This is a genomic window from Cyanobacteria bacterium QS_8_64_29 (assembly GCA_003022125.1).
Classification (GTDB): domain Bacteria; phylum Cyanobacteriota; class Cyanobacteriia; order Cyanobacteriales; family Rubidibacteraceae; genus QS-8-64-29.
Window position 1 is genome coordinate 1 of record PXQH01000002.1, and the last position, 56618, is coordinate 56618.

A 56618-nucleotide genomic window follows, 5' to 3' on the forward strand; every position below is an offset into this window, starting at 1 on the left:
GAGCGCCAATCGGACCAGTACCTGCTGCTGGGCATGGCGGGCGGCCTCGTTGCCACGGTAGCTGCCTACGTTGCTGTGGGCGGCACCTGGCGCCGCTACTACCAAATGCAAGGGCAGCGCGCGCGATCGCAGCCGGCCTCAGCAGCTGCTTGGCCAGTGCTGAAACAATTTCGCGTTGCCTTCCGCAACCGGCCGTTTTTGCTCGTTATGGGCATTTATTGGTGCTCTTGGATGGAATTGCAAGTGACGGCAGCCATGCTGCCTTATACCAATTTGAGCAGCGGATGCACGCTAACCAAAGGACATAACTCCCATATTGAAGGATTTTTGGAGATCGTAATCTAGTGCACAAGCCACGAGAATTGGTATTACTTCGTTCAGAATTGGATGGCACTGCCCGAGCGGCACTTTACCCAAATGGCGCTCGCCGTCCAGGGGACAGCGCTGGTCAGCATGGTTGCTTGGAACTGGCTGGGCCAACACACGGGCAAGCGCGCTATCTACGGCTGGGGCATTCCCATAACGCTGGTTGCCCAAGCTGGGTTGTTTTTGCTGCAACCCGGCCAGCTGGCGCTCATGTACGCGCTGGGCATCATGGCTGGGCTGGGGCTGGCCACCGCCTATCTAGTGCCTTGGGCGATGCTACCGGACGCGGTCGATTGGGACGAGCTGCACACGGGGCAGCGCCGGGAAGGGGTGTTCTACGGCACTTTCGTCCAAATGAAAAAAATCGGTACGGCGATTGCGCTGTTCCTGGTCGGTCAAGCGCTGGATTGGGCAGGCTTTGTCACCCAATCGGGCCAAGCCGGCGCCCCCGAGCAACCCGAATCGGCGCTTTGGGCCATCCGCAGCCTCACGGCGCTCGTCCCCAGCCTGGTGCTGGCAGGCAGTCTGGTTCTGGTCGCGCTCTATCCCATCAATCGCGAACGCCACCAGCAAATCCGGATGCAGTTGCTTGAGCGTGCCCGAGCCGGTCCGCGTTGAGCGCTCAAAACGGTTCCACCCAAGGGCGCAGGTCCAGCTCGTGGGTCCAGGCGCTGCGAGGTTGGCAGTGCATTTGGTAGTAGGCCTCGGCAATGGCATCGGGCGCCAGGGTCCGGTCCTGGGGATCCTCACCGATTTGCCCATCAATGACTGCATGCGCCACATGAATGCCCTGCGGCGCCAGCTCGCGCGCCAGGCTCTGGGCGACGGCGCGCAGGCCGAATTTGCCGGCGGCTAGGTTGAAAAGTTGACCTTGCTGCGCCAAGCGGCTGTCGCGCCGGTAAACAGCAGCGTTCCCTGTCCGCGCTCGAGCATGCGTCGCGCGGCGGCTTGCCCCAGCAGCAACCCACCGAAGCAGCCGGCACGCCAGCACCGTTCGAACTCAGCTGGGTCCGTCTCGAGGACGCGCTTGGGCACGTAGGCGCCGGCGTTGTAGACCGCAACCGAAGGGGGCCCGAGCTCGGCATCGAGCTGCCGGAATAAGTTCTCAACCTCGGCCTCGCGCGTGACGTCGCAACTATAGGCGCGCCCGCCTATTTCGGCAGCCAGCGGTTGCAAGCGCTCGCCGCGGTGCGCAGCCACGGCAACGTCCATACCGGCGCGGGCAAAGCGGCGCGCGATCGCGCTGCCCAGGCCGGGACCCACGCCCACAACAACGGCAACTTCGCGCTCGCGCATGCCAGGAGCTCCTTGCTATCCGGTGCTAGCTGGCGCCTAGAGGCCGGCTGGCTAAACCGGCACGGTCGCCATCCATGCCGCGCAGCGCTCGATCTGCCGGCGCATGATGGCGGCATCGGCATGGTAGCGGCGGCCGTGGCCGGGCAAGACCCACTCAAACGAATACTGCCCCAGCGCCTGCATGGACTGGCGCAGCATTGTCCAGGAATACCAACACATGTGCGGGAACGCCACCAGCTGGCCCAGCTCGTCAGACCAGGCCAGGTGGTCGCCGCTAAACAGAAAGCGCCCGTTGTAGCGCAGCACGATGTAACCTTCGGTGTGCCCCGGAACTGGAATGGCCAGCAGGTCCTCGGCCAGCGGGAGGGGGTCGTAGCCCGCCAGGGGCCACTCAATATCGCGAGTGCTCTGGGTTGTTTCTGCGCGGTGCAGGATGCGATCGCAGCCAAAGTGCGCCCGGAAGCAAGCGTGGTCGGCCACATCGTCGCGATGGGTCAGCACCATGAGCTGCACGCCCCCCCATAGCTTCCAGTTGCCGCACTAATGGGGGCGCAAAGCGCGGCGAGTCTACCAGGATGTTGCCGGCCGAGCGCTGGATGAAATAGCTGGCGGCGCCGAAGGACTCAGGTGCGTGGTAGCCGCAGTGGTAGACGTTTTCGGCAATGGGCAGCGGAAATCGGCGCTGGATGGAGCGGATATCGCGCGGTTTGCTTTCGGTGCCAATATAGCAGTCGTAGACCACATGTGAACGGAACTAGCTTGTTGGGCAAAACTCTGGGGCTCTCTCGAACTGGGAGTTAAAGCCCTCAGAGACAAGCCCGCTTATCTGTTCACGATCCATGTGTTTTTGCTATATAGTAGTCGTAGACTAAGCGTGAACGGGGCTAGCTTGTTGAGTGAAACTCCAGGAGCCTCTCGAAATGGGGATCGAGGCTCTCAAGTATAAGTACATTTATCTGTTCACGATCCACATGTTTTTGCTATAGATGCCGTGGGGCAAGCGAGCAGCGCTTGCAGGGTGCGCTCTCGCTGGCCCGCATCGCCGGATTGGTGGTAAACGGCCGATTGGCCGCCATCGCGATGGAAGACCTCAGGCGCCATCCAGCGGCACGTGTCGCAGTCGATGCAGCTGCTATCGACGTAGAACTCGCCGCTGGCGTTCTGCGGGCGCCGCCGCTCGAGTTGCGCCATGCGCTAGCTGGGATCTCGGCCTCTGCCTCTCATTATCCCGCAGGCACACGCCGAGGCTGCTATTTCTCCAACCGGACGAGGTACCACTGCAGGTACTGCCCTGGCGCCACGTCGAATTCGCACGCCGTTTCCATCAGGTGTCGGGCTTGCGCCTCGACCGTCTCTAGCTGTTGCAAATCGCGGGGCAGATCGGCCTGCCGCTGCTGCAGAATTGCCTGGAGCTTAGCGAGCAACTCCGCCTCGCTCAGGTACTGCTCGGATTGGTTGGGCTCGAGGACGACGTAGGCGTCCCCTTGGTACATGATCCGATCCGGCATGGCGGCGCGCGCGGCTCAATGTACCCCCAAGTGTAGCGAGTGGCGGGCGGCTGCCCCCAGGCGCAATGGGCGATCGCGCGGCAGCGCGGTAAGCTCGTAGCGCAGGCCCTGACGCTGGCGCCATGACTCGGACGCGCACCAACCCGTTTTTGACCCTGGCGTACGAACCGGCCCTGGAGCAGCTGAGTTCGGGGTTTTGGGACCCAGTCTCGGCGGCCGAGTTTCCCCAGCACATCCTGCGCTTTCGCAACGATGACCTGCTGCCGTTGCTGGGCCTCGACCCCGCCGCGGTCTCAGACGCCGATTTCATTGAGGCCTTCGGCCAGTTCCAAGCCCCGACCCCATTTCTGGCTTGGCGCTACCACGGCTACCAATTCGGCAACTACAACCCGTTTTTGGGCGACGGCCGCGGCTTTGTCTACGGCCAAGTGCGCGGGACGGACGGGCGCCTCTACGATTTGGGCACCAAAGGCTCGGGCCGGACCCCTTATTCGCGCGGCGCTGACGGTCGGCTAACGCTCAAAGGCGGGGTTCGCGAGGTTGTGGCTGCCGAAGCCTTGCATGCGCTGGGCGTGCGGACCTCGCGCTGCCTGAGCCTGATCGAAACTGGCGAGCAGCTCTGGCGCCACGATGAGCCCTCGCCCACGCGCGCCTCGGTCATGGTGCGCCTCAACCACTCCCACATCCGCTTTGGCACCTTCGAGTGCCTGCACTACAATCGCCAGCCCGATGGCATCCGCCAGTTGCTCGAACACGCGATCGCCTACTATTACCCGCACTTGGCGGGCGATCCGGAGCGCGGGGCCCGTTTTTACTACGAGCTCGTCCAGCACGTTGCCGAGCTGGCAGCGCAGTGGATGGCAGCCGGTTTTTGCCACGGGGTCCTCAACACCGACAACATGTCCATCACGGGCGAGAGTTTCGACTACGGCCCCTTTGCCTTCATTCCCACCTACAATCCGCAGTTTACAGCGGCCTCCTTTGACTGGTTCCGGCGCTACAGCTACGGCAACCAGCCCACCATTTGCCGGTTGAACCTGGAGCTTCTCCAGCAGCCGCTGGCCGCTGCCATTCCCAGCACTGAGATGGAAGCGAGCTTGGCCCAGTTCGATGCGCGCTACTGGCAGGCTTACCGCGAGCTCATGCTGGGCAAGCTGGGCTTGGATAGCTCGAACTCGGGCGGCGATGCGCTGCTGGGGCAGACCCTGGAGCTGCTGTACGCGACCCAGGTTGGCTACCCGGCCTTTTTTGCCGAGCTCGCCCGCGGCTTTAGCCCGAGCTGGCGCGATCGCGCCGAGCTCATTCTGGAGAATGCCTTTCTGCCGCAACTGCGCCAGGCCCCCAAGTTGTGGGCGCAGTGGCAGGCGCACTACCAGCAGGCGCTCGCGCAGCTGCCAGCTGAGGCCATGGATGCCGTTGAGGCACGCTTGCAGCAGCGCAACCCGCCAACTGTTCCGCTGCACGCCACCATCGAGTCGGTTTGGCAAGCCATCAGCGAAGGCAATGACTGGGCGCCGTTTGCGGATTTGCTGGCGCGCCTTCAAAAGCGGCGCTAGAGGCCCGACCTCGCCTTGCCAGCCCTCGCGCTCGGGCTTTAAAATACTTAATCTCTCCCCCGGCGGCATGCGGGCAGTGCCGCGATCGCCCTTCGAACGAACGCCGGATCCGGTCGCGTCGCGTGAGGGCAACGGGCATGGAACGACTGCGCGCTCGGCTCCCCCAACTCAACCCGCAAATCTGGACCCAGGCGGCCGGGCGGTGCCTGTTCAAGCTGGGGCAGGGCCTGCTGCAGTTCTACATGCCGCTTTTGTTCGTCAACCAGGTGGGCCTATCGACTACGGCAGTGGGTGTCAGCGTAGGCAGTGCTTCGCTCTCGGGGGCCATCGGCTACATTGCCGGCGGCTCGCTGGCCGATTCCCAGCGCTGGGGCCGCAAGGGCACGCTCCTGCTGTCGGCCGGGCTCTCGGTCGTGGCCGCGCTGGTGCTGGCGCTCGCGCGCGATACGCCCACCCTGATTGCAGCCAACTTACTGCTGGGGATCGGCATTGGCTTCTACTGGCCCGCTGCTGACGCCTCGGTCACGGATGTGGCTGCGCCCGAGGAACGGCGGCAGGCATTCGCCCTGCTGGGGGTGGCCGAGAACTTGGGCGTTGGAGCGGGCATCATAGGGGGCGGCATCGCCTTGCTGGCGCTCGCGCAACCCCAGCAGCTGTTCCTGCTAACGGCGCCCATTTTTCTGGCCTTTGGGGCGCTCATTCGCCTGGCCATGACCGAAACGCGGCAGCCGCAGGCTGAGGGAAACAGCGACTCGGTCCGCGGTTGGCTGGTCGCCCTGCAGGACCGACCGCTTTGGATTTTTGTCGCGGTCAATCTGTTCTTTACGACCTACATCGCGCTGGTCTACAGCACGCTGCCGCTCTATTTCACCAATTTCGTGCTGGCGGGCGGCGGCGATCCCGACGCCCTGGTCAGTTTTAGCCCCACCAGCACGGCCGGCTTGTTTGCCTGGCACGTACTGTGTGCCAGCGTCTTGCAAATGCCGGTCGTTCGGGCACTGCGCACGCTCACCCAGGCCCGGGCGCTTGCGGTTGCCATGCTGCTGTGGGGCGCTGGGTTTGGCTTGGTTTGGCTGACCAGTCAGATTGGCGGCGGCCGGACGCCGCTGGCATTCGCCGCTCTGGCTTTTTTGGCGCTGGCGACCGTGGCCTATCAGCCCCTGGCCTCCAGCCTGGTCGCCGAACTCGCGCCCCAGTCCCAGCGCGGCGTTTACTCGGCCGTCAACGCCCAGTGCTGGACGGTGGGCGATTTTGTCAGTCCCGTTTTAGGGGGATGGGCCCTCGATCACTCGGCGGCAGTGGCCCACAACGCATGGCTGGTGGCGGCCGCCACGACCGTTTTTGGCTTGCTGCTCCTGCCGCTGCTGGATCGCTACCGCACGCAAGTGGCAGCGGAATCGCTCACTGTGCCCGGCTATGGCGAAGGCAGCCCATCAGAAGGCAACGCCTACCAGCACCAATCCCCGCTGGGCGCGGGCGCTTCCTCACAGTAGCTAGCGGCTACTGCAGCACGGGCGGCTCTTGGCGCAGCGCGTCCAACTCAAGCGCCGCTAAGTGCGCGTAGGCATTCACAATTGCGCCTTGCCCGCGCAGGAACCCCGTTCCCGCGCCCGGGCAGATGTAGTGCAGCGTCTGGGCCGAGAAGCGATCGCGCAGCGCCTGCACGCTGCGCAACTGGCGGAACCAATGGAACGTTTTGCCCATGCGCAGCGGTACGGGCTTGCCCGCTCGATCAGGCAACAAGTGGCGACCGCTAAATAAGATGCCCCCCTGGCGGCGGCAGTACAGGCAGCTGCTACCGGGCGAGTGGCCGGGGGTCCAGATGGCCTGGCAGCTCGCGGTGAGCTCGCAATGGGCCCAAAACGGCGTTACGGTCGCATCCGGGAGCAGGTAAGCCTCGCGCTCGTGCACCACAATCTCGCAGCCCAAGGCTGATTGCATTTCGCTGGCCTGACTGATGCCGCCGCGGTGGGTTAAAAACAGCCAGCGGACGCCGCCGCAAGCACGTAGGAATTGGGCCGCCGTTTCGTCCCAAGCGGGGCAATCGATCAAGATGTTGCCTTGGGGCTCGCAAACCAAATAGGCGGTACCGCCCAGCGTTTTCCGGTTGGGGGGGAAGGCGTAAATGCCATCCCAGAGGGAACGCGGCGGCTTGGTGCTACCGTCGCGCTGCGGCGTCCCCGAAGCACTGCGCGCCGTTTGCGAGTCGGGATTGGGGGGCGATTGGGAATGCATGGTGGCGACCGAAACAGGCCAACCAGCCTAGCAAGTGAGCGCCGGCTGCCGTTGGCTAGGCTGAATGGGGGGCAGCTGGGGCCGGCTGTGTTACCGAGTGAGGGCCTCTCATGGAAGGATTGCTGCTGCTGACGCTGCTGGCGATCGGGGGTGTAACGTATCTAATCTTGCGGCGCAGCGTGGCGCCGCTGACGCGAACCCCCATCTGGCTGCTGTGGCTGGTGGTGATGGCGCCGCCGGTTATCTGGAGCGGCTGGATGCTGGTAGTTGGCAGCGAGCGGCCGCCATTGCTGTTCCTGCTGCTGCCGTTTGTCGTCTCAACGCTGCTGTATTTTTGGCTCATCCAGCGGGGGCGGCGCGATGCCAACTCCCCGGCTGGCTCGAGCGCTGCCCGCCCCCAGCAAGCGTCGCTGTCCGTGGAGCGCTCGCCCGCTGCTAGCGGCAGCGAGCGCGATGCCCCTGCCCCCAAGCTGCTTGATCGCGACGAAGAGGCCCGCCTGCGGCACTGCTTCCCCTGGCATGTGTATTACCTGCAGGGGATCGAGCAACAGGCCCAAGCCGTCCTTTGCCGGGGCAAGCTGCGCGCTACCCCCGAAGTGGCCGACAAAACGGTGCGCGAGAACGTGGCCCAGCAGTTTGGCGAGCGCTTTTGGGTCATCTTTCAGCCCGGCCCCAAAAACCAGCCGCTGTTTGCGTTGGTTCCCAACGCCCGAGCCCAGGCTGGCGCGCGCGCCGAGCGCCTCGTCCGGCCCGGCCTTGCGGGGGGACTGCTGCTGGCGAGCGCGATCGCTGCTACCTGGTTCGGTGCCGGCTTAGCTGGCGTGACGCCGCAAGCGCTACAACAGCGCCCCACTGCCCTATTGCAGGGCGTGCCGTACGCGCTTGCCCTGGTGGGCGTGCTGGGGGCTGGCGAGCTGAGCCACTACGGGCTCGCGCGCGCCTACCGGCTGCGCGCGAGCTTACCGTATTTCATCCCCTTCCCCGTTGTGGGGACAGTGGGGGCATTCGCGCAGCTGCGATCGCCGCTGCCCCACCGCCAGGCCCTGTTCGATGTCGCGATTGCGGGGCCGCTGGTCAGTTTGCTCGTGGCGCTGCCAGTGCTGATCGGCGGCTTGGCTGCCTCTAGCACCGTGCCGCTATCGGTGGAGGCGAGCCTGTTTCGCCTCGATGCCCTCGATCCGCGCGGGTCGCTGTTGCTGACCGCGGCCAGCAAGCTGGCACTGGGCGAGGCGCTGGGGCCCGATCAGGCCATCGATCTGGCCCCTGTTGGGCTGGCGGGTTATATCGGTGTGGTTGTTGCGGTGCTCAAGCTAATGCCGGTGGGGCGCTTGGATGGCGGGCATATCGTCCACGCCATGTACGGGCAGCGGAGCGCCATTGCCATCGGCCAAGTCGTGCAGCTGCTCGTGCTAGCCCTGGCGTTTTTGGATCCGGGATTTTTGGTTTGGGCGATCGCCTTGCTGTTTATCCCCACCATCGATGAGCCTGCCCTCAACGACGTCTCGCCCCTGGATGACAAGCGCGACGCGCTGGGGCTGCTAGCGCTGGCGCTGCTGGCCTGCATCGTCCTGCCGGCGCCTGAGGCGCTATTGCAAGCGTGGAACCTGTAGGATCGAGGCGCTGCAATCGCCGCCAGGAGGCTCGCTCTGTCACTAGAAGCCATCGCCGTTCCCGCCCAGCGTTCCCATCCACCCGAGCGCTTGCTGGTGATGCTGCACGGCTGGGGTGATCGCGCGGGCAATTTGGCCGCCCTAGGAGAGACCTTAGAGCTCAATGGCGGCCAACTGTGGTTTCCGGATGCGCCCTTTGCCCATCCCCACGTTCCGGGCGACCGAATGTGGTACGACCTGCAGCAGTGGGACGAGCAGGGACTGGCCCAGAGCCGACAGCAGCTCCACGATTGGCTGCGCGCGCTGCCGGCGGCAACGGAGGTGCCGCTTGCGCGCACGGTGCTGGCCGGGTTCTCCCAGGGCGGTGCCATGGCGCTGGATGTGGGCTTGCAGTGGCCGCTGGCGGGAGTTTGCAGCCTCAGCGGCTACCTGCACGCCCAGCCCCAGGCGGCGACTGAGCCGCCGCCGGTGCTGATGGTGCACGGCCGCCAAGATCCGGTCGTTCCGCTGCAGGCAGCGCAGCAAGCCCAGCAGGCGCTCGCGGCAGCTGGCGTCGCCCTCGATTACCGCGAGCGCGACATGCAGCACGAGCTGCCGCCCCCCGTGCTGGAGCAGATCCGCGAGTTTGTCTTGGCGCACACCTAGGCCCATGCTGCGCGAACGGCGCATTGCCATCGGCATTGGCGGCGGTATCGCCGCCTACAAGGCCTGCGAGCTGATCTCGCGGCTGGTCAAATCGGGGGCGCAAGTCCGTGCCGTTCTCACCGAGAGCGCCCAGGCGTTCGTGACACCGCTGACGGCAGCCACCCTCAGCCGCCAGCAAGCCTACACCGACGCTGACTTTTGGCAGCCCCATCCGCGTCCACTCCACATTGAGCTGGCGGAGTGGGCTGAGGTGTTGGTCGTGGCCCCGCTTACGGCCAACACGTTGGGCAAACTGGCAGCGGGCTTGGCCGACAACCTGCTGACCAATACCGTTTTGGCCTCGCGCTGTCCCCTGCTGCTGGCGCCGGCCATGAACGTCGAGATGTGGGGACAGCCCGCCGTGCAGCGCAATTGGTCGCTGCTGCAACAGGCCGAGCGCGTTCGCGGCTTGGATCCTGGCTCGGGGCTGCTGGCCTGCGATCGCGTCGGGACGGGGCGCATGGCGGAACCGGCCGCGATCGAGCTGGCGGTTTGCTCGGCGCTGCACGCCGGCGGCCGGGCGGATCTGGCGGGCAAGCGGGTGCTGGTAACGGCCGGCGGCACGCGCGAACCCCTGGATCCGGTGCGGTTTCTGGGCAATCCTGCCACGGGGCGCATGGGGCTTGCCATCGCGCAAGCGGCCGCCCATCGCGGGGCCGAGGTCACCTTGATCGGCACCTGGCCCCAGGAGGCGGTTGCGGCCGGCATAGCGCTCGTGCCGGCCAGCAGTGCCGCCCGGATGCACCAGGCTCTGCTCGAGCGCTTCGAGCGCGCTGACTGGGCGATCTTGGCCGCGGCGGTTGCCGACATCAAACCGGCTAGCTACTGGGCGCACAAGCGCCCCAAGCGATCGCTACCGACCTCGCTGCCGCTGGCATGGGTCCCTGACATAGCAGCCGATCTGGGCGCGCGCAAGCAGCCCCACCAAACCACCATCGGCTTTGCCGCCCAAACTGGGGAGACCGTTGTGCCCGCGCGCGAGAAGCTGGCGCGCAAGCAGCTGGATGCCATCGCCGCCAACCCCATCGATGCCCCCGATGCCGGCTTTGGCAGCGAAACCAACCGGGCGACGCTGCTCGATGCCTGGGGGCGCGAGCGCGCGATAGGCCCCTGCAGCAAGTTCGAGCTGGCGCACGGCCTGCTGGATTTTGTCGCCACGCTGCCGCAGCGCAGTGCCGGCTAGCCCGCGATCGCGCCTGCCTACAATGGAGTCGGTACGCTGCGCTGCACGACTTTGACAGGGCTGGCGGGGGATTCCCATTGACCGACGTTACAACGCCCACCGAGCTGGCGTTTGACGCGCTGTTTCCGTTTGAGCTCGATGCCTTTCAGCAGCGCGCCACGAGCGCGTTCGATGCGGGCAAATCGGTAGTGGTGAGCGTGCCCACTGGCTCGGGCAAAACGCTGGTGGGTGAGTACGCCATCTACCGCGCGCTCGTCCGCGGCAAGCGCGTTTTTTACACCACCCCCCTCAAAGCCCTCTCCAACCAGAAGCTGAGTGACTTTCAAGCCCGTTTCGGCCGCCACAACGTCGGGCTGGTGACTGGCGATGTTTCCCACAACCGCAATGCCCCTGTGCTGGTGATGACCACCGAGGTGTTCCGCAATATGCTCTACGGAACGCCCATCGGGCAAGCTCAGGGCGTCCCGGCATCGCTGGAGGGGGTAGAAGCCGTGGTGCTGGATGAGTGCCACTACATGAACGATCCCAGCCGCGGCACGGTGTGGGAAGAGTCCATTATTTATTGTCCGAGCAGCATCCAGCTGCTGGCCCTCTCGGCCACGATCGCCAACGCCGAGCAGCTCACCGACTGGATCGATCGCATCCACGGTCCCACCGAGCTAGTCCGCTCCCAGGTACGCCCCGTCCCACTGCAGTTTCACTTCAGCTCGCCCCAGGGGTTGTTTCCGCTGCTCGATCGGCAGCAGCGCAAGCTCGACCCGCGCCTCAAAGGCAAAAAGCGCGCCTCGGGCAAGCGGCGCACCAAAAAGCGCAACTGTCCCAGCACCGAGCAGGTCCTGCAGCAGCTCCAGGAGCGGGAGATGCTCCCCGCCATTTATTTCATCTTTAGCCGCCGGGGCTGCGATCGCGCCGTGGCCGAGCTGGATGGCCTCTCGCTGGTCGATGCCCAAGAGGCCCAGCAGATCGAGCGGTGGGTGCAGCAGTTTTTGCACCAGCACCCCGAAGGCGCGCGCGCCGGGCACGTCGAGCCGCTAACCCGCGGAATCGCCGCCCATCATGCCGGCATCCTGCCTGCCTGGAAGGGCCTGGTGGAAGAGCTCTTTGGGGCCGGCTTGGTGAAGGTGGTCTTTGCCACCGAGACGCTGGCAGCCGGGATCAACATGCCCGCACGCACCACGGCCATCTCCTCGCTGGCCAAGCGTACCGATCACGGCCACCGGCTGCTGCGCGCCTCGGAGTTTTTGCAAATGGCCGGTCGGGCCGGCCGGCGTGGCATGGATGCCACCGGCCACGTGGTCTGCGTCCAAACCCGCTTTGAGGGGGCTGCCGAGGCGGCGCAAATTGCAACGCAAGCAGCCGATCCGCTCGTCAGCCAGTTTAGTCCCACCTACGGCATGGCCCTCAACTTGCTGCAGACCCAATCCCTGCAGCAAGTCAAACGCTTGCTCGAGCGCAGCTTTGCCCAGTACCTGGCCGAGCAGCGCCTAGAGCCGGAGCGCCAGGCCATCGCCGAGCTAACGCGCGAGGCCAGCCAGCTCGACTTGGAGTTAGCCCAGATCGACCCGGCCCACTTCGCCAGCTACGACAAGTTGCGGGCGCGGCTCAAGGAGGAGCGCCGCATTGCCAAGTACCTGCAACGCGAGGCCGAGGCCGAGCGCACGCCGGCCATTGCTGCTGCCCTAGACCAGGCAGCGCCCGGCCAAATCCTCTACCTCAAAGGCCCCAACGTCACTGTGCCGTCTCCGCTACCCGCTGTCCTCTACACCCAGGCCCACAGCGGCGGCCGATCCGCGATCACCATCTGCATCGGCAACGACAACCGCTGGTACGTTGCCGCCCCTAGCGACGTCGCGGAGCTGGGCGAGCAGCCCCTCGCCGCCGAGCTGCTGCAAGGCATCGCGCCGCCAGGGGACCTCACCCTCAAGCCCGGCAAGCGGCGTCAGGGCGACGAGGCTACGGCCGCGATCGCTGGGCGCCTGCCGGCCGATGCCAGCGAGCTGCCAGCGCCGCCGGCCGTAGCGGCCCAGCAGGACAAAATCGCCCGCCTGGAGCGCCAGCTGGCCGAGCACCCGCTGCAGCAGTGGGGCAAGCCCAGCACCCTGCTCAAGCGCTACCAGCGCCGCGAGACCGTCCGGGCCGAGCTGGAGAAACGCCAGAGCCGCTCCCAGCAGCAGCGCGCCCAGCACTGGCAGGCCTTTCTCAACCTCGTAAGCGTCCTGCACGAGCTGGAGGCGCTGCAGGACCACCAACCCACCGAGTTAGGGGAAACCGCAGCCGCCATCCGCGCCGACAACGAGCTGTGGTTGGCCCTGGCCTTGCGCTCGCGGGCGCTCGATGCGCTGGAGCCGCAGCAGCTGGCGGCGGCAATGGGGGCACTGGTGCTGGAGCCCCCGCGCCCGGACAGCCAGACGCACTACGCTCCCAGCCGCGCGACCGCTGCGGCCCTGGGCCAGCTGCAACCGCAGCGCGATCGGCTCCTGCAGGTGCAGCGCCGCCACGGCGTCTCCATGGCGGTTTGGCTGGAGTCCTCGCCCATTGGGTTGGTGGAGCAATGGGCCCTGGGCGAGGCCTGGGGCGATCTCTGCGACAATACCAGCCTGGATGAAGGCGACATCGTTCGGATCCTGCGCCGCACGATGGATGTGCTGGCGCAGCTGCCGCACGTGCCCCACATCTCGCCAGCGCTGGGCGCCAACGCGCGCCGCGCCATTCAGCTAATGGAACGTTTTCCGCTCGAGCCCTAAAGCGCTCGGGCGAGCCCCTTACCGACGAATCCCGCGCCATGCAACAGCGACCGGTTGTCGCCATCATCGGACGGCCCAACGTGGGCAAATCGGCGCTCGTCAACCGCATTGCGAGCGCCCGCGCCTCCATCGTCGACGAGCGCGCCGGCATGACGCGCGATCGCGTCTATCAGGACGCGTTTTGGCAAGACCGCGATTTTGCCGCGGTCGACACGGGGGGCTTGATCTTTGAAGACGACACCGAGTTTCTGCTCCACATCCGCGAGCAGGCTGCTGCTGCGCTGGAAGAGGCGTGCGCGGCCGTTTTGGTGGTCGACGGCCAGGCCGGTCTGACGGCACTGGATGAAGCCATTGCCGATTGGCTGCGACGGCAGTCCGTCCCCGTGCTGCTAGCGGTCAACAAGTGCGAATCCCCCCAATGGGGCCTGGCGCAAGCCGCCGAGTTCTGGGCGCTGGATCTGGGCGAGCCGTTTCCGGTTTCGGGCATGCACGGTAGCGGCGTGGGCGATCTGCTCGATGCCCTGGTGGCGAAGTTCCCGCCGCCAGCGCCGCCCGCCGAGCGAGCGCCCATCAACGTTGCCATTGTGGGCCGCCCCAACGTGGGCAAATCCAGCCTGCTCAATGCCATTAGCGGCGTTACCCGCGCCATCGTCACGCCCCAAGCCGGGACCACGCGCGATGCCATCGATCGCACCGTCGAGCGGCAAGGTCAGCCCTATCGCCTGATCGACACGGCCGGGATCCGCCGCAAGAAAAACGTGCGCTACGGGCCGGAGTTTTTCGGCATCAACCGCGCCTTCAAAGCCATCCGCCGCGCCGATGTCGTCGTGCTGGTGCTGGATGCCACTGAGGGCATTACCGAGCAGGATCTCAAGCTGGCCGGCCGGATTCAGGATCAGGGGCGCGCAGCGGTCATTGTCATCAACAAGTGGGACGCCGTTGCCAAAGACTCGCACACTCTCGATCAGTTCCAGCGCTACGTCCGCGATCGCCTGTCGTTTGTCGACTGGGCCGAGACGGCCTTTGTTAGCGCCACCACCGGCAAGCGCGTCTCGCAAATTCTGGATCGCGTCGAGGCGGCGGCCGGCGAGCATCGGCGCCGCGTTAGCACTGCCGTGCTCAACGAGGCCCTCCAGGAAGCGGTTGCGTGGCACACCCCACCCACCAACCGCCAGGGGCGGCAGGGCAAAATCTACTACGCCACCCAGGCCAGCAGCCAGCCGCCCACGGTGGTACTGTTTGTCAACGACCCCCGACGGTTCCCGGCCAACTACTGCCGCTACATCGAACGCCAGCTGCGCCAGCAACTAGGCTTTGCCGGGACGCCGCTGCGCTTGCGCTGGCGGGCTAAAAGCGCCCGCGCGCTCGAGGGGAGCCTCAACCGGGCAACGCGCGTCTGATGGATCTGCTGCGCTCGCTCCCGCTGGGCCTGTATTTGGAGCGGCCCGTTACCTGGCTGCACGGGTTGGACCCGCGCGTCAAGCTGGCCTGGTTGCTGAGCCTGCTGATGACGCCGCTGATGGCCAACCCGCAATGGCGCCTGATCCTGGTGGCGCTGCTGATCCTGCTGACGCTCTCGGCGGCCATTCCGCTGCGCGTCTGGCGCCAGCAAATGGGGTGGTTGCTGGTGCTGTGCGGGCTGGCCTTCGTGCTGACCTGCCTGTTGGATGACGGGCTCTCGGTCTCGCACCAGCCGCGCTTGCCCGCGCCCGAATCGGCCTTGTCGCTGGCGGAAACGCCGCTGCCGCAACCCCAAGACTACCGCTACCTGCTGTTCGCGCTCGATCTGGGGGTGATTGACATTGAGTTGACCCGCCGCTCGCTGGAGCTGGCCGTGCGGGTTAGCACCGTCATTTTTACTGTGCTCTACAGTGCCAATCTCTACTTGCTCACCACCGCTCCCGAAGCGATCGCGGCCGGTTTGGAGAGCCTGATGCGGCCACTGCGGCGCCTCAACGTGCCGGTTACCGAAATAACGCTGACCCTGACCCTCTCGCTGCGCTTCATTCCGCTGGTACTCGAGGAGGTGCAGAATTTGGTGCGCTCGGTCCGGACGCGGGCCATCAACTGGCAGCAGTTGGGCTGGCGCCGCGGCTTGCAAGTGTGGCTGGTGGTGGTGGAGCGGCTGCTCAAAAACCTGTTGCTGCGCGCCGAGCAGATCGCAACGGCCATGCAGGTGCGCGGCTTTACCAGTCCCAGCGAGCACCGCGTGCGCTGGCACGAGCTGGCCTTGGGGCGCGGCGATTGGCTGGCCCTATTGGCGCTGGCGCTGCTGTGGAGCGGGCGCGTGGCCTGGGGCGGCATGGCATGAGTGCGGTCGCGCCCTGGCGCTGGCGTGCGCTGCCGCTTGGGGAGTGCACGGGGGCTGAGGTCTTTGAGGCGCTGGGCTATCCCAGCCAGCCCATTGCCACCCTGCTGGAAAGCCCCGTTCCGCCCCCGCAAGACCGGCCCCAGTTGGCGCGCTATTCCATTTGCGCGGGCCCACCGCGCACGGTGGGCGGCCGGCAGCAGCTCTATCGGCCGCCGCTGGGGCAGGTGCTGCCTTGCCTGCGCCGCTTGCTGCGCGCGAGCGGGACGCGCGGCATTCCCGCCCGGTGCCAGCATCTGCCGTTTGTGGGGGGATGGCTGGGGTGGTTGAGCTACGACGCGGCCCGCGAAATCGAGCGCTTGCCCGACTGCAACCCCGATCCGCTCCCGTTCCCGGTGGCCTACTGGTACGAGCCCGCCACCTTCGCGGTGTTGGATCGCCCCAACGGCACGCTCTGGTTGGCTGCCACCCAGCTTGCCGAGTTGGATCGGTTGCAACGCTGCTGCGAGCGCACCCCGGCCCGAACCGCCGAGCCAGTTGCGCCAGGCAAGCCTGCCCGTTTTGTCCCCATTGCCACCCAAGCGGACTACGAGCGCGCCGTCCGCCGCGCTCAGGCCTACATCCGCGCTGGCGAGATCTTCCAGGCTAATTTGTCCCTGCGCTTCACCCTGACCACCGCAGCCGCCAGTTGGAGCGTTTATCGCGCCCTGCGCGCCATCAATCCGTCGCCGTTTGCCAGCTACTGGCAAACGCCTTGGGGCAGTGCCATCGGCTGTTCGCCCGAGCGGCTGGTCAAACTGGAAGGCCGAACCGCTCAAACCCGCCCCATTGCAGGTACGCGAGCGCGCGGGCGCGATACCCAAACCGACCGCGAGCTGGCAGCCGGGCTCCAGGGCAGTCGCAAAGACAGCGCCGAGCACCTGATGCTGCTCGATCTGGCCCGCAACGATTTGGGCCGCGTCTGCGAGTGGGGCTCGGTCCGCGCCGACGAGCGCTTTGCAATCGAGCGCTACAGCCACGTCATGCATCTGGTCAGTAACGTCACCGGCCGCCTGCGCTCGGATTGGGACGTGATCGATTTGGTGCGCGCGCTGTTTCCGGGCGGTACGATTACCGGATGCCCCAAAGTGCGCTGCATGGAAATCATCGAGGAACTCGAGCCCGTGCGCCGCAATTGGTTTTACGGTTCCTGCGGCTACCTCGACCGGCGCGGCTACCTCGATCTCAATATCGCCATCCGGACGTTGCTGCACTGCCGGGCCGAGGGGCGCGATCCCGCGGCCCGGTACCGCGTCTGGGGGCAAGTGGGCGCCGGCATCGTGGCCGACAGCGACCCCAAAACCGAGTGGCACGAGTCGCTGCGCAAGGCCCAGGCGCAGCTGGCAGCCCTGGGGCTTGCTACCGATCGCCAACGCTAGAACCATGACCGTCTCGAGTGCCGCCATCACCGAACGCGCCCGCCAAATCCGTCAGGAGCTGCCGGATCGCGTGCGCCTGGTGGCCGTTAGCAAAACCATGCCGGCCGAGGCCATCCGGGCCGCCCATGCAGCCGGCATCCGCGACTTTGGCGAAAACTTCGTCCAAGAAGCTGCCAGCAAGCAACAGCAGCTGTCGGATCTCGACGGCATCCGCTGGCACCTGGTGGGGCACCTGCAGCGCAACAAGGTCAAGCAAGCCCTGCAGCACTTTCACTGCATCCAGAGCTGCGATAGCTTGCGGCTGGCGCAGCGCTTGGATCGCGTTGCCGGCGACCGCGGCATTCGCCCGCCTGTCTGCCTGCAGGTCAAACCGCGCCCCGATCCCAACAAGTACGGCTGGACCTTTGAGGGCTTGTGGGCCGATCTCGCCGAGCTCGATCGCTGCCGCCATCTAGATGTGTGCGGCCTGATGGCAATCCTGCCGCTGGGGCTATCGCAAGCGGAGGCCCTGGAGGCGTTCCGCTCGGTGCGCGCCTTGGCCGATCGCATCGCTAGCCAGCAGCTGTCGCAAATCCGCATGCAGGAGCTATCGATGGGCATGTCCGCCGACTACCCGCTGGCGCTCCAAGCCGGAACGACCGTGGTGCGATTGGGCCAAACCATTTTTGGCGCCCGCTCTTGACGCAAGTGGGGAGCAATGCCAACCTTCAACGCAAGCACGCGTCCCAGTGCTAGTGCTGGCGCGCGTCTGAACCGTTTTGCGCAGCTAGGGGGAAACCGTGAATTCGGTATTGGCCAAGCTAAGAGAATTTGTCAGTTTTGACGAGCCCGAAGCTTACGACGAGTACGAAGACGACCTGGATCGCGACGAGACCGAAGGGATCGCGGCCGATGCCGGCGGGCGCGAGGAGCGCCAGCGTCGCTATCGGCCCGGCGTTGGTGCCGCTCGCAGCGGCAGCGTTGCGGCCGGGAGCAATGTCATCGGCATGCCCGGCACCAGCAACGGGGCATTTGAGGTCATGGTGTTCGAGCCGCGCTCGTTCGAGAAGATGCCGCAAGTCATTCAAGCCCTGCGCGAGCGCAAGTCGGTGGTGCTGAATTTGACCATGATGGAGCCCGACGAAGCGCAGCGGGCCGTCGACTTTGTCGCAGGCGGCACCTACGCCATGGACGGCCACCAAGAGCGCGTGGGCGAAAGCATTTTCCTGTTTACCCCCAACAGCGTCAAAGTCACTACCCATTCCGGCGCGGTCCACGAGACGCCCTCCTCGAGCCAGAGCGAGAGCGTGCAGCCCGGGGCTTGGGCGACCGATCCCGAGAGCCTGGCGCAGTAGCGCCCCGCTCGCCGGCAGCCACTGAGGTGAGGCCAAGACCGTGTCGATCGCGCTCGGGATTGTGGGGGGCGGCGTCATGGGAGAGGCCATCCTCTCCCGATTGCTCGCCCAAGGACGCTACGCACCTGAGGCCATCCTCGCCAGCGATCCGTCGCCGCAGCGGCGCGAATACCTGCAGCAGCAGTACGGCATCCGCGTTGCAGCGGACAACCGCGAGGCAGCGACCGCTAGCGACATCCTGCTGCTGGCCACCAAGCCGCAAGTTTTGGATCGGGTTGCCCCCGAGCTAGCGCAGCCCGCTCCCGATAGTCCCAAGCCGTTGGTGGTTTCGATCCTGGCTGGGGTCCGCTTGGCGCGACTGGAGGCGGCTCTGCCCGGCTATCCCATTGTGCGGGCCATGCCCAATACGCCCGCGACAGTGGGCGCTGGCATGACTGCGATTGCGCTCAGCGAGCAGGCCAGTACCGAGCAGTGCCAGCGAGCCCGTGCCATTTTGGAGGCCGTGGGCCAGGTCATCGAGCTGCCGGAACCCTTGCTGGATGGGGCAACTGGGGTGGCCGGTTCGGGGCCCGCTTATGTGGCTATGGCGATCGAGGCCCTGGCTGATGGTGGCGTGGCTGCTGGCTTGTCGCGCGCCAGCGCCTACCAGTTGGCCCTGCAGACCGTGCTGGGAACGGCACAGCTGCTGCAAGCATCCGGCCAGCACCCAGCCGAGCTCAAAGACCGCGTGACCAGCCCCGGTGGGACGACGATTGCAGCGGTGGGCGTGCTGGAGCGCGCCGGCTTTCGCGCCGCGCTAGCCGATGCCGTCCGAGCGGCGCAGCAGCGGGCCGGCGAGCTGGGCCAATAACAGTGCTTCAGACGGCTGGGGTCGGCGCGAGCGCCACAGCCACAATGCCGCAGGGGCGAATGCCGCGGGCACGCAATGCCTCGGCGGCAGCGCGCGCTGTCGTGCCGGTGGTATAGATGTCATCGAGCAGCAGGACCGGTCCGGGGGGCGGATGCCGGTGCCAGCGTACCCCCAAGGCGAATAGCCCCCTCTAGGTTGCGGGCGCGCTCCTCGCGCCGCAAGCCGAATTGCGGGGCGGTTGCCTTGGCGCGCTGCAAGCCCGATGCCTGCAGCGGCAGACCGCTCGCGCGGCAAAAGCTGCGTGCCAGCAACTCGGCCTGATCGAAGCCGCGCTGACGCCGCTTGCGGGCGTGTATGGGGACCGGCACCACGGTCAGGTCGCCCGCCTGCGGCGATTGGTCTTGCCAGCTTTGGGCTAGCGCCTCGCCCAAGGGGGCGGCCAGCGAGCGCGCGCCCTCGTATTTGAGGGCCACGATCGCGCGCTTAAGCGTCCCCGTATAGTGCCCCCAAGCAAAAACCGGCAGCGGTGGGAACCAACGGCCTGCCGGCTACCGCAGCCGGCAGGCCTGCAACTGCCGCCAGCACCCCCAGCAAAGCGCTCGCTGGGCCGGGCGCTGGCACAGCGGGCAGTTGGGGCGCAGGAACAGCGCCGATACCTCCTGCCAGGCCCGATGGCGCCAATCAGGCACGGTCGCCTCCCTTGGGCCGCGTCGCCGCTGGCCCAGCGTTGAGGGGGGCTCGCTGCAGTGCTACCATTGGGGGCAAGTAGGTCATTGCAACTTCCAGCCCAACCTGCCCGTAACGCGCGCCAGCCACAGCGATTGGCTTTGCCATCATGAGTGCCAACGAAACCGAGCAACAACAGCAAGGCAGTGGGTTCAGTGAGGAGCGCACCCTCGACCTCATGCGCAAGTTCTCCGAGACTTACGCGCAGCGCAGCGGTACCTATTTTTGCTCGGATCCCTCCATTACGGCTGTGGTAATTGAGGGGCTCGCCAAGCACAAAGAAGAACTGGGGGCCCCGCTCTGCCCGTGCCGGCACTACGAGGATAAAGAAGCCGAGGTCAAAGCCGGCTACTGGAACTGTCCCTGCGTTCCCATGCGCGAGCGCAAAGAGTGCCACTGCCTGCTGTTTCTGACCGAGGATCACGATTTTGCCGGAGATCGGCAGCAGATCGATCTCGACTACGTCAAAGAGGTCCGCCAGGACATGACGTAAGCCCTGCCATGGCATTGGGCCTGTTTTGGCAGGGGGTAGAGCAGTTCAACCGGCAGGCGTTTTATGCTTGCCACGACACCCTAGAAGCGCTCTGGATGGAAGCGCCCGAGTGGGATCGCAACTTTTACCAGGGCATTCTGCAAATTGCCGTGGGCTGCCATCACCTCAGCAACCACAATTGGCGCGGAGCCGTTATTTTGCTGGGCGAAGGGATGGGACGTCTCCAGGCCTACGAGCCGAGTTACCACGGCATCGACCTCGAGCGCTTGCTAGCCGACAGCGCGCAGCTGCTCGAGGCCTTGCACCAAGCGGGCGAAGCGGGGGTCGCCCAATGCGCCCGGCAGCTCGCTGGCGGTGAGGGGCCCCAAATCGTGCCAGTTGCAACGCAGGCGTGAGCCGCGCTAGGAGCCAGCCATGACCGAACGGGTACAGCCAGCGCCCACTCACAGCGCCCCGGACGCTGCCCGCCAGGCAACCGCGATCGCCGATCGTTCTCACTGCGGCCTAATTAGCTTATCCGGCGAAGACTGCGCGCGCTTTCTGCAAAACCAAAGCACCAACGACATCCAGGCGCTGCAGCCAGGGCAAGGCTGCCAGACAGTGTTTGTGAGCTCGACAGCGCGCACGGTCGATCTGGGCTGGGTTTATGCCACCGAGAGCGGATACTGGCTGCTCGTCTCGCCCCAGCGGCGCCAGACGCTCGTGGAGCGGCTGGATCGCTACCTGTTTCCGCTGGATCGCGTCGAGCTCGCCGACCGCTCGGATGGCTGCGCCGTCTTTGTAGCCCTTGGCCCCAATAGCGATCGCCTGGCGCGCGAGTTGGGGGCCGAGCGACTGTCGGCAGGCGTCGAGGGCGACCACCAAGCCGTGCCGTGGGGCAATGCCACCCTGCGCGTTGCCGCCGGTAGCGGGCTGGCCCTACCGGGCTATACCGTCATTGCGCCTACCCAGGCAGCGGAATCGGTCTGGGTGGCCCTAACGGCGGCCGAGGTCCCCATCCTGGGCGAGCGGGACTGGGAGCAGCTGCGCGTTTGCCAAGGACGCCCCATCCCCGATCACGAGCTGACCGAGGACTACAACCCGCTAGAGGCGGGCCTGATCGGCGCGATTTCCTTTCACAAAGGCTGCTACATCGGCCAGGAGACGATCACGCGCCTCAACACCTACAAGGGCGTCAAGCAGCGGCTGTGGGGCATCCGCTTGCCCGCGCCAGTAACGGAAGGAACCCCCATAGCGGTTGCCGGCAAAACGGTGGGGGCGCTAACCAGCTGCGTCGAGACGGCCGAGGGCGGCTTCGGTTTGGGCTACGTCAAGACCAAAGCGGGCGGCGCCGGAACCCGCGTTAGCGTTGGCGAGACTGAAGGCGAGCTGGTTGCCGTCCCGTTTCTGGACCACAGTTACTACGACCCCGGCCAGTAACGCATCACTCGGGCAGCAGATCGCGCTCGGCTAGCCAATCGCGGTTGAACAGCCGCGACTGGTAGCGCGCGCCGCTATCGCAAAGCACGGTCGCAATGGTGTGCCCCGGCCCGAGCTCGTGGGCGAGGGCGTAAGCAGCGCCGACGTTGATGCCCACCGAGCTGCCCATGAACAGCCCATCGCGCTCGAGCAACCGATAGACCATGCGCACGCACGTTTTGTCATCGATGCGGATGGCATCGTCCACCGGCGCGCCCTGCATGTTGGCGGTCACGCGGCTGATGCCAATGCCTTCGGTAATGGATTTGCCCTCGGATTGGGGCTCGCCCGTTTTGACCCAGTTGTAGAGGCCACTCCCGACCGGATCGGCCAGGATGCAGCGCACGTCCGCGTTTTGTTCTTTAAAAAAGAACGAGCCGCCGGCGAAGGTGCCGCCGGTACCGGTAGCAGCGACCCAAACATCGAGCTGGCCGCCAGTTTGGGCCCAGATTTCGGGGCCGGTGGTTTCGTAGTGGCCGCGCCGGTTGGCGGTGTTGTCGAATTGGTTGGCCCAGATGGCATTATCCATCTGCTCGGCCAAGCGCCCCGAGACTTTGACGTAGTGGTTGGGATCGCTGTAGGGCACCGCCGGCACGGTTTTGACCTCGGCCCCTAGGGTCCGCAGCATGTCGATTTTTTCCTGGGACTGCGTCTCGGGGATAACGATCAGGCAGCGGTAGCCTTTGGCATTGCAGATGTGGGTCAGCCCGATGCCAGTGTTGCCGGCCGTCCCTTCGACGACCGTACCGCTCGGTTTGAGCGCGCCGCGTTCTTCGGCCTCTTGAATGATGTAGTGCGCTGCCCGGTCTTTGACCGAACCGCCGGGATTGAGGAACTCGGCTTTGCCCAGGATCTCGCAACCGGTCTCGTCGCTGAAGCTGTTGAGCCGAATGAGGGGGGTATTGCCGACAGTCCCCACAAAGCCGTGCCGGATATCCATAAGCGTCGTTCGCGCGGCGCGATGCCCGACTCCAAAAACGTGTAGGGCAGGCAGTGCCCACCCTACAACACGTTACCGGTCGCGGCCGCCTACTGATTGGGCTGCGGTGTCATGCGCAGGTAGGGCTTGAGCTCGCGGTAGCCTTTGGGGAAGCGCTGCTGGAGCTCGCTTTCGTCTTTGATGATGGGTAGGATGACGCACTCGTCGCCCTGCTTCCAGTTGGAGGGTGTTGCCACTTTGTACTGGTCGGTGAGCTGGAGCGAGTCGATCGCGCGCAGCAGCTCGTCAAAGTTGCGACCCGTACTGGGGGGATAGGTCAGCGTCAGCCGCAGTTTCTTGCCCGAGTCGATGATAAAGACCGCCCGAACCGTGCTGGTGTTGTCGGCATTGGGGTGAATCATGCCGTAGAGGTCGGAGACCGTGCGGTCGTCATCGGCCAGGATGGGGAAGTTGAGCTTGGCGTTTTGCGTCTCTTCGATGTCCTGGCTCCAGCCCATGTGGGACTCCAGGTCATCGACACTCAAGCCCAGGACTTTAACGTTGCGCTTGTCAAACTCCGATTTGAGGCGAGACAGGTCCCCCAGCTCGGTGGTGCAAACCGGGGTATAGTCGGCCGGGTGCGAAAACAGCACCACCCAACTGTCGCCAGCCCACTCGTAAAAGGCAATATCGCCGCTGGTGGATTTCTGCGTAAAGTCTGGGACTGTATCGCCGAGTTGCAGTGCCATAGCTAAACCTCCCGCTTGCGCGATGGGAACCGGTGCCTCCCCAACCCTAGCATAAATCCGGTTTGTCGGTCGGGTTTTGGGCCTTTGCCACGATCGCTCCCCTGACGGGCGAGCCGCAACGTGCGATAGCATGCCTAACTAGAGCTTAAAAAAGCCATTTATCAACGCAGCCCCTAATGCGAGCGCAACTTTATTAGGAGGATCGATGATGGTAGACCGTTTGATTCGTGCTGCCACCCTCTCGCTAGCCGCAATCGTCGCTTGCTTGGGCGTGTTGGGCGTTCCGCAAGGGACGGCCCATATCAGCGCCCCCGCGGCGATCGCTACCGAACTGGAAGTCCCGGCCAACGACCCTGCCAACCAACAACTCATACAGCAGGGCAACAAACTCGATCTCAACAACAGCAGCGTGCGTTCCTTTAGCCGGCTCCGCGGCTTTTACCCCAATTTGGCCAGCAAGATCGTTGCCAACGCGCCCTACGATAACGTCGAAGACGTGCTCGAGATTCCCGATTTGAGCGAGCGCCAGCGGGAGCGCCTTGAGGCCAATATGGACGAGTTCACAGTGGGCGAGCCCACGACCGAGTACGTCCACGGCTTCGATCGCGTTAACAACGGCATTTACTAAGCCCCGGCCATCCCGATTGCACTGCGCCAGCCATTGTGACTGCCACCTCCTTGCGACCGGCGCCGTTGGATGTCCTGGTGATTGGGGCAGGGGCAGCCGGACTCTATACGGCGCTCTGCCTGCCTGAGACTTGGCGCGTCGGCCTCGCTTGCAAGGATGACCTCCAGCAAGGGGCGAGCCGCTGGGCGCAAGGGGGAATTGCTGCCGCTATTGGCAGCAGCGACTCCCCCAAGCAGCACTTTCAGGACACCATCCGCGCTGGCGGCGGGCTCTGCATCCCCGAAACCGTGCGCCTGTTGGTGGAAGCGGCACCCGAGCGCATTCGCGCGCTGCAGCAGTGGGGGGTTACCTTCGATCGCGAGGGATCGGGGCTGGCTGCCACGCTGGAGGCAGCGCACTCGCAACCGCGCATCCTTCATGTCTCGGACGAGACGGGACGCGCCATCGTCGAGGCACTGAGCGCGCGCGTGCTGGAGCGCGATAACATCCAGCTGCTGTCGCCGGCGGTGGCGCTCAATCTGGTCTGGGATGCGCCCACCGGACGCTGCCAGGGCGCCGATATGCTCTGGGCCCATCGCCTGGTACGCGTGCCGGCCTCGGCGGTGGTGCTGGCCACCGGCGGTGGCGGGCAGGCCTTTGCCCGCACCACCAACCCCCCAGCCAGCACCGGGGATGGCATGGCCATGGCCTGGCGGGCTGGGGCGCAGTTGCGGGATATGGAATTCGTGCAGTTCCATCCCACGACTTTGGCAGTGCCGGGAGCAGGCAACGCCCTGCTGAGCGAGGCCGCTCGCGGGGAAGGGGCGCATCTGATTGACGCCCGCGGCCATCGCTTTGCCTTCGACTACCACCCCGATGGCGAGCTCGCCCCGCGCGATGCCGTCAGCCGCGCCATTTTCGAACGCCACCGGCAAGCTGGCGATGGGGCTACCTATCTCGATTTGCGCCCCATTCCGCCGCAGCGACTGCACCAGCGCTTTCCCAACCTGATACGGCAGTGCCAGCGGGGGGGGCTCGATCCCCAAAACGATCCCATCCCCGTTGCCCCGGCCGCCCACTATTGGATGGGTGGGGTGGCTGCGGACCTGGGGGCGGCCACCACACTGGCCGGTGTCTATGCCGTTGGCGAGACGGCCCATACGGGGGTGCACGGGGCCAACCGCCTGGCCAGCAACTCGCTGCTGGAGTGCCTGGTCTTTGGCGGGCAGCTGGCCGCCATGGAACGGCCGCCGGCACCGCGCGAGCGCGGCAGCGGCTCGGGGAACGAACGGCCGCTTGAGGTGATCGCGCCCGACTGGGCAGCAGACGCGCGCTGCATAGACGCCATCCGCGCGGCCCTGCCGCCGCTACTCTGGGAGCGGGCTGGCATCTGCCGCGAGGGCCGCTCGCTCGAGGACGGGCTAGCCCAGGTGCGCGCTTGGCGCCGCGAGTGCGAGCGCACGGCACTGGGCCAACAGCTGCTGGCCCCGCTGGCCGACGGCGCCATCGCGCTGCCCTCGCAGCAGGCGCACCAAACCCTGCGCTGCTGCATCGAGACCCTCAACCTGCTGGATCTGGGTCAGGCGCTACTGCAAAGTGCGCTCGCGCGAACCGAGAGCCGCGGCGCACACTACCGCACGGACTACCCGCAAACGGATCCCCACTGGCAGCGGCACGTGCTGCTCCAGCGTGATCGCTGCTGGCGATCACCGCCGCTCTAGCGCCCGGGCAGCTTGTACTTAAACTCCGTGGGGCCTTGGTAGCCGCTAATCTCAGCCAGTTGCGCCAGCGGAATCGTGCCGCGATAGGTTTCGCCCTCAATCTGCCAGGTGGGATAGGACTTGATGTTGGCAGCCTTGCACTGGCTGGGCTGGGCGTTGGGCCCCTCGGGATCGCACTCGACGTAGTTAATTAAGGCAAAGGCCTCTTGGCCGAACAGGTTTTTCTGCCGGTCGCAGTGGGGACACCAGTAGGCCCCGTACATGGTGGCGCCTAACTCGCTCAAGTGCCGGGCTAGGGCCATCTCGGCCGGTCCAGATTCGGTATCGATGGGCCACCCCTTGCCGGGCTGGGGCGAGCTGGTGGGGGTAGGCACAGGCTGGCGTTGGCCGGAGGCCGCCACCGAGTCCGAGCCCACATCGGCATAGATGCCCAAGGCCCCCAACAGGGTCACCATGGCAGCGACGATGCTGACAAACAGCAGTTGGCCGACATCCTCCCAGTCCCGACCGACAATCGTGAGGCCGAACAGGCTGAGCGAGAAGACTGCCGAGCCAATGCAGTAGGGGCAAAGAGCCTGAATTTGGGTAGCGAGCACGTACATGAGGTAGCCGCTAAAGGCGGTCATGGCCGTGCTACCTGCCAGCAGTAGCAGCCAGCTCCCTGCCTCCAGGCGGCGCCGGAGCGCTTTGTTGGTGTCGCGGTTGACCGCCAGCGGGCCCAGCGCAAACGCTGCCATGCTCGCGTACGCCAGGCAGCCAAACAGGGCAAGTGGCAGGCCAAAAACGGTGGCGTACGGACTGCTCAGGACGCTGTCGCAGCCGCTAGCGCCGCCGGCGGCGCCGCTGGGACAGGCAGCGGCGCCTCCCGTGAGCTTGACGGCGGTCAAATAGGCGGTCAGGACGGCCCCTACGGTCGCGATCACGCCCATCAGCGGCCGCGACCAGCGATGGATCCAGGGAGCGGAGCGGCGGCGAGTCATGAGCGATGCAGTCGGGACAGCTTCCTCTTTCTAGCGCAAGCAGCGGGCGGCGTCACTCACGAGGAGAGCTTGAGGGAAGCGCTCGATTGCGACTCCTCAGGCCCAGTCGCCGCCGCGCGCGCCGCCTCGGCGAATTGGCTCACGCGAATGGGATCGATGGTGTCGCTCACCCGGCCGTGCCGCTTGAGCGAGGTGGCGGCAATAACGCCGTCAGCCGCTTGCAATAGCTGCGCCACGTTGTCGCAATCGGCACCGCTACCGATCAAAACCGGCGCGCCGCCGGCGGCATCGGTTGCAGCGCGCAGCTCGCCCAGGCTGGGCGCTTCGCCGGTCTCCGGACCGGTGACGATGGCGGCATCGGCCAAGCCGCGCTCGAGCGTTTCGCGGACGGCGGCCGGCCAGTTGGGGCGGCCCAGCGGTTGGGCGTGCTTGACCAGCACGTCGGCCCAAATGGCGACCTGGCTGCCCAACTCGCGGCGGTAGCGCAACAGCTGATTGGCGGGGCCCTCAATCAAGCCGCGATCGGTGGCCATCACGCCAGTCAAGACATTGACCCGAATGAAGTTGGCCCCCGTGCAGCTGGCAATGGCCATGGCGCTATGGGCATCGTTGCGCAACACATTGATGCCCACCGGCAGCACGACCAAGCTCTGCAGCCGCTGCACGATCAGCGTCATGGCGCTCACGACCGCCGGATCGACGTGCTCTTTTTCAAAAGGCGTATCGAAAAAGTTCTCCACCAAAATGCCATCCACCCCACCGGCAGCTAGCGCCGTCGCTTCTTGCTCGGCGCGATCGATGGCAGCTTGCAGGTCGCCTCCCCATCGAGCAGAACTGGGCAGCGGCAGCAGGTGGACGACGCCTACAATGGGCGTTTCGGTTTGGAAAAGCGACTTTAGCTCCACGACCTCAGATCGCTGCGCACGTGGCGCCTAGTAACTCGGCTGGCCGCGGCGAGCCGAAGGTGGCGCTCGTATTGTATCGGCGATGGGGGCCATCGCGGCTCAGCGTCCATTTTAGGGGGTTGCCTTTGGCGACTGGGCAAAATCACTGGACCGTTCTGCAAGGCACAAGCGCGCGCACGGCGGCGTTGCCAAGCGCCAGTTGTGTTACTTTGGGCGCTACCTTAAACTGCGGGCTGTACTGGTGGGATGCAACGGCCGCAGCCAGGCAACGAGTGACTGAGACCCGTGACTGCACGCCTATCAACTGCCGATCCGAGCAATCTCTCCGCTGCCCCAGGGCAGTGGCCGGGGGTATTTGAAGCTTACCGCGGTTTTTTGCCGGCTACCGAGGCAACGCCAACCGTCACGCTCTCAGAAGGCAACACCCCGTTGCTGCCGCTGCCTTCAGTGGCTCGCCAAATCGGGCGTGGCGTCCGCGTTTTTGCCAAATACGATGGTCTGAACCCAACAGGCAGCTTCAAAGATCGCGGCATGAGCGTCACGATCTCGAAAGCGCAGGAAGCTGGCGCGCAAGCTGTCATTTGTGCCAGCACGGGCAATACCTCGGCCTCGGCAGCCGCCTACGCCAGTCGGGCTGGGTTGCGAACCTTTGTGCTGGTCCCTGAAGGCTACGTTGCGCTGGGCAAGCTAGCCCAGGCGCTCGTTTACGGGGCCGAGGTTCTGGCCATTGATGGCAATTTCGACACCTGCCTGCACCTAGTCAAAGAGATGGCCGAGCGCTACCCGGTCACGCTCGTTAACTCCATCAACCCTTACCGCCTTCAGGGCCAAAAAACGGCAGCCTTTGAGGTGGTTGACGGCTTGGGCGATAGCCCGGACTGGCTCGCCATTCCGGTGGGGAATGCCGGCAACATCAGCGCTTATTGGATGGGGTTCTGCGAATACCATTCGGCAGGTTATTGCCATCGCCTGCCCCACATGATGGGATTCCAATCCGAAGGTGCCGCGCCGACTGTCAGCGGCGCTCCAGTCACCTCGCCCCAAACGGTGGCAACTGCCATTCGCATTGGCAATCCGGCCAACTGGCAAAGCGCGCTCGATGTCCGAGCTGCCAGTCAAGGGGCCTTCGATCGCGTCTCCGATGCCGCCATCCTAGATGCCTACCGCTGGCTGGGGGCCCAAGAAGGCATTTTTTGCGAGCCGGCCAGCGCAACGGCCATCGCCGGCTTGCTCAAAGTCAAGGACCGCATCCCCAGCAATGCCACTGTGGTTTGCGTTCTGACCGGCAACGGCCTCAAGGATCCGGATTGCGCCATCCAGTACAGCCAGGCCGAGGTCCGCTCGGGCATCGCCCCCAATGGCGATGCCGTGGCTCGCGCGATGGGGTTCTAGCGCCCCAGCAGTTGCTACTGGGCATTTGAGGCTGCCACTGGGCACTGCGTTTGGCAAGCTTGGAGGCAGCATTGCAGAGGGGCTGATGCCGTTCGGGCGCTTCTTTCGCTTTTTTCGCTACGTCACCTTTGGAACGCTCAAAACGACCGTATCGCGAGCGTTCCAGCGGCGCCTGGTGGGACTGTCGGCCGAGATGGCCTACAACACCACCCTGGCCATCTTTCCGGCTCTGATTGCCATCCTCACCGCGATCGGCCTGTTTGAGTCCACCGTTCGCGAGACGCTGACCGATCTGGCGCGACCCCTGCAAAACGTTGCGCCCCAGCAAGTTTGGGAGCTGCTCAACGAATTCGTTGAGAGCATCAAAGAATCCAGCAGCCGCAGCCTGCTCTCAATCAGCTTTTTGGCAGCCATTTGGATCTCCTCGGCTGCCCTAAGCGCGGCCATGAACGCGCTCGATCAAATCCATCGCATTCCGCGCGAACAGCGCCGTCCGTTTTGGAAAGCCAAGATCGTTTCCATCGTGTTGACCCTGGGCACGATGCTGTTGCTGGTCGTTGCCTCGTTTTTGGTTCTTATCAGCGACTTCATCGTGCAATTTGTTGTCGATCACTTTTTAGCCTACGTTATCGACGCCGTCTGGGTTGACTGGATCCTGACCGTCTGGCGCCTACTTAGCTGGCCCTTTGCCTTGGCAACGGTGGCGGCTGCTTTTGCCCTCGTTTATCGGTTCGGGCCCAGTCAAAAAACCCCGGGCGTGCCCATCGTGCCGGGTGCCGTCATGGCAGCGGTCTCTTGGGCCGGCATCTCGGCCCTATTCCGGCTATACGTTGCCAACTTCGGCCGCTACAACCAAATCTACGGTGCCGTGGGAACGGTGATCGTCCTGATGCTGTGGTTCTATATGAGCTCGCTGGTTTTGCTACTGGGCGACCAGCTCAATGCCACCGTTAGCGAGCAAATGCCCGAGCGCGACAAGCGAGCGCTTGGCCTCATCCCCACCTCGCCTCGGACCGGCCTCAAGACCCTAAGCAACGCCGTTACCGATCACTTGCCTCGCAACCGAGGAAAACGACGCCCGAATGCCGATGACGACCCCGAAGAGCGCGAAGGCGACTCGCTTGAGGATGACTGAGGGCGATCGCGATCGGGTGCCGGCGCGCCTGCGCTCGCTCAGCTACCTGCTCGACAATGCCATCCCCATTCCCGGAACGGGCATCCGCATCGGCCTGGATCCCCTCTTGGGCTTATTGCCGACAGCAGGCGATGGGCTGGGCATGGTGCTGTCAGCTTACATTCTTATCGAAGCCGCCCGGCTGGGGGCTTCCCCAGCTTTACTGGCGCGCATGGCCTTCAATATTGCCCTGGAAACGGTCGCCGGCACTGTCCCCGCATTGGGTGACTTGTTTGATGCCGCTTGGAAAGCTAACGCCAAAAACTTGGCCTTGCTTGAGCGGCACCTGCAGGCACCGACCAGCGAGCCCGCCACGGCTTGGGGCACCGTGGGACTGCTGTTAGGCGGGTTACTACTGCTAGGAGCCGGCTTGGCGATCACGAGCGTTGCCCTTGTTGCAGCGCTGCTAGGCGCGATCGGCTAGCGAGATCCATAAATACTGCAATTCGAGCGAAACATTATGACTTTGCCCCGGCGCGAGCAAAGCTGTTACCTTAACCAGCGATGTTGCTCGGTGCGCAGGAGTAGGCCATGTCTAAGCTTAGGGCAAATTGCCAGGGTACGCTATTTGCCTTGGTTGCAGCTGGTTTGGCGGTCGGTCTCCCAATCGCCCAGACTAATCCGGCAGCAGCCGCACACCAAATTGCTCAGCAAGCGCAGGATGCTTCCGAGCAAGCTACTGACGCTCAACGCTCGCAGCAGGAGCGGCCGCGCGTCGCAGTTCTCAATTTTGACTTCAGCAGTATCAGCAACCCGCAATTGCTGTCCTTTATCAAGGGTGGGGCAAGCGGCGTTAGCGATATCTTGATCTCAAAGCTCGTTTAAAAAACGGACTACCGCGTCATCGAGCGCAGCCGAGTCGAAACCATCTTGGCCGAGCAGAACTTAGGACAATCCGGGCGCATTGACTCCAGCACGGCTGCCAAGATTGGCAAGGTCTTGGGAGTGGAAGCAGTAGTTTTTGGCTCGGTCAATCAATTTGACCTGCAAAAGCAAGAATCGGGCGGTGGCTTGTTTGGAATCGCTGCTAACGTTGAGGAAGAAGATGCCTTTGTTGGCCTAAACTACCGCGTTGTCAGCACCAATACGGGCGATATCCTGACAGCCGGCCAGGGCAAGGGTAAGGCCAGCCAGTCCGATACGCAGGTCAGCGTTTTTGGCATTGGCAGTGCTGGTTCGGACACAGAGAACCAAACCAAGCTATTGACGCTCGCCACTGAAGAATCGCTCAAGCAGAATTACGACAAGTTAGCATCGCTAGGGCCTGCCGTTCCCAACCAAGAGGCCCTAGTTGCCGAGGTGACTGATGGCAAGGTGGTTTTAGATCGCGGATCGGGTGATCGCTATCGCGAAGGAATGGTTGTCTCGATTGAGCGAGCCACGAACGAGGTCACCGATCCCGAAACGGGGAAAGCGATCCGGCGCATAACGGATTCTATCGCTCGAGTCAAGCTGACGCAAGCCGATCGCCAATCGAGCGTGGGCAAAATCATCTCGGGGCGTCCCCCACAAAGGGGCGACATTGCCAAACCTGTGGAGCAGTAACTTCCAGGGCAAAAACCATCCGCGCCAAGCGCGGATGGTTGCTCTTTATTGGATCAAATTGGAGCGATGGACTCGCTTAAGACCCTTGGGAGTCCTGCATGGTCTGCTGCAAGCGCTTGCGCAGTTCTGTGTCTTGCTTTAGGGCTGCCAGGATCCGGTTAAAGCGCTGGCGATTCAACCCTACTTGCTCGACTGCTTGTTGCTTCTGGGAATTGGCCTGTTTTTGAAGCTGCATGAGCTTTTGACTGACGCGCCGGAACTCCTGCATTTCAGCCTGCGTTGCATCGGGTTCTGCCTGGGATTGACCCGATGAACTGTCTTGGAATTGCGATTTTGATTGCTTTGATTTCAGGATAGCGAAAAACTTTTGCTGGTTGAGCTCCGAGCGCTCGATCGCCTTAAGTCGTTTTTGCTGGGTTTGCTTTTGGATTTGCCGGATTTTTTGCAGAGCTTGGGCAAATTGGTCCAACTCAGCCGAGCTAACGTCTTGGGCCGGCTCAACCTGGCTGGGTTGCGTCTGGGATTGCTGCGACTCTGCTTGGGACGACTGCTCTGTTTGGGATGACTGCTGCTGGTTCTGAGCGAGTCCGGGCACGCTACCGGCCAGCAGTAGAGCAGCCGCTGTCCCGCCTGTTAAGAGTGTTTTTTTGACCATTGGGGATCCTCCCTGAGGATGCAATCGCGGCGTATCGTTCTGCTCCAACAACGGCGCGATCGCTAGCAAGTTCCCATCTACGCTAGCAGGCAGCCCTTGGCTTGCGCATTTAGCAAGTAACTCACCTTACCCAAGCGGCATTCTGGCCCGCACCCCCAATCGGAATGCCGGCGCGAGGAAACACCGTTTGGGAACCAGCTAGCGCACGGTTGCTTGCTGGGGAACGGCGTCGTAGGGCCTGATGAGATACAGCCGCACGAACTGCCACGCGTTCGAGACCTTATACGGCAGCTTGCGGAGGGACTTGAGCCACCGCGGCGCTTGCGTCGACTCGATTTCAACTAGCCGCTCGTTGTTGCTCACGCACTGCTCGAGCCGCGGATAGAACTCAGGGTGATCGACGTTAAGCGTCACGGGAAAGACGCGACCTGCCGTTTCGTTGGTCTTGCGGATAACGTAGCGATCGTACTCGCGCGCATCGAGCCCTAAGGCTTTATAAAGGCCAGGTTCCTGCACGTCGCGCAGGTACATGACGCCAAACACGGCTAACAAGAAAAAGCGGCACCACAACCGGGCCAGCCAGCCGTTAACCAGGTGGGGCTGCGACTTCATGACGGCGTCAAAGAAATCCCCATGCCGGTTCTCGTCTTGGCACCAATTTTTGAAAAACCGGAAAAGCGGATAAAAACGCTTCTCGGGATGGGCTTCTAGGTGCCGGTAGATGGTGATATAGCGCCAATAGCCGATTTTTTCCGACAGGTAGGTGGCGTAGAAGACGAACTTGGGCTTAAAGAAAGTGTACTTTTTATTCTGCGTCAAAAACTTCAGGTCGAGGGCCATATTGAAATCGCCCATGGCCTTGTTGAGAAAACCCGAGTGGCGGGCTTCGTCCCGCGACATGAGCGTAAAGCACTCGGCCAAAATGGGGTTGCGATCTTTGAGGCGCCGACCCAACTCCTTGTACAGCAAAAAACCGGAAAACTCGGCCGTACAAGAGCGCTCCAGGAACTGGACGAATAGCTTCTGCGTTTCGGGATCGAGGTCTTGCCACGACTGGTTGAATTCTTCGTCCCGAATGAAATGCTTTTTGTTGTAATCGGCACGGAACTCTTCCAAAATCGCCCGCAACTCTTCTTCGTTGGGCGAAATGTCCATCCGCGCCATTGCTTCAAAGTCTGTAGTATAGAAGTTGGGCGTTAGCAGCGTTTCTTTGACTTGCTGCCCCTGGGTTGACGGCTGCTGCGAATCCGTCCGGTTCTGGATTTCAACCATGGCTGCTCGCGCTCGCTACCAAGTAACGGATCGGACTTCTTCAAGTGTATCAACCGCGCGCCCCGCTTGGCCGGCAGCAGTCGTTAAGAGTTGCAACGCCTGCCAAGCAGGACGCAAGCGTCAGTTGCCCGCCAGCCACTTGTACGAGTTGATGCGCTCGAGCACGTACAAAACGAGCAGCTCCAAGGTGACTTTGCGCTCGTCAATCATGAACGGCTCGACCGTGCTGGGGGACGCGCCTTCGACTTGATGGGTAAACGCCTTCTGGCTGCTGATGTCCTCATCCAGAAAGTAGAGGATGAACTTGAGCGTCCCGTTGTGCCACGTTCCCACCACCTGCGAGCACTGTTCCGGTTGTTCCCCGTTGGGGATGGGAACGGCTCCTTGGGTAAAGCTTAGTTCCAGATCCGCAATGCCTGCTTGCTGCGCCGCTTCTTGCAAGCGGGGCAGATAGTCCTGCTGAATGAACTCGGTAAAGGGCTTGTCTTCCAGTTTGGGTTTCTTTTGCTTTTTGCCGCCCTCGGCTTTTTCTTGCGCGGACTGGGATTGACTGGCGCCACCCTTACTAGCGCTGGCCTTGGACTGGCGCTTGCCGGCCGCTTTGGCCTGCTTTTGCTCGCCCTCTGCCTCACTGGCCTCCTCGGCAGCAGGAGCAGCGCTTTCGTGGGCTTCGTGCTGCTGTTGTGCTCGTTCGGGGTTAGAGGAAGTTTGTTCTGCCATTGGCGCGCTGGTTAAGCTCTCTGCCACTGCCCTCGGTCCTCGCGTTGCCCAGCAGCGGGTTGGTGGATTGTTTAAATTATCTTAACCCATCCGCTAGTACCAACCGCTCCCTGGCCAGCAACCTGGCGAGCGGATCGGCCTTTGGGCTTGCGAGCCGAGACGGAGGCGCGCTGGGGCTAGCCGCCGGCTACAGCCGGTACGATGCTGACCTCATCGCCGTCCTGTAGTGCCGTTTGGGGCCCGTCCAGAAAGCGGATGTCCTCGCTGTTGACGTAGAAGTTTAAAAAGCGATGGGGCTTGCCGCTTTCATCGCGCAGGCGCCCCTTGATGCCGGGGCAGTTCGCTTCAAGCGCATCCAAAAGCTCGCTGACGTTACTGCCACTGCACTCCACTGTGGCTTGCTCGTTGGTATATTTCTGCAGGACGGTTGGAATCAAAACCTTCACGGCCATAAGCGATCGCTCTCGCGTTGTTGCGCTGTTAGGGCTAGCGGCCCGATCGTACCAAGACCTGTTGCCCATCGCGGGACTGCGAGCGCGCCCAAGCCTGCTCGAAGCTACTGAGTTTGGCCTCGATGGCGATCGGCTCGCCAATGCAGTCCTGAAGGGCTTCTTGCGTTTTGAGCCCATTGCCGGTGATGTAGGCAACCATGGTCTCATTGGGATCGATCCGGCCGGCTTCGGCCAACTTTTTCAGCACGGCAACAGTCGTACCCCCGGCCGTCTCGGTGAAGATGCCTTCCGTTTCGGCTAGCAGCTTGATGCCTTCAACAATCTCGGCATCGGTCACTGCCTCAATCTCGCCGTCCGTCTCGCGCGCCGTATCCAAGGCATAAGCGCCGTCGGCCGGGTTGCCAATGGCAATTGATTTGGCGATTGTATCGGGTTTGACCGGATCGACAAAGTCGCGGCCGGCCTGAAAGGCTTGAGCCACCGGGGAGCAACCTTGGGCTTGCGCGCCGCTAAAGCGCGTGGCGTACTGGGGAACCAAGCCCGTTTTGACCAATTCTTGGAAGCCTTTCTGCAGCTTGGTGAACAGCGACCCAGAGGCAATGGGACAAACGATCCGATCGGGAAGCTGCCACCCCAGTTGCTCGGCTACCTCGAACGCCAGGGTCTTAGACCCCTCCGAGTAGTAAGGGCGCAGGTTGATGTTGACAATGCCCCAATCGTAGGTGTTGGCAATTTCGCTACAGAGGCGGTTGACCTGGTCGTAGTTGCCCTGCACTGCCATGACAGTGGGGTTGTAGGCCAGCGTACCCACGATTTTGCCCGCCTCCAGATCGGCCGGGATGAACACGCAACAATTCAGGCCGGCGTGGGCGGCGATCGCGGCCGTCGAGTTAGCCAAATTCCCCGTACTGGCGCAGGCCACCGTATCGAAGCCAAACTCGCGCGCGCGCGAGAGGGCGACTGCTACGACCCGGTCCTTAAAGCTCAAGCTGGGGACGTTGACGGCATCGTTTTTGATGTAGAGCTTGTTGAGCCCCAAGCGGTGGGCCAGCCGCTTCGACTCAACCAGGGGAGTCATCCCCGTGCCTACATCGATGGGGTCAGGGCTAGCGACGGGCAAAAACGGCTGGTAGCGCCAAATGGAGTTGGGTCCTGTGGCGATCGCCTCGCGGCTAACTTGCTGCCGGATGGCCTCGTAGTCGTAGGCAACCTCGAGGGGGGCAAAGGTTTCTTCGCACACGTGGATCGGGCGCAGGTCGTACGTCGCACCCCCTTCTTTAGAGACCAACTGGGTGAAGGTGGCGGGCTGCGCCGACTGATCGGAAATGGGCATCGCCTGGGTCATCGGCAGGACCTGGATTGCTCCCTGTCAGTGCTGGCGGATAGTAACACACCCCCAGGGCCGGATCAATTATAGCCGAGCTATTTTGTCGGGATTATTGTGGCTGCGGACTGCCCCCGCTCACGGGCGGGATTAGCACGACTTCGTCCCCATCGCGCAAGTGCGTGTCGGGAGGGACGAAGCCATCGCCGATGCCCAAATCGGTCAGCTCGCGCCACGGGGCCAGCTCGGGGCGCTCGGCGATGAGCTGCTCCAGTACGGCCTTGACGGGGGTTTGGGGCGGGAACTCGCGCTCGAGCCGCTCGACACCAAAGGCATCCCGATAGATGGCAAACAGCGCGATCGTGACGGTGATGCGGTCTTGGGGCATGGCCGAGCAACTCGAGCAAACTAAAAAGCGCCCCACGCTAATTGGTGGAGCGCCTTTGCTGGGCGTATCTAGCCTCCGGTTTAGGCGGTTTGCGCTTGGGCCGGAACGGCTTTTTGCTCCTGAATGACCTTGTCGATGAGGCCGTAGTTTTTAGCTTCCTCGGAGGACATGAAGAAATCGCGGTCGGTATCCTGCTCGATTTTTTCCACCGGCTGCCCCGTATGGTGCGCCATGAGCTCGTTGAGCTGCTGGCGGATACGCAGGATCTCGTTGGCTTCAATCTCGACATCGGAGGCTTGCCGCTGCTGCACCCCACCCATGGGCTGGTGGATCAAGATGCGCGAGTGCGATAGCGCCAAGCGCTTGCCCTGGGTGCCGGCAGCTAGCAGGAAGGCGCCCATTGAGGCCGCCGTCCCCAGGCAGATGGTGACGATCTCGGATTTGACGTGTTGCATGGTGTCGTAGATGGCCATGCCCGCACTGACCGTACCGCCGGGGGAGTTGATGTAGAGATAGATGGGCTTGCTGGGATCTTCAGAGTCCAGATAGAGCATGACAGCGATCGCCTGGTTGGCCAGGCCATCGTTGATGCTGCGCCCTAGGAAAATGATGCGCTCCCGGTAGAGACGATCGTAGATGTTGACCCACTCGCTGTAGGGTTGGCCTGGCATGCGGTAGGGAACGCGGGGGACGCCGATAGGCATGGGAACTCAACTGAATAGGGACGCGCGACGGTCGGGATTGAAATTTAGGCGCTGGTGGATTGGGCCGCACCAGCATCTGCAGGCAGCTCTTGAGTGCTCTCGAGTACCTTGTCGATCAAGCCGTACTCTTTAGCCTGCTGCGGGGACAGGTAGAACATGCGCTCGGTGTCTTGCTCGATCTGCTCGACCGACTGACCGGTGTTTTGCGCCAGAATCTCGTGCGTGATGCGCTTGTTATTGAGCACTTCCTGCGCGCGGATCTGAATGTCGGTGGCCTGTCCTTGGGCCCCCTGGCGCGGCTGGTGCAGCACGATGGTGGCATGGGGCAAACTAGCCCGGTAGCCGGGGGTCCCGGCCGCGAGGATCATGGCAGCGGTCCCCATGGCTTGACCGATGCAGATGGTGTGCACCGGCGGCTGAATGTAGTTGATGGTGTCGCAGATGGAGAAGGCTTCGGTCTCAAAGCCGATCGCCTCGCCGCCGTACCACGAGGTCCCAGTGGAGTTGATGTACATGTAGATGGGTTTCTCGCGGTCTTCAAATTGCAGGTAGAGCAATTGGGCGATGATGAGCTCGGTGACATCGACCCCGAGCTGTTCTTTGTACTCATCGGGCGAGACGAGCGGCAGCCCCAGATAGACGATGCGTTCCTTGAGCATCAGAGACGGCAGATCGGGCGGAGGCGTGCGAACGGACGCATCGCCATAGGGGGCTTGAACGGCTTGGATGGGTGAATCCATAGTTGGGATGCAGCAACTGGCACTCGCTGGGGCGCGCTAGCAGCGGGCGAGCCCGAGCCCGCCGTGCGCGCGATTTTCTCCCCCAAGGGTAGCTCACTCGCACCCGAGGCCGCTAAAACGCCGGCGCTGCCGCCTGCCGCTTGCCGGGGTCGTTCGCCCCAGTCAGGGGCTGCAGTGCCGGGATCAAAAACTGCGATAGGGTGCGGGCATCCACCCCCATCTGGGTGCGCTGGCGCGCCGCCATCAGGCCTGCCTGCGCGTGCCACCAGGCGCCTGCTGCCGCGATCGCCTCAGCGGGTGAATCCAGCGGTTGCGCCAGCAATCCCCCAATGAGGCCAGTCAACACGTCACCGCTGCCGCCGCGCGCCAGCGCTGGCGTGCTCTCGGGTAGCACCCAAACGCCGCCGTCGGGATGGGCGATCGCGGTACGCGCCCCTTTGAGCAAGACGATCGCGCCGCTGTGGCGGGCGGCGGCCTGCACGGCTTCCAGGCGATCGCCGCCCGGGTCCGGTAGCTGCGGGAACAACCGGCGAAACTCGCCGGGATGGGGCGTCAAGACTGTTTCAGTGGGGCGCTGCTTGAGGGCCTCGGCTGCCCCCATTGCCGCCAGGCAGTTGAGGGCGTCCGCATCCAGGACCAGCGGCCGATCCAGCGGCAGCAAGGCCTGCACGGTGGCCGATGCCTCAGTCGTCAGGCCCGGGCCGCAGGCAATGGCGCTGTAGCGCGATGCCTCGCTTGCCTGCGGCGGCAGCTGCGCGATCGCGCCCGTTTCGGTCTCGGGGCAGGCAGCAACCAACGCATCCGGGAGCTGGCTGACAGCCATTAGCTTGAGAGCGCTGGGCACTGCTAGCGTCAGCATCCCTACGCCCGTGGCAGCAGCCCCCCAACCGGTTAGGAGGATGCCGCCGGCGTAGCGCTCGGAGCCGCCCACGGCCAGCACGTGGCCCTGGCAGTATTTGTGCGTGGCCGGTGATCGCCACAGGGGTAGGTGCTGCTGCGCAACTGCCGCTGACATCGCCTGCACCTGAGGCGGCTCGGACAGGATGGCGCGCACATCAGCCGCCGGAATGCCCAAATCGATGCGGCTGGCCTCGCCCGTAAAGGCCAGCGCGCGGTCTTGAAAGAAGGCGCGTTTCCACAATCCCAGGCAGAAGGTGCGCTCGGCCCGTACGGCGGTGCCCAGCGTCTCGCCCGTATCGGCAGCCACCCCCGAGGGGATGTCAATGCTGACAGCTGGCTGCGGCTGCGCGTTGAGCCAATCGACCGCCGTTGCAATCTCGCCCGCCAGCGGCCGAGTGAGGCCGAATCCGAACAGCCCGTCAATGGCGAGCGCGCAGGGCGCTAGGGCCTGAATGCCATCATAAACCGGCAGCCCCAGGTGCGAGGCGTAGTCGGCGTGCTGGGCGGTCAGGTCCTTGAGCTTGGCGATGGGCCGGCACAGCGAGATCTGATAGCCGCGCAGGTGCAGCTCGCGCGCCACGACCAGGGCGTCGCCGCCGTTGTGCCCTGGCCCCACCACAATCCCGACATGCGGGAAGCGATGGCGTGGGTACTCATCTACTAACTGCTGGGCAATGGCGAGGCCCACTTTTTCCATCAACGCCGCCACGGGCATACCAGCGGCAAACAGCCGCTCCTCGATTTGGCGCATTTGCGCTGCCGTAACGGCGGTCCGCTCCAGCCAAGCCTGCTCCATTGCCGCTACCAAGTTGAAATTTGAGCCGAGATCCCGTTCTGCTCCAGCTTGTCGGCCAACTTGCGGGCGTTGGTGCGGTGATCGAAGACGCCGGCCTGGATGAATGCCTGTCCGTCCGGGACAAAGGCTTGGGGCACCACCTCGCGCACGCGCTCGAGCCGCTCGCTAGCGCTACCGTTCACGCGGACGCGATAGCTGCCCGGCTGGCTGTCGGATTGCGATTGCCCGGCAATCGCAATTCGTTGGGATGGGATGCCCTGGTGCTGCAGTTTGTCGGCCAGCTCGCGGGCGTTGGTGCGGCTGGCAAAGGCCCCAGCTTGGATGAAGCCTCGGCTTTCCGGAGCGAAGGCCTTGGGCACCACTGCGCGCACGCGCTCGAGCAACCCATCCGAGTCGCCGCTGACGCGAACGCGGTAGCCGGGCTCGAGCGCACCAATGGGGACGTTGACAGTCAGCATCTGGGCCGGAATGTCGCGCCGCTCGAGGGTCTTGACTAGCTCGCGGGCGTTATCCAGCTGGGTAAATAGGCCGGCCTGAATGAAATCGCGCCCTTGCGGGCTGAACGCCTTGGGATTGAGCGATCGCACCTGTGCTAGCAGCTCCGGGCCGCTTTGCCGGGTTCGGACCGTGTGGTAGCGCTCGGCAACCGGCGACCCAGAGACTGCTGACGGGGCGCGAAACTCGAATGCGCGACCGACTAGGGCACTGTCTGAGTCAGCTGGTTGGGAATGCCGATCCTGGGGCGCATCCGGTGCGGGCAGCGTCTGAGCGCCTGCCGATGGCGACGCCAGGCCAGAGGCAGCAACCAACACTAAAGTGCCCGCACCAGCTAGTTGTGCTCCCCATGGTTGGGGCTGAACGTTGCGGGGCAGTGCCATGGCAGCTGTCACCATTCGGCGGGCAGCAGTAATGCGTACGCCAAATTAAAGCACGGATGCTGGGCTCGTCGAGTCCGGGCGGGCGCGAGCTAGGCGCGATCGGGCCTTGTTGGGCTCGTGGCGCCAATTGGGGAACCGAGCGGTTGCCGCTGCGTCGTGGCGATTACCAGTACGCATGCCCTCTAGCTAGGAAGGTGGCGGTCCCTAGCCGAGCAGTTGGGGGTGCATACCGAATGGGAACGGGCACTAGTACGAGCTGGGTTAGTAGCCAGGAGTCAGGAGGTTGGTGTGGAAGCGCTTCGAGAAGTAACGCAAACGTTCCTCCTGTGGGTTGCTTTGGCAACGGCTACTATCTTGTTAGAAGCAGCCATCACGCTGGAGCTCTACGAATAGGCTGTGCCATGAAACAATCTACCCGTCGTTGTTGGTTGCTGTTGGCTGCCATTTGCTTGCTGGGCGGCGGCGTTGGCGATCGCGGCCTGCCGGTTGCAGTGGCACAGTCGAGCTCGGACAAGCCAGCAGCCAAAACTGGCTTGCCCGCTGCTGTAGCGGAAGCCGTTTTGGACGAGGCGGCCCGCCGCTCGGAACGAGAGCGCTCGGCGCTGCAAGTCGTGAGTGCCGAGCAGCGGCAGTGGCCCAACGGATGCCTGAGGTTGGCAGAGCCCGATGAGGTCTGCACCCAAGCAATTGTGGAAGGATGGCGGGTTACGGTTGCCAGCCCAGAGCGCCGCTGGATCTATCGCACCGACCAACAGGGGCAGCGCATTCGGCTGGAGCGTCAAGCTCAAGCCAGTACTGCTAGCTTCAGCGATATTGCCAACGACCCCTACCGAGAAGAAGTCCAAACCGCCCGCGAAATGGGCTTTATTGCCGGCTTTGATGGCAACACTTTCCGGCCCGAGCAGCCCCTAACGCGCGAGCAAGCTGTCTCGATGTTCCTTGAGGCCCTAGTCGGCATCCCGCAGGTGGCAGTGGCATTGCCGAGCGAGACCAAAGCAACGCCCTACTCGGATATAAAAGCCTCGCGCTGGAGTGCCGCCAAGATTGCTTGGGCCCACCAGAATGGCATTGTCAGCGGTTATGGCAACGGAACCTTTCGCCCAACAGCCCAGGTAACGCGGGCAGAGCTTATAGCCATCGAGCGGCGCGCCGCTCAGTACGCGCAACAACAGCGCGGGCAAGGGCGCGAGTTAGCGGCCGTCCGGAACGCTGAGTCGTTTGCCGATACCGAGGGCCATTGGGCGCAAGCGGCAATCCGGACCATGGCCAGGTACTGCGGCGTTGCAGCAGCGCGCTCGGATACCGTCGGTGCCGCTCAGTTTGAGCCCAATCGGGCGGCGCGCCGCAACTACGCCGCCGCCGCAACAGTCCGGATGCGCCAGTGTGTGGCGCCCGAGCACGAGGCCGTTCGCCTGGAGCGCCCCTCGCCCAACCAAACAGTGGCAAGCCCGCTCGAGATTGCGGGCGAAGCGCGCGGGCAGTGGTACTTTGAAGGGGACTTTCCCGTAACCCTGCGGGATGCCAACGGCCAAGTTGTGGCACGCAGCTTTGTAACTGCACAAGATAGCTGGATGCAGGAAGGATTCGTTCCGTTTAAAGGGACCTTGTCGTTCGAGGCGCCCCAGACGGATTGCGGCACGCTCGTGCTAGAGCGGGACAACCCCTCCGCGTTGCTCAAGAACAGTGGCTGGCATCGCGTGCCCGTTTGCTTTTCGCAATAGTTTGGTGCGGCTCTGCTACTCGAGTATCGGGGTAACGCCGAGCGTGGGACCGCGCCGGCTGAGCGGTTGTTGCCAGCGAACGGCCCCTTGCTAGTACCAACTGGAATGCCGGATACCTCGCCGCCGCTGAGATGCTTCTTGAGGCGTTAGTCGCCAGCCGCAGGTAGGGGCCAAGGCCGGCCGAAGCAGGTATCTCAAGCGGCTGCTTCGCAAAGATAGACTGCACGCAGGCCATCCCCAAGTTGGACTTGGTGGGTCGACCAGCCCAGCCGCTCTAGAGTTTGCGCCACTTGCTGGGCCGTTGCTTCCGCCGTCACCTTATGAACGGTGCAGCGTTGGCGGCCGAAGGTCAACGGGTTGCGAGCGTAGGTCATGCTATTGAACTAGTCCTTCACAACAAACGAATGGGAACCGTATCAGCTTGGCGATCCCAGTCATTAGCGGGGATGGCGCTTGGCTTATACAAACTTAACATTTGGTCTGAGAAGCGTACAGTAGGAATAGTCTCAGGCAAGCTTGGCAACGCTACCCACTCAAGCAGCAGCTGCGCGAGCTCAAGGGGGAGCTGTCAGACTGGGAATGTTCCAGGCGAGCCTAGCAATACCACTAAGCATGACCGCATCGACCCACCAACTCGAGCAGCAGTTGCGCGAGCTCGAGCAGGAAGCAACCCAGGCCATTGCAGCAGCCCAAACGCGCGAGCGCTTGGAAGCATTGCGCGTTCGCTATTTGGGCAAAAAGGGCCAAGTCTCGCAGCTTCTGCGCAGCATGGGGCAGCTAGAGGCAGACGAGCGACCGCGCATTGGAGCGCTGGCAAACGAAGTCAAATCGACGCTGCAGAAGCGCTTGGCCAAAGCTCGCACGCAGCTCGAGCGATCGCAGATGCAGGCGCGCCTCCAGGCCGAAACGCTCGATGTCACCATGCCCGGTGTCGGCCGCCCCCTGGGGCGGGTCCATCCGCTCAACGGCACCATCGACCGGATGCTGGAGATCTTTGTGGGGTTGGGCTACACCGTGGCTGAAGGGCCGGAGATGGAATCGGACTACTACAACTTTGAGGCCCTCAACATCCCGCCGGACCATCCGGCGCGCGACATGCAGGACACTTACTACCTGCCCGATGGCAACCTGCTGCGCACGCATACCTCGCCCGTGCAGATCCGCTACATGGAGCAGCACGATCCGCCGTTGCGGGTTGTGGCGCCCGGCCGAACCTACCGGCGCGATACGGTCGATGCCACCCACTCCCCGGTCTTCCACCAGCTCGAGGTGCTCGCCATCGAACCAGGGCTAACCTTTGCCGACCTTAAAGGGACGATCGTGGCGTTTTTGCAGCAGCTGTTTGGCAGCGAGCTACCCGTCCGCTTTCGCGCCAGCTATTTTCCATTCACCGAGCCCTCGGCTGAGGTGGACGTGCAATGGCAGGGCGAGTGGTTGGAAATGCTGGGCTGCGGCATGGTTGACCCCAACGTGCTCAAAGCAGTGGGCTGCGACCCGGAACGCGAGACTGGTTTTGCTGCCGGGCTAGGGGTCGAGCGCTTTGCCATGGTGCTGCACCAGATCGACGACATCCGGCGCTTCTATAGCAGCGACCTGCGCTTTCTGCAGCAGTTTTGACCGCCATTGCAGCGTCCTGAGATGAGTGAGGCAACGGACCAGCGCAAGCTTCTATCGGTGCTGTGCCACGGCTCGATTTTTTTCGGGGCAATCGTGGTTTCGGTGGGGATCCCCATTGCAATTTGGCTGCTATCTCACGACTCGGTCGTCAAGCAGAACGCCAAAGCCGCCCTCAATTTCCATATCAACCTGTGGGCATACGAAGTTGCCTTTGTCTTGCTGACATTCGTTTTAATTGGCTACCCGCTGCTGGTGGTTTTGGGCCTCGTCAACCTGATTATGCCTATTGTGGCCATCGTGCGGGTGCTGGGTGAGCCCGATCGCGCCTTCCGCTACCCGTTCATTTTTCGGATTTTTTAAGCCTCAATTGGCCGTTCGACGCCGCTAGGGGGGGCTGGCAGGCCCTCGGATCCAGCCAGATATTAAAAAATGCTAAGTATAATGAGAGCCGGGACGGACGCCAGCACGGACTAATGCGAGTTGCAATTGCCGGAGCGGGCTTGGCGGGGCTCGCTTGCGCCAAGTACCTCGTCGATGCCGGACACGAACCGATCATGCTCGAGCGCCGCAACGTGCTGGGGGGCAAAGTGGCCGCCTGGCAGGACCCCGATGGCGACTGGTACGAAACGGGCCTCCACATTTTTTTTGGCGCTTACCCCAACCTACTGGGCTTGTTTGAGGAGCTCGGGATTGCCGACCGGTTGCAGTGGAAAGCGCATAGCATGATCTTCAATCGCCCGGAGCAACCGGGCACGTACTCGCGCTTCGACTTCCCCAATCTCCCGGCCCCGCTCAATGGCATTGTTGCCATTTTGCGCAATCGCCACATGCTGAGCTGGCGCGAGAAACTCCGCTTTGGCCTGGGCCTGCTGCCCGCCATGCTACGCGGGCAGTCCTACGTTGAGGCTATGGATGCCTACACCTGGTCGGAGTGGATGCAGCGCCAGCGCATGCCCCAGCGCGTGGAACGCGAAGTGTTCGTCGCCATGGCCAAGGCGCTCAACTTTATTAACCCCAACGAGATTTCGGCGACTGTACTGCTCACCGCGCTCAACCGCTTCCTGCAGCAAAAAAACGGCTCTCAAATGGCGTTTTTGGATGGGCCGCCGACCGAGCGCTTGTGCCAGCCGCTGGTTGACTACATCACGGCGCGCGGCGGGGAAGTGCGGCTCAACGCCCCGATCAAGCAGATCCTGCTGCGCGATGATGGTACCGTTCGCGGCTTGTCCGTTCGCCAGCGCGGCCGCCGCGAGGCGGAGCTGCTAGCAGCCGATGCCTACGTATCGGCCCTACCGGTGGATCCGCTGAAGAAACTGCTCCCGACAAGCTGGTGGGATCGGGCCTTCTTTCAACAGCTTGAGGGTCTCAGCGGCGTTCCCGCGATCAACTTGCACTTGTGGTTCGATCGCAAGCTCACCGACATCGACCACTTGCTGTTTTCGCGTTCCTCGCTGCTGAGCGTCTATGCAGATATGAGCAACACCTGCCAGGCCTACGCCGCCGATCGCTCCATGCTCGAGCTCGTGCTGGCCCCGGCCCGGGACTGGATCGCGCGCCCCGATCGCGAAATTATCGACGCCACGCTAGCCGAGCTCAAAACCCTGTTCCCCCAACACTTCGACGGCGACGATCCGGCCCGGCTGCGCAAGTATCGCGTGGTCAAAACGCCGCGCTCGGTCTACAAAGCGACCCCCGGGCGGCAAGCCTGCCGCCCGTCGCAGCGAACGCCCATCGCCAACTTTTATTTAGCCGGCGACTACACGCGCCAGCCCTATCTGGCCAGCATGGAGGGCGCGGTGCTCTCTGGTAAGCTAGCGGCGCAGGCGATCGCCGAGGATGCGGCAACTGCGCCGGCGGAGCGCCAGGCCGCTTCGGTAGCGAGCGAGGCCTCGCTTGCCCATGGGGATGCATGAGCCAGTTGCCCGGCCGGATTTTTTAGCTCGCGAGCGCATGCCACGACGGTCGCAAGCCCAACAACAGCAACCGCTCGCCTCGCGGGACGCCGCCTACGAACGCTGCCGGCAGATCACGGCCCAGTATGCCAAGACGTTTTATTTGGGCACGCTGCTCATGCCGCGGGCCAAGCGCCGAGCCATTTGGGCAATCTACGTTTGGTGCCGGCGAACGGACGAGCTGCTGGATGGCCCCGAGGCCCACGCCACGACTGCCGAGACCCTCGATTGCTGGGAGGAACGGATCGAGTCGGTGTTTGCCGGCCACCCGCGCGACAATACGGAGGTGGCCCTCGCCGATACGATCGAGCGCTTTCCACTGGAGCTGCAACCCTTTCGGGACATGATTGCGGGGCAGCGCATGGATTTGGCCCGCAACCGCTACGACACCTTTGCCGAACTGCGCCGCTACTGCTATCGGGTTGCCGGCACGGTGGGCTTGATGTCCCATGCCGTACTGGGGGTTCGCACGGCCGGCAGCGACGCTCGCCTGGCTTACAACCCCACCGAGGAGGCCATCGCGCTGGGCATTGCCAACCAGCTCACCAACATCCTGCGCGATGTAGGCGAAGACGCCCAGCGCAATCGGATTTATCTGCCGCGCGAGGATCTGGCCGCATTCGGCTACACCGAGCGGGATTTGTTTGCGGGGGTGGTCGACGAGCGCTGGCGCGCGCTGATGCGCTTTGAGATCCAGCGCGCGCGCGAATTTTACGCGCAGGCTGAGGGGGGCATTCGCTATCTGGATCGCGATGCCCGCTGGCCCGTTTGGACGGCCCTGATGCTCTATCGCGGCATCCTGGGCGCAATCGAGCGCAACCAGTACGATGTCTTTCGCCAGCGGGCTGTCGTCTCCAAACCGCGCAAGACCATCTGCCTGCCCGTGGCCTGGGCGCGCGCGCAGGCCCTTTGAGTGCCATTAGCCGTGAAAGTAAGCCGGTTCGTTGCCGGGCTTCCACTTGATGTTGCAGCCGATGCTGGGGGTCTGCTCGGCCGGGGGAGCTTGCCCGGCCAGGACGGCATTGATCGCGGCCCGCAAGTCCTTGCCATTGACGGGTTGCTCGTTCTTGGGTCGGCTGTCGTCCAGCTGGCCGCGGTAGGCCAGCTTGCGATCGGCATCGAACAGGAAAAAGTCGGGCGTGCAGGCGGCCAAATACGCTTTGGCCGTGGCTTGGCTGGCGTCGTAGCAAACGGGAAAATTCAGCTCAAGCGCCTGCGCCATCTCGCGCAGCCGCTCGGGCGTGTCGTCGGGGTAGGCATCGGCCTCGTTGGCGCTAATGGCCACAATGCCCAGCCCGCGATCGGCGTAGTCTTTGCCAATGCGCGCAATCTCGCCTTTGACGTGCTGCACGAACGGGCAGTGGCGGCACCAAAAGATGACTAGCAGCGCGCGCCTCCGTAAAGGTCGCTAGCGATACCGTTTGGCCCGAAACAGTATCGGGCAGTTGGAAATCCGGGGCTTGGGTCCCCAGCGGCATCATGGTGGATTCGGTTAGGGCTATGCCATCCCTCCTGGCTCAGTTGCTATCCCCTCCATCCTCGCCCGCGTGGCAAGCGCGGGCTTGTTCCAGCACCTGCGGCTGCGAGCGCGCAACTAGGGCATCCAGCGCCCGAGCAATACTGCCGGCCGAGTGATCGGGCAGCGGCAGCGACAGCTCCACGCGCCCGGCAAAGGTGCGCTCCATGGAGCGCCGGTAAGCGGGATCGTAGTGGCACTCGAGCAGTTCTCGCACCAACGTTCGCAGCTGGCCGGTATCGACCAGATGGTGCCAGCGCGCAACCCGCTGGCGGCCGTGCTGGGCTTTGAGGGATGACAGTTTGTGCTTGAGCGCTTGCGGGTTGTCGCGCCAGTGGGGATACTGCTGCAGCAGCCACTCAACGCGCTCGGCCACCGGCAGCGCGATCTCGACGCAGCTGGCTTGCTTCATGGCTTGCCACAGCGGGGCGGGCAGGTGGATGTTGCCGACTTTGCTGCTTTCGGACTCCACCCAAACCGGATAGCGCGGATCGAGCGCTTGCACGGCCTGCAGCAGTTGCGATTCGAAGGCTTTTTGGGCCGGTTGGGCTTGCGGGCGATCGCCCCAAACTTGGCCCAGTAGCGAACCGCGGTGATGGGCGAGCCCCTCCAAATCCAACACTTGCACGCCGCGCGATTGCAGCTGATGCAGCAGCTGGGTTTTGCCCGTCCCGGTCAGGCCGCACAGGATCCGGTAGCGGAACTGCGGCAAGCGCGCCGCCAGCTGCTGGCGGACGTAAGCCCGATAGGCTTTATAACCGCCTTGCAGCACCAGCGTACGCCAGCCGATTTGCGCCAGTACTTGGGCTAGGCTGCTCGAGCGCTGGCCGCCGCGCCAGCAATAGATCAGCGGCGTATAGTCGCGATCCCGACAGGCAAAGTGCGCCTCCAGGTGCGCGGCAACATTGCGCGCGACAACGGCAGCGCCCTGCTTGCGCGCCTCGAACGGCGAGCGTTGGTGGTAGGTGGTCCCCACCTCAGCCCGCTCCCGATCGTGGAGGACGGGGAGGTTAATGGCCCCCGGAATGCAATCCTGCGCGAACTCGCTCTCGGAGCGAACGTCGATGATTTCGCTGTAGGATTCGCTGGGCGGAAAGGGGACCTCAATCGGCGATCGGGGCATACCCGCCAACTCATGCGGTTGCGCTTTAAGGCAATGCGGCCGTTCCCGCTGGCGCGCGATCGCCCGCCAACTGGGACTCTCCGGGTGCAATGCCGGCGTTGGCGATTAGCGCCTCCATCACTGACTTAACAACTGGGGCAGCCACTGTCGAGCCGTAGGCGGGTCGCTTTTGCGGATCGTCAACCACCGCCAACACGACGTACTGCGTCTCGCGGGCAGGCAAAATGCCCACAAAACTAGTCGCAATGTCGGTCTCGTTGTAGCCACCGCCCAGGAGCGGTTGCTTGGAGGTTCCGGTTTTGCCGGCAATCCGATAGCCCGGAATTCGGGCGTTTTGGCCGCTGCCGTTCTCAACGACGCTGGCCATCATATCGACAACGGTCTCGGCGGTTTGGCGCTTGAAGACGCGGCGGCCGGCTGGGTGCGAGAAGCGCTCGAGCTGGCCGTTCGGCCCCACTAGGCCGCGCGCCACGTGCGGCGTTACGAGCTTGCCGCCGTTGGCCAGCGCGGCATGCAATTGCGCTAGCTTGAGCGAGCTCAGCGATAGGCCGTGACCGAACGCTGCTGTTGCCGCGGCGATGGGGCGGCTGGTAAAGGCCAAGCGCGGTTTGAGGTTGCCGCCGCGATCGCCGGGCAGATCGGCTCCCACGGGCCGCTCGATGCCGAGCTCGCGCAGCGCGCGGTAGTACTGCCCCGGGGCCATCTGCTGCATGAGCTTGACCATGCCGACATTGCTGGAGCGCTCCAGAACCTCGGTCGCGCTGAGGCGGCCGTGGCCGCCATCGCTATCGTAGTCGTAGTTGGTGATCTCCCAACGCCCGATCTGGATTTTGCCCGGATCGCGCACGGTCGCATCGGGCTGAATGGCATTCGCATCGAGCGCAATGGCCACGTTGATGGGCTTGAGCGTCGAGCCGGGCTCCAAGCGCGTACTAACGGCCCAGTTCCGGAAGCGCCCCACCTCGTAGCGATAGTAGCGGTTGGGATTGTAGCTGGGTCGGGTCGCCAGCGCGCGGATGGCACCGCTGCTGGCATCTATAACGATAACCGTCCCGCGCCGGGCCCGAAATGCCTGCATCTGCTTTTTGAGGGCCGCATCCACCGCACGCTGCAGGCGTAGATCCAGCGTCAGCTGCAGCTTGCGGCGATCGGAGTCGAGAGCGCCGGGCGGTAGCGATCGCGGCAAGAGCTGACCGCCGCGCGTCTGGGCAACCTGCACATCCGATGGGCTGCGCTGCAACCGGGATTGGTAGGCAAGCTCTACGCCAGCCTGTCCGCGACCGGCGGCTTTAAACCCGACGTAGCCCAGCACCTCGGCCGCCAGTTGGCGCTGCGGGTAAAAGCGCGCGTACTGCTTGCTCAGCTCGACGCCGGCCAGCGATCGCTGGCGGATCGCTTCTGCCGTTGCGGGCGACAACCCCTCCGCCAAGCGGATGCCGCTGGGTTGGCTGCGCAAGCGCTGCCGCAATGCCCGCTCGCTTTGCCCGTCCAAGACAGCGGCTAGCTCGCGCGCCACGGCAGCGCGGGGGCGCTGGAAGTAGCGCGGATGGGCATACAGCGTATAGGTGGCGCGATCGAGGGCTAGCGTGTTGCCGCGCCGATCGACAATGGGGCGGCGCGGCACATAGGTATTGAAATCGGTGGTTTGCTGCGCTTGCGCCTTTTGCCGCAACGCCGGCGCGCGCACCACTTGCAGGTGGTAAAGGCGAGCCCCCATGCCCAGGCCTGCGGCAAGCAGCAACAGCCAAACCAGCAACAGCCGCCTGGGGAGTTGTAGCAGCGGGAGCGGGACGCGCTTGCGAGCCATGGCAACCTGTCGTGCCGAGCGCTAGGAGTCAATAGCCACCCGGTCTGGGGTCAGCGGGCCGTTCTGGCGGCAGGGTTGGGGACGCGCGCGAGCGGAATGCCGGTCCGGCGGCCGGCTCGAGCGGCACGATCGCTTGCCGCGAGACCGGCTGCCAGCCCTGCTGCGACTGCCGGGCTTGACGGGCCCACTGCTGCTCTAGCGTCGCGTTGAGCGCAGCCAGCGTGTGCGCTTGCGATTGCAGGGCCTGCAGGCGCTCGAAGCGTTGGTTCCAGCTCGTTTGCGTTTGCATAACCCCCGCATAGAGGGCGAGCGTCGTTCCCAGCAAGCCCAGCGCCGCAATTGAAGAGGCGCGCTGTACCCCTCGCAATGCGTGCTGCCAGCGCGGCCAGCGCTGTTGGGCAATAGCTGGGATGTGACGGTGCCGAGCCCGCCGGCGGTCGGTCGGAGCGCGCCCGGCAGCGGAACGGGTAACGCCAACCGTCGTGGATGCCATCCGAGCCGATCGGGCCATGGGGGGAGCTCTCGCTTGTAGCTCAATCGTCCCAATGCTAGCGGCTTGGCTGCCGAGCGTCAGCTGTGCCAGGCTGCCAGCGCGACCTGCGTGCTCGCAGATCGGTCACAATAGAAGCCGAAGGCCGCAATTGCCGCATCTGGCCTATGGCAGCACCGAAAGCCCGACTCCTGGGATGGGGCTTGGGGCTGGGATTGCTCAGCTCGAGCGCCCCACCTGCAGCAGCACTCCCCTCCCCCGAGCGAGTGCCGGAGGAGGTGCTGCGGACCGAAGTGACGCTGGAGGCGCGATCGCCGCTCGATAACCGTCCCCTAACGCCTGCTGAGTACGCCACTTTGAAAGCGCAGTTGGCCCAGCCCCCCACGCCGCCACTGGATCCCCAATTGCGGCAGCTCATTTTTCTGCTGAACTTGCGTAAGTTTTTGCGCACCATCACGCCGCTATGAGCGATAGCCTGTTGCGCGTTGGGGGGCAGCATGCGATCAGCGCGGCTGCCACCCTCCCCTGCCGGGCAGCCAAGCGGTGAGCAGTATGGTTGCTGCCGAGCAAGTTCGCCAACTCGCCCAGGGCCAACACCCCGATCCGTTTGCCGTGCTGGGGCCGCATCCGCTCGAGCGCAATGGCGCTGCCGCCGGCTGGGTGGTGCGCGCCTTTTTGCCCCACGCCCAGGCTGCCTGGGTCGTCCTGCCGGCAGGGGACGAGCATCCCATGCAGGCCGCGCACCACTCGCAGTTTTTCGCCTGCGAGCTCACTGGTGCGCCCGAGCCGTATTGGCTGCGCGTTCGGGAAGGCGATTGCGAGCGCGTTATTGCCGATCCCTACGCGTTTGGCACACCCAAACTGAGCGATTTCGATCGCTACCTGTTCGGCGAGGGCACCCACTACCGCCTCTACGACAAGCTAGGCGCGCACCCGCTAACCCTAGAAGGGATCGAGGGCGTTTATTTTGCCGTTTGGGCCCCCAACGCGCGCGGCGTTGCGCTTATCGGGGATTTCAATCGCTGGGACGCGCGCGCGCATCCCATGGGGGCGCGGCCCAACGGGCTCTGGGAGCTGTTTTTGCCCCAGGCGGGCGTTGGCGATCGCTACAAGTACGCTGTCACCTCCGCCCAAGGCGAAACCTGGGAAAAAACGGATCCCTTGGGCTTCCAGCAAGAGGTGCGCCCCAAAACGGCCTCGCTGGTTGCCGATCTGGACGGCTATAGCTGGCAAGATCGCAACTGGCTGACCCAGCGGCGCCAGCGCGACCCGCTGCGCGAGCCCATTGCAATCTACGAGCTGCATTTGGGGGCCTGGCTGCACGCGCCGCTGGCAGAGCCCGCGCAATCGCTCAATGGGTCCATTCAGCCCGTACCCGTTCCGGACAACCCCCACGCCCGCTTTCTGACTTACTACGAGCTAGCCGAGGAGCTAATTCCCTACGTTCGGCGGCTCGGGTTTACCCACATCGAGCTGCTGCCGGTCGCCGAGCACGCCCTGGATGGCTCCTGGGGCTACCAAGTGACGGGGTACTACGCCTGCACCTCGCGCTACGGGACCCCGCAGGACTTCATGTACTTGGTTGATTGCTGCCATCAAAGCGGCATTGGGGTAATCCTCGACTGGGTGCCCGGCCACTTTCCCAAAGACGGCCACGGCCTGGCTCGCTTTGACGGGACGCCGCTCTACGAGTACGCCGATCCGCGCCAGGGCGAGCATGCCCAGTGGGACACCCTGGTGTTTAATTACGGCCGCAACGAGGTGCGCAACTTTCTGGTCGCCAATGCCCTGTTCTGGTTCGATAAGTACCATATCGACGGCATCCGGGTGGATGCGGTAGCCTCCATGCTCTATCTGGACTACCATCGGCCGGAGGGGCAGTGGCTGCCCAATGCCTACGGCGGCCGCGAGCACCTGGAGGGAATTGCGTTTCTGCGCCAGATGAATGCCGCCCTCTTTGCCCGCTATCCGGGGGCTTTGGCGATCGCCGAAGAGTCCAGCGCTTGGCCCCAGGTCACCCAACCCATCGAAGCCGGCGGATTGGGCTTCAACTTGAGCTGGAATATGGACTGGATGCACGACGTGCTGGATTATTTCAGCATGGATCCCGGGTTCCGCCAGTTCCACCAGCGCAACATCACCTTTGGCCTGAGCCACGCCTTTGATGAAAACTACACCTTAGCCCTCTCCCACGATGAAGTTGCCCACGGCAAGCATCACCTAGCGGCCAAGATGCCGGGGGATACCTGGCAGAAGCTAGCCACACTGCGCTGCCTCCATGCCTACACCATCGTGCACCCCGGCAAAAAGATGCTGTTTGCAGGGATGGAGCTCGGCCAGTGGCGCGAGTGGGATATCGGAACTGAGCTCGCGTGGGAGCTGCTGCAGCAGGAAGCGCACCAGCGATTGCAACAGTGCCTGTGCGATCTCAACCGCCTCTACTACCGGGAGCCTGCCCTGCACCGACAGGACTGTGACCCCGCCGGTCTCGAGTGGATTGACGGTAGCGACGCCCGGCACAGCGTGGTGGCATTCATCCGCCGCGATCACGACTCGAGCGAGTTTGCCGTTGCCGTTTGCAACTTGACGCCGCAGCCGCACAGCCATTACCGCGTGGGCGTCCCCGAGGCCGGCTTTTATCGGGAGGTGTTCAACAGCGACAGCCGCGAGTACGGCGGCAGCCACATGGGCAACTTGGGCGGCAAATGGAGCGAGCAATGGGCGTTCCACAACTACCCGCACTCGCTGGATTTGTGCTTGCCGCCGCTGGGGGTGTTGATTCTCAAGCCAGCCTCAAGCCCGGCGCCAGCCGTCATGCCAGCCTCGCTATTGCCCGAGTGACGGGGGCGTACCAGCGGCAACCTCATCCGATTGCTGGATGCGCTCGGTCAGGGCGGCGACGGCGCGCTCGTACTGGTTGTCCCGCCCGCCATCCGAGCGCTTCCCGCGCGGCGGCAATCGCACCACTTTCCTGTCCGGGGTAATGCCATCGGCCGCAATATCCGTTCCATTGGGCGAGTAGAACCGCGAGACCGTCACGGCCAGCCCCGAGCCATCGGCCAGCTCGCGCACGGATTGCACCGTCCCTTTGCCGTAGGTGGGCGTGCCGACAATAACGGCCCGATTGTGGTCTTTGAGCGCGCCGGCCAGGATCTCGCTGGCGCTGGCAGACTCACCATCGACCAGCACCGCTAGCGGGCGATCGGTGAGGGCGGGCTCTCGGGCGCGGAAGCGGCGATCAGGGTCCTTGCCGTTGGCCACGCGCACGATTTTGCCGCCATCCAGCCACAACCGCGCGATGTCGACGCCGGCTTCAAGCAGGCCGCCCGGATTGCTGCGCAAATCCAACACAAACCCCGCGACGCCCTGCGCGTTGAGATCCGCGATCGCCTGGCGCATTTCGCCAGCAGCGTTGTCGTTAAACGCCTGCAAGCGAATGTAGCCAATGGCGGTCCCGTCTGCTTGCCGAATGCGGTAGCGAACCGCCGGCACCTCGATGCGCTCGCGCGTGAGCGTTAGCTGCCGGCGCCCCTGGTCCGGGCGGGCGAGTTGGAGTGTGACCTCGGTGCCGGGGCGGCCGCGCAAGTGTTGGATGGCCTGTTCGGCACTGAGCGATCGGGCCGTGCGGCCGTCAATGGCGACCAACCGGTCGCCGGTGCGGATGTCGGCTGCTTGCGCTGGGGACCCCTTGAGAACGTCTTGGACGATGGGGGGACTCGCCTGGCGATCACGCTGGAAGCGGAGGCCCACCCCCGAGCGCTCGCCCTGGGTGCGATTGCGGAGCGAGTCGAATGCCGTTGGGGCCAAAAAGCGCGTGTGGGGATCGTTGAGGCTATTGAGAGCCTTACGGATGGTTCGGTAGGCCTGCTGCTTGGAACGGTAGGCGCGCGAGAGCAGCGACTGCCGCTTCTGGCACCAGGCGTCGTGATCGAAGTTGGGATGCGCGTAGTCGCGGTAGACGAGCTGCCAAGCCTGATCCACCAGGCGCTTGGGGCTGTTTTGGAGGTTGGCACTAGCCGCCGGCGCCCAACTCAGGGCAATGAAGACGCTCGCGCTCAGGGTTGCCAGGATAGCTGACAGTGGCGATCGCGAGGGCTGGGATCGAGCCATAGCGGTACTCGGCTGGTGCCGGAACGGCAGAGACGGCAACAGCCGCCTAAAGCATAGCGGATGCCACCCACCCAGCGTCAGTCGGGGCCAAGCCGGCAGTCAGTACAGTGCCGTCAATCCGACAATGGCCCCAGCGAGCACCATGCCGGCTGCAAAGCTAGTGCCGATCCACTTGAGCATTTCCTGGGCCGGCACTTGGTAGGTTGCGTCCGTGTCTTGGCGGGTGAGCGCTTTGAGCAGTTCGCCAAGTGAGGGATAGAAACGCACGATTCGGGAGTTACTTCTGCCAGTTGGCTGCTACGCCGTCAAGTCGCTTGGCGGCGGATTTTCGCCATTATCCTATCCCGAAATGGGGTCGGTGGGGCACGCGATCGCGCTCCGGTTGCGCTAGCGCAGCATGTCAAGCTTGAGCGTAGCAGCGCGTGGGACTCGACCATGCTCGATTTGACCAAGCTGGCGGCTCAGATGCCGGGCATTAGCGAGCACCTCCATCAGGAGGCGACGGCGAGCCGCCAGCGCCTCAAGCGCGCGGATCGCTTGCTGCAGCAGGCGCGCGAGCGCCAAGCGCAACTGGTTCAAGCGCAGCAGCAGTGGCGCGAGCGCTTGGCGTTTGCCCCAGCCGAACCGCTCGAGCCGCTGGATGCGCGCGCGACCGTTGCAGCACCGCCTCGCTGCCACACCGTACTGGCCGCCGATGGCTCCCAAATCTCGCCGTCGCAGCACGAAGTGCTCTACTGCTATCTGATCAACATCGGCCGCGTTGGGTTGCACTACGGCCAGAACTGCCACCCGCTGCTCGAGAGCCTGCCCAAGGTTTACTACAAACCCGAAGATCTCTACGTGTCGCGCCAGTGGGGCATCCCGCCCGATGAATGGATGGGCTACCAGCGGGCTGTCTCTGAAATTGAGATGCTGGCGGAGATGGTCGAGAGCGCTGCCAAAGCCATCCCTCGCCTGGCCCTGGTGGACGGCCCGCTCGTTTACTGGTTTTTGGAGTCGCTGCCGCAGGCCGCGCGCGATCACTTGCTCTCGCCGCTGCTGGCTGCCTGGCGATCGCTGCAAGCGGCCCGAGTGCCGCTAATGGGCTACGTCAGCGCCTCGCGCAACACCGAAGCGCTCAACTTTTTGCGCTTGCAGGCTTGCCCCTACGACGCCCCCGATTGCGCCAGCCACTGCGCCAGCGGCAGCGAGGCAGCCGGCCAACTGGCCGATGGGCGCCTGCCCTGCCAAGTGGCCGAGCCGCTGCGCGATGCCACGTTTTGGTCGCATCGCCTGGCGCCAGGCGAGCGCGGCCCCTTGTGGCGCAGCACCGCCCGCGTTTTGGCCTTCTACGATCCGTCGCAGTGGGTGTACTTTTGCCACCTCAATGTCGGGACCGAGATCGCTCGCGTCGAGATGCCGCAGTGGGTCGCTCGGGACAGCGACCTGCTCGAGCGCGCCCTCAGCCTCCTGCTAGGGCAAGTGCAAAAAGGGGCCGGCTATCCGGTCTCGCTGGCGGAAGCCCACAACCAAGCAGTCGTGCGCAGCCAGGACCGCGCCCAGTTCTTTGCCTTGCTCGAGCAGCAGCTGATTCGCGCCGGGTTGCAGAATGTGGGCGCTTCTTATAAAGAGGCCCGCAAGCGCGGCAGCGTTGCTTAGACGCGCGCGGTTCGCTGCCAGCGCATTCGGCGGCCGTAGCGCCGGGTCAGCGGC

General features: G+C 64.0%; 53 protein-coding genes and 6 pseudogenes (1 of these 59 running past the window's edge). 31 read left to right on the forward strand and 28 right to left on the reverse strand.

Annotation, left to right across the window (positions count from 1 at the left end; translation table 11 throughout):
- Both BRC58_00805 and BRC58_00810 read left to right on the forward strand, forming a co-directional pair.
- On the forward strand, positions 1-345 hold a 345-nt coding region (locus BRC58_00805), incomplete at its 5' end, for a hypothetical protein (protein ID PSP19356.1).
- A 24-nt stretch (positions 346-369) separates the two neighbouring features.
- A pseudogene (locus BRC58_00810) lies at positions 370-984 on the forward strand (MFS transporter).
- 4 nt (positions 985-988) lie between these two features.
- On the opposite strand, the pseudogene BRC58_00815 reads toward BRC58_00810, so the two are convergent.
- The 5 genes and pseudogenes from BRC58_00815 to BRC58_00835 form a co-directional block, all read right to left on the reverse strand.
- A pseudogene (locus BRC58_00815) lies at positions 989-1662 on the reverse strand (short-chain dehydrogenase).
- A gap of 51 nt (positions 1663-1713) precedes the next feature.
- The gene (locus BRC58_00820) at positions 1714-1968 is read right to left on the reverse strand and encodes a hypothetical protein (protein ID PSP19357.1); all 255 of its coding nucleotides are present in this window, start codon (positions 1966-1968) and stop codon (positions 1714-1716) included.
- A gap of 208 nt (positions 1969-2176) precedes the next feature.
- Positions 2177-2386 (reverse strand): annotated as a pseudogene (locus tag BRC58_00825) (hypothetical protein).
- Positions 2387-2622: 236 nt separating this feature from the next.
- The gene (locus BRC58_00830) at positions 2623-2853 is read right to left on the reverse strand and encodes a hypothetical protein (protein PSP19358.1); all 231 of its coding nucleotides are present in this window, start codon (positions 2851-2853) and stop codon (positions 2623-2625) included.
- 59 nt (positions 2854-2912) lie between these two features.
- Complete coding sequence (locus BRC58_00835) at positions 2913-3170, reverse strand: chlororespiratory reduction protein 7 (protein ID PSP19359.1); 258 nt, start codon at positions 3168-3170, stop codon at positions 2913-2915.
- A 122-nt stretch (positions 3171-3292) separates the two neighbouring features.
- On the opposite strand from BRC58_00835, the gene BRC58_00840 reads away from it, so the two are divergent.
- Together BRC58_00840 and BRC58_00845 are read left to right on the forward strand one after the other, a co-directional pair.
- Positions 3293-4726 (forward strand): YdiU family protein, encoded by a 1434-nt coding sequence (locus BRC58_00840; protein PSP19360.1) that lies wholly within the window; start codon positions 3293-3295, stop codon positions 4724-4726.
- Between the two features lie 137 nt (positions 4727-4863).
- Positions 4864-6219, forward strand: coding sequence for an MFS transporter (locus BRC58_00845; protein PSP19361.1), 1356 nt, complete (start codon positions 4864-4866; stop codon positions 6217-6219).
- 7 nt (positions 6220-6226) lie between these two features.
- Here the strand turns inward: BRC58_00845 and BRC58_00850 are convergent, their stop codons facing one another.
- Positions 6227-6961, reverse strand: coding sequence for an MBL fold metallo-hydrolase (locus BRC58_00850; GenBank protein PSP19362.1), 735 nt, complete (start codon positions 6959-6961; stop codon positions 6227-6229).
- Positions 6962-7080: 119 nt separating this feature from the next.
- On the opposite strand from BRC58_00850, the gene BRC58_00855 reads away from it, so the two are divergent.
- The 10 genes from BRC58_00855 to proC all read left to right on the forward strand — a co-directional run bounded on the left by BRC58_00855 (position 7081) and on the right by proC (position 19092).
- On the forward strand, positions 7081-8571 hold the full coding sequence (locus BRC58_00855; protein ID PSP19455.1) for a site-2 protease family protein: 1491 nt from the start codon (positions 7081-7083) through the stop codon (positions 8569-8571).
- A 36-nt stretch (positions 8572-8607) separates the two neighbouring features.
- The gene (locus BRC58_00860) at positions 8608-9216 is read left to right on the forward strand and encodes a serine esterase (protein PSP19363.1); all 609 of its coding nucleotides are present in this window, start codon (positions 8608-8610) and stop codon (positions 9214-9216) included.
- Positions 9217-9223: 7 nt separating this feature from the next.
- Complete coding sequence (gene coaBC, locus BRC58_00865; protein PSP19456.1) at positions 9224-10438, forward strand: bifunctional phosphopantothenoylcysteine decarboxylase/phosphopantothenate--cysteine ligase CoaBC; 1215 nt, start codon at positions 9224-9226, stop codon at positions 10436-10438.
- A 77-nt stretch (positions 10439-10515) separates the two neighbouring features.
- A complete protein-coding gene (locus BRC58_00870; protein PSP19364.1) occupies positions 10516-13182 on the forward strand; it encodes a DEAD/DEAH box helicase in 2667 nt (888 codons plus the stop codon).
- Between the two features lie 38 nt (positions 13183-13220).
- Positions 13221-14582, forward strand: coding sequence for a ribosome biogenesis GTPase Der (locus tag BRC58_00875; GenBank protein ID PSP19365.1), 1362 nt, complete (start codon positions 13221-13223; stop codon positions 14580-14582).
- On the forward strand, positions 14582-15493 hold the full coding sequence (locus BRC58_00880) for a hypothetical protein (protein PSP19366.1): 912 nt from the start codon (positions 14582-14584) through the stop codon (positions 15491-15493). The genes BRC58_00875 and BRC58_00880 overlap by 1 nt, the downstream gene beginning before the upstream one ends.
- Complete coding sequence (locus tag BRC58_00885; GenBank protein ID PSP19457.1) at positions 15490-16908, forward strand: anthranilate synthase component I; 1419 nt, start codon at positions 15490-15492, stop codon at positions 16906-16908. The genes BRC58_00880 and BRC58_00885 overlap by 4 nt, the downstream gene beginning before the upstream one ends.
- A gap of 4 nt (positions 16909-16912) precedes the next feature.
- Positions 16913-17590: a YggS family pyridoxal phosphate-dependent enzyme gene (locus BRC58_00890; protein PSP19367.1), complete on the forward strand. Its 678-nt coding sequence runs from the start codon at positions 16913-16915 to the stop codon at positions 17588-17590.
- 97 nt (positions 17591-17687) lie between these two features.
- Positions 17688-18242, forward strand: a complete 555-nt coding sequence (locus tag BRC58_00895; protein PSP19368.1) for a cell division protein SepF — start codon at positions 17688-17690, stop codon at positions 18240-18242.
- A gap of 40 nt (positions 18243-18282) precedes the next feature.
- Entirely contained in the window at positions 18283-19092 is an 810-nt protein-coding gene (proC, locus tag BRC58_00900) for a pyrroline-5-carboxylate reductase (protein PSP19369.1), read from the forward strand.
- A 7-nt stretch (positions 19093-19099) separates the two neighbouring features.
- Here the strand turns inward: proC and BRC58_00905 are convergent.
- Positions 19100-19781 (reverse strand): annotated as a pseudogene (locus BRC58_00905) (hypothetical protein).
- A gap of 146 nt (positions 19782-19927) precedes the next feature.
- On the opposite strand from BRC58_00905, the gene BRC58_00910 reads away from it, so the two are divergent.
- From BRC58_00910 to BRC58_00920, 3 genes are read left to right on the forward strand one after another with little or no spacing between them, the layout of a single operon-like run.
- Positions 19928-20311: a ferredoxin--nitrite reductase gene (locus tag BRC58_00910; GenBank protein PSP19370.1), complete on the forward strand. Its 384-nt coding sequence runs from the start codon at positions 19928-19930 to the stop codon at positions 20309-20311.
- Between the two features lie 8 nt (positions 20312-20319).
- The gene (locus tag BRC58_00915) at positions 20320-20706 is read left to right on the forward strand and encodes a DUF309 domain-containing protein (protein PSP19371.1); all 387 of its coding nucleotides are present in this window, start codon (positions 20320-20322) and stop codon (positions 20704-20706) included.
- A gap of 19 nt (positions 20707-20725) precedes the next feature.
- Entirely contained in the window at positions 20726-21730 is a 1005-nt protein-coding gene (locus tag BRC58_00920) for a folate-binding protein YgfZ (protein PSP19372.1), read from the forward strand.
- Between the two features lie 4 nt (positions 21731-21734).
- Here the strand turns inward: BRC58_00920 and BRC58_00925 are convergent, their stop codons facing one another.
- Positions 21735-22709 carry a cysteine synthase A gene (locus tag BRC58_00925; GenBank protein PSP19373.1) on the reverse strand — a complete coding sequence of 325 codons (975 nt, stop codon included), beginning with the start codon at positions 22707-22709 and terminating at the stop codon, positions 21735-21737.
- A gap of 89 nt (positions 22710-22798) precedes the next feature.
- On the reverse strand, positions 22799-23437 hold the full coding sequence (locus tag BRC58_00930; GenBank protein PSP19374.1) for a peroxiredoxin: 639 nt from the start codon (positions 23435-23437) through the stop codon (positions 22799-22801).
- Between the two features lie 208 nt (positions 23438-23645).
- On the opposite strand from BRC58_00930, the gene BRC58_00935 reads away from it, so the two are divergent.
- Complete coding sequence (locus tag BRC58_00935; protein PSP19458.1) at positions 23646-24065, forward strand: photosystem II protein; 420 nt, start codon at positions 23646-23648, stop codon at positions 24063-24065.
- A 35-nt stretch (positions 24066-24100) separates the two neighbouring features.
- The gene (gene nadB / locus BRC58_00940) at positions 24101-25765 is read left to right on the forward strand and encodes an L-aspartate oxidase (GenBank protein PSP19375.1); all 1665 of its coding nucleotides are present in this window, start codon (positions 24101-24103) and stop codon (positions 25763-25765) included.
- Here nadB and BRC58_00945 read toward each other — a convergent pair.
- Both BRC58_00945 and BRC58_00950 read right to left on the reverse strand, forming a co-directional pair.
- Complete coding sequence (locus BRC58_00945) at positions 25762-26745, reverse strand: hypothetical protein (protein PSP19376.1); 984 nt, start codon at positions 26743-26745, stop codon at positions 25762-25764. The genes nadB and BRC58_00945 overlap by 4 nt on opposite strands.
- A gap of 56 nt (positions 26746-26801) precedes the next feature.
- The gene (locus BRC58_00950) at positions 26802-27650 is read right to left on the reverse strand and encodes a phosphorybosylanthranilate isomerase (GenBank protein PSP19377.1); all 849 of its coding nucleotides are present in this window, start codon (positions 27648-27650) and stop codon (positions 26802-26804) included.
- A 276-nt stretch (positions 27651-27926) separates the two neighbouring features.
- On the opposite strand from BRC58_00950, the gene BRC58_00955 reads away from it, so the two are divergent.
- The 3 genes from BRC58_00955 to BRC58_00965 all read left to right on the forward strand — a co-directional run bounded on the left by BRC58_00955 (position 27927) and on the right by BRC58_00965 (position 30640).
- Complete coding sequence (locus tag BRC58_00955; protein PSP19378.1) at positions 27927-29042, forward strand: threonine synthase; 1116 nt, start codon at positions 27927-27929, stop codon at positions 29040-29042.
- A gap of 85 nt (positions 29043-29127) precedes the next feature.
- Entirely contained in the window at positions 29128-30177 is a 1050-nt protein-coding gene (locus tag BRC58_00960) for a ribonuclease BN (GenBank protein ID PSP19379.1), read from the forward strand.
- Positions 30170-30640 (forward strand): DUF4112 domain-containing protein, encoded by a 471-nt coding sequence (locus BRC58_00965; protein ID PSP19380.1) that lies wholly within the window; start codon positions 30170-30172, stop codon positions 30638-30640. Before BRC58_00960 ends, BRC58_00965 begins: the two co-directional genes overlap by 8 nt.
- Before the next feature lie 140 nt (positions 30641-30780).
- Here the strand turns inward: BRC58_00965 and BRC58_00970 are convergent, their stop codons facing one another.
- Positions 30781-30975, reverse strand: coding sequence for a hypothetical protein (locus tag BRC58_00970; protein PSP19381.1), 195 nt, complete (start codon positions 30973-30975; stop codon positions 30781-30783).
- 84 nt (positions 30976-31059) lie between these two features.
- Between BRC58_00970 and BRC58_00975 the strand changes: the two genes are divergently transcribed.
- Positions 31060-31761 (forward strand): penicillin-binding protein activator LpoB, encoded by a 702-nt coding sequence (locus tag BRC58_00975; protein PSP19382.1) that lies wholly within the window; start codon positions 31060-31062, stop codon positions 31759-31761.
- Between the two features lie 76 nt (positions 31762-31837).
- Here the strand turns inward: BRC58_00975 and BRC58_00980 are convergent, their stop codons facing one another.
- From BRC58_00980 to BRC58_01025, 10 genes are all read right to left on the reverse strand, one after another.
- Entirely contained in the window at positions 31838-32416 is a 579-nt protein-coding gene (locus tag BRC58_00980; protein PSP19383.1) for a hypothetical protein, read from the reverse strand.
- A gap of 198 nt (positions 32417-32614) precedes the next feature.
- On the reverse strand, positions 32615-33688 hold the full coding sequence (gene acsF, locus BRC58_00985) for a magnesium-protoporphyrin IX monomethyl ester (oxidative) cyclase (GenBank protein PSP19384.1): 1074 nt from the start codon (positions 33686-33688) through the stop codon (positions 32615-32617).
- 120 nt (positions 33689-33808) lie between these two features.
- Positions 33809-34408 carry a DUF2996 domain-containing protein gene (locus BRC58_00990; GenBank protein PSP19385.1) on the reverse strand — a complete coding sequence of 200 codons (600 nt, stop codon included), beginning with the start codon at positions 34406-34408 and terminating at the stop codon, positions 33809-33811.
- Positions 34409-34584: 176 nt separating this feature from the next.
- Entirely contained in the window at positions 34585-34860 is a 276-nt protein-coding gene (locus BRC58_00995; GenBank protein PSP19386.1) for a molybdopterin synthase sulfur carrier subunit, read from the reverse strand.
- A 34-nt stretch (positions 34861-34894) separates the two neighbouring features.
- Complete coding sequence (locus BRC58_01000) at positions 34895-36205, reverse strand: threonine synthase (protein ID PSP19387.1); 1311 nt, start codon at positions 36203-36205, stop codon at positions 34895-34897.
- A gap of 91 nt (positions 36206-36296) precedes the next feature.
- Positions 36297-36572: a molybdopterin synthase sulfur carrier subunit gene (locus BRC58_01005; GenBank protein ID PSP19459.1), complete on the reverse strand. Its 276-nt coding sequence runs from the start codon at positions 36570-36572 to the stop codon at positions 36297-36299.
- 80 nt (positions 36573-36652) lie between these two features.
- Positions 36653-37276: an ATP-dependent Clp protease proteolytic subunit gene (locus tag BRC58_01010; GenBank protein PSP19388.1), complete on the reverse strand. Its 624-nt coding sequence runs from the start codon at positions 37274-37276 to the stop codon at positions 36653-36655.
- Between the two features lie 44 nt (positions 37277-37320).
- Positions 37321-38016 (reverse strand): ATP-dependent Clp protease proteolytic subunit, encoded by a 696-nt coding sequence (locus tag BRC58_01015; protein ID PSP19389.1) that lies wholly within the window; start codon positions 38014-38016, stop codon positions 37321-37323.
- Positions 38017-38128: 112 nt separating this feature from the next.
- On the reverse strand, positions 38129-39712 hold the full coding sequence (locus BRC58_01020; protein PSP19390.1) for a bifunctional ADP-dependent NAD(P)H-hydrate dehydratase/NAD(P)H-hydrate epimerase: 1584 nt from the start codon (positions 39710-39712) through the stop codon (positions 38129-38131).
- A gap of 5 nt (positions 39713-39717) precedes the next feature.
- Positions 39718-40605 (reverse strand): hypothetical protein, encoded by an 888-nt coding sequence (locus tag BRC58_01025; GenBank protein ID PSP19391.1) that lies wholly within the window; start codon positions 40603-40605, stop codon positions 39718-39720.
- A gap of 413 nt (positions 40606-41018) precedes the next feature.
- Here BRC58_01025 and BRC58_01030 point away from each other — a divergent pair, with 413 nt between their 5' ends.
- The 5 genes from BRC58_01030 (at position 41019) to BRC58_01050 (ending at position 46793) form a co-directional block, all read left to right on the forward strand.
- Positions 41019-42311, forward strand: a complete 1293-nt coding sequence (locus BRC58_01030) for a hypothetical protein (protein ID PSP19392.1) — start codon at positions 41019-41021, stop codon at positions 42309-42311.
- Between the two features lie 612 nt (positions 42312-42923).
- Positions 42924-43928: a phenylalanine--tRNA ligase subunit alpha gene (locus BRC58_01035; GenBank protein ID PSP19393.1), complete on the forward strand. Its 1005-nt coding sequence runs from the start codon at positions 42924-42926 to the stop codon at positions 43926-43928.
- A 21-nt stretch (positions 43929-43949) separates the two neighbouring features.
- Positions 43950-44288, forward strand: a complete 339-nt coding sequence (locus tag BRC58_01040; protein PSP19394.1) for a DUF4870 domain-containing protein — start codon at positions 43950-43952, stop codon at positions 44286-44288.
- A gap of 113 nt (positions 44289-44401) precedes the next feature.
- The gene (gene pds / locus BRC58_01045; protein ID PSP19395.1) at positions 44402-45841 is read left to right on the forward strand and encodes a 15-cis-phytoene desaturase; all 1440 of its coding nucleotides are present in this window, start codon (positions 44402-44404) and stop codon (positions 45839-45841) included.
- 37 nt (positions 45842-45878) lie between these two features.
- Positions 45879-46793 (forward strand): phytoene synthase, encoded by a 915-nt coding sequence (locus BRC58_01050; protein PSP19460.1) that lies wholly within the window; start codon positions 45879-45881, stop codon positions 46791-46793.
- Between the two features lie 6 nt (positions 46794-46799).
- Here the strand turns inward: BRC58_01050 and BRC58_01055 are convergent.
- The 4 genes and pseudogenes from BRC58_01055 to BRC58_01070 all read right to left on the reverse strand — a co-directional run bounded on the left by BRC58_01055 (position 46800) and on the right by BRC58_01070 (position 50615).
- Positions 46800-47382, reverse strand: a pseudogene (locus BRC58_01055) (thioredoxin family protein).
- 15 nt (positions 47383-47397) lie between these two features.
- The gene (locus BRC58_01060) at positions 47398-48519 is read right to left on the reverse strand and encodes a tRNA 2-selenouridine(34) synthase MnmH (GenBank protein PSP19396.1); all 1122 of its coding nucleotides are present in this window, start codon (positions 48517-48519) and stop codon (positions 47398-47400) included.
- Positions 48520-48544: 25 nt separating this feature from the next.
- Entirely contained in the window at positions 48545-50326 is a 1782-nt protein-coding gene (locus BRC58_01065; GenBank protein ID PSP19397.1) for a cell division protein FtsI, read from the reverse strand.
- A gap of 28 nt (positions 50327-50354) precedes the next feature.
- Complete coding sequence (locus BRC58_01070) at positions 50355-50615, reverse strand: hypothetical protein (GenBank protein PSP19398.1); 261 nt, start codon at positions 50613-50615, stop codon at positions 50355-50357.
- Positions 50616-50983: 368 nt separating this feature from the next.
- Between BRC58_01070 and BRC58_01075 the strand changes: the two genes are divergently transcribed.
- Both BRC58_01075 and BRC58_01080 read left to right on the forward strand, forming a co-directional pair.
- Positions 50984-51283: a hypothetical protein gene (locus BRC58_01075; GenBank protein PSP19399.1), complete on the forward strand. Its 300-nt coding sequence runs from the start codon at positions 50984-50986 to the stop codon at positions 51281-51283.
- A 76-nt stretch (positions 51284-51359) separates the two neighbouring features.
- The gene (locus BRC58_01080) at positions 51360-53657 is read left to right on the forward strand and encodes a 1,4-alpha-glucan branching enzyme (protein PSP19400.1); all 2298 of its coding nucleotides are present in this window, start codon (positions 51360-51362) and stop codon (positions 53655-53657) included.
- Here BRC58_01080 and BRC58_01085 read toward each other — a convergent pair.
- Positions 53643-54926, reverse strand: a complete 1284-nt coding sequence (locus tag BRC58_01085; protein ID PSP19401.1) for a peptidase S41 — start codon at positions 54924-54926, stop codon at positions 53643-53645. The two genes, BRC58_01080 and BRC58_01085, sit on opposite strands and share 15 nt — an antisense overlap.
- Positions 54927-55361: 435 nt before the next feature.
- On the opposite strand from BRC58_01085, the gene BRC58_01090 reads away from it, so the two are divergent.
- A complete protein-coding gene (locus BRC58_01090) occupies positions 55362-56564 on the forward strand; it encodes a nuclease (GenBank protein ID PSP19402.1) in 1203 nt (400 codons plus the stop codon).
- On the opposite strand, the pseudogene BRC58_01095 reads toward BRC58_01090, so the two are convergent.
- Positions 56561-56618 (reverse strand): annotated as a pseudogene (locus tag BRC58_01095) (sodium:proton exchanger) (it continues 1172 nt past the right edge of the window). The gene BRC58_01090 and the pseudogene BRC58_01095 sit on opposite strands and share 4 nt — an antisense overlap.

What these genes read in the sequence shown, in the direction of transcription:
- BRC58_00830 (PSP19358.1), bottom strand. Translation starts at nt 2,853, where the DNA reads ATGGCGCAACTCGAGCGGCGGCGCCCGCAGAACGCCAGCGGCGAGTTC.
- BRC58_00835 (PSP19359.1), bottom strand. Translation starts at nt 3,170, where the DNA reads ATGCCGGATCGGATCATGTACCAAGGGGACGCCTACGTCGTCCTCGAG.
- BRC58_00840 (PSP19360.1), top strand. Translation starts at nt 3,293, where the DNA reads ATGACTCGGACGCGCACCAACCCGTTTTTGACCCTGGCGTACGAACCG.
- BRC58_00845 (PSP19361.1), top strand. Translation starts at nt 4,864, where the DNA reads ATGGAACGACTGCGCGCTCGGCTCCCCCAACTCAACCCGCAAATCTGG.
- BRC58_00850 (PSP19362.1), bottom strand. Translation starts at nt 6,961, where the DNA reads ATGCATTCCCAATCGCCCCCCAATCCCGACTCGCAAACGGCGCGCAGT.
- BRC58_00875 (PSP19365.1), top strand. Translation starts at nt 13,221, where the DNA reads ATGCAACAGCGACCGGTTGTCGCCATCATCGGACGGCCCAACGTGGGC.
- BRC58_00880 (PSP19366.1), top strand. Translation starts at nt 14,582, where the DNA reads ATGGATCTGCTGCGCTCGCTCCCGCTGGGCCTGTATTTGGAGCGGCCC.
- BRC58_00885 (PSP19457.1), top strand. Translation starts at nt 15,490, where the DNA reads ATGAGTGCGGTCGCGCCCTGGCGCTGGCGTGCGCTGCCGCTTGGGGAG.
- BRC58_00890 (PSP19367.1), top strand. Translation starts at nt 16,913, where the DNA reads ATGACCGTCTCGAGTGCCGCCATCACCGAACGCGCCCGCCAAATCCGT.
- BRC58_00910 (PSP19370.1), top strand. Translation starts at nt 19,928, where the DNA reads ATGAGTGCCAACGAAACCGAGCAACAACAGCAAGGCAGTGGGTTCAGT.
- BRC58_00915 (PSP19371.1), top strand. Translation starts at nt 20,320, where the DNA reads ATGGCATTGGGCCTGTTTTGGCAGGGGGTAGAGCAGTTCAACCGGCAG.
- BRC58_00920 (PSP19372.1), top strand. Translation starts at nt 20,726, where the DNA reads ATGACCGAACGGGTACAGCCAGCGCCCACTCACAGCGCCCCGGACGCT.
- BRC58_00925 (PSP19373.1), bottom strand. Translation starts at nt 22,709, where the DNA reads ATGGATATCCGGCACGGCTTTGTGGGGACTGTCGGCAATACCCCCCTC.
- BRC58_00930 (PSP19374.1), bottom strand. Translation starts at nt 23,437, where the DNA reads ATGGCACTGCAACTCGGCGATACAGTCCCAGACTTTACGCAGAAATCC.
- BRC58_00935 (PSP19458.1), top strand. Translation starts at nt 23,646, where the DNA reads ATGGTAGACCGTTTGATTCGTGCTGCCACCCTCTCGCTAGCCGCAATC.
- BRC58_00945 (PSP19376.1), bottom strand. Translation starts at nt 26,745, where the DNA reads ATGACTCGCCGCCGCTCCGCTCCCTGGATCCATCGCTGGTCGCGGCCG.
- BRC58_00960 (PSP19379.1), top strand. Translation starts at nt 29,128, where the DNA reads ATGCCGTTCGGGCGCTTCTTTCGCTTTTTTCGCTACGTCACCTTTGGA.
- BRC58_00965 (PSP19380.1), top strand. Translation starts at nt 30,170, where the DNA reads ATGACTGAGGGCGATCGCGATCGGGTGCCGGCGCGCCTGCGCTCGCTC.
- BRC58_00980 (PSP19383.1), bottom strand. Translation starts at nt 32,416, where the DNA reads ATGGTCAAAAAAACACTCTTAACAGGCGGGACAGCGGCTGCTCTACTG.
- acsF (PSP19384.1), bottom strand. Translation starts at nt 33,688, where the DNA reads ATGGTTGAAATCCAGAACCGGACGGATTCGCAGCAGCCGTCAACCCAG.
- BRC58_00990 (PSP19385.1), bottom strand. Translation starts at nt 34,408, where the DNA reads ATGGCAGAACAAACTTCCTCTAACCCCGAACGAGCACAACAGCAGCAC.
- BRC58_00995 (PSP19386.1), bottom strand. Translation starts at nt 34,860, where the DNA reads ATGGCCGTGAAGGTTTTGATTCCAACCGTCCTGCAGAAATATACCAAC.
- BRC58_01000 (PSP19387.1), bottom strand. Translation starts at nt 36,205, where the DNA reads ATGACCCAGGCGATGCCCATTTCCGATCAGTCGGCGCAGCCCGCCACC.
- BRC58_01005 (PSP19459.1), bottom strand. Translation starts at nt 36,572, where the DNA reads ATGCCCCAAGACCGCATCACCGTCACGATCGCGCTGTTTGCCATCTAT.
- BRC58_01010 (PSP19388.1), bottom strand. Translation starts at nt 37,276, where the DNA reads ATGCCTATCGGCGTCCCCCGCGTTCCCTACCGCATGCCAGGCCAACCC.
- BRC58_01015 (PSP19389.1), bottom strand. Translation starts at nt 38,016, where the DNA reads ATGGATTCACCCATCCAAGCCGTTCAAGCCCCCTATGGCGATGCGTCC.
- BRC58_01020 (PSP19390.1), bottom strand. Translation starts at nt 39,712, where the DNA reads ATGGAGCAGGCTTGGCTGGAGCGGACCGCCGTTACGGCAGCGCAAATG.
- BRC58_01025 (PSP19391.1), bottom strand. Translation starts at nt 40,605, where the DNA reads ATGGTGACAGCTGCCATGGCACTGCCCCGCAACGTTCAGCCCCAACCA.
- BRC58_01035 (PSP19393.1), top strand. Translation starts at nt 42,924, where the DNA reads ATGACCGCATCGACCCACCAACTCGAGCAGCAGTTGCGCGAGCTCGAG.
- BRC58_01040 (PSP19394.1), top strand. Translation starts at nt 43,950, where the DNA reads ATGAGTGAGGCAACGGACCAGCGCAAGCTTCTATCGGTGCTGTGCCAC.
- pds (PSP19395.1), top strand. Translation starts at nt 44,402, where the DNA reads ATGCGAGTTGCAATTGCCGGAGCGGGCTTGGCGGGGCTCGCTTGCGCC.
- BRC58_01050 (PSP19460.1), top strand. Translation starts at nt 45,879, where the DNA reads ATGCCACGACGGTCGCAAGCCCAACAACAGCAACCGCTCGCCTCGCGG.
- BRC58_01060 (PSP19396.1), bottom strand. Translation starts at nt 48,519, where the DNA reads ATGCCCCGATCGCCGATTGAGGTCCCCTTTCCGCCCAGCGAATCCTAC.
- BRC58_01065 (PSP19397.1), bottom strand. Translation starts at nt 50,326, where the DNA reads ATGGCTCGCAAGCGCGTCCCGCTCCCGCTGCTACAACTCCCCAGGCGG.
- BRC58_01070 (PSP19398.1), bottom strand. Translation starts at nt 50,615, where the DNA reads ATGCAAACGCAAACGAGCTGGAACCAACGCTTCGAGCGCCTGCAGGCC.
- BRC58_01075 (PSP19399.1), top strand. Translation starts at nt 50,984, where the DNA reads ATGGCAGCACCGAAAGCCCGACTCCTGGGATGGGGCTTGGGGCTGGGA.
- BRC58_01085 (PSP19401.1), bottom strand. Translation starts at nt 54,926, where the DNA reads ATGGCTCGATCCCAGCCCTCGCGATCGCCACTGTCAGCTATCCTGGCA.
- BRC58_01090 (PSP19402.1), top strand. Translation starts at nt 55,362, where the DNA reads ATGCTCGATTTGACCAAGCTGGCGGCTCAGATGCCGGGCATTAGCGAG.